Origin of the sequence: Paracoccus sp. SMMA_5_TC (genome assembly GCF_009696685.2) — a bacterium.
Classification (GTDB): Bacteria; Pseudomonadota; Alphaproteobacteria; order Rhodobacterales; family Rhodobacteraceae; genus Paracoccus.
In genome coordinates, this window is record NZ_CP102355.1 from 1,537,501 (window position 1) to 1,593,602 (window position 56,102).

A 56,102-nucleotide genomic window follows, 5' to 3' on the forward strand; every position below is an offset into this window, starting at 1 on the left:
CCCTAAGGCGAGGCCGAAAGGCGTAGTCGATGGGAACCAGGTTAATATTCCTGGGCCAGGAGATGGTGACGGATCGCAGGTGTAGTTCGGTCTTAACGGATTGATCGGGCTGCTGAGCGGTTCCTGGAAATAGCCCTCCACATGACCGTACCCTAAACCGACACAGGTGGACTGGTAGAGAATACCAAGGCGCTTGAGAGAACCACATTTAAGGAACTCGGCAAAATACCTCCGTAAGTTCGCGAGAAGGAGGCCCCGTTCGCAGGCAACTGTGGGCGGGGGGCACAAACCAGGGGGTGGCGACTGTTTACTAAAAACACAGGGCTCTGCGAAGCCGTAAGGCGACGTATAGGGTCTGACGCCTGCCCGGTGCCGGAAGGTTAAAAGGAGAGGTGCAAGCCTTGAATTGAAGCCCCGGTAAACGGCGGCCGTAACTATAACGGTCCTAAGGTAGCGAAATTCCTTGTCGGGTAAGTTCCGACCTGCACGAATGGCGTAACGACTTCCCCGCTGTCTCAAATGTGGACTCAGCGAAATTGAACTGTCTGTGAAGATGCAGACTTCCCGCGGTTAGACGGAAAGACCCCATGCACCTTTACTATAGCTTCGCACTGGCATCAGGATTGTGATGTGCAGGATAGGTGGTAGGCATCGAAGCGGGGACGCCAGTCCCCGTGGAGCCACCCTTGAGATACCACCCTTCGCACTCTTGATGTCTAACCGCGGCCCGTTATCCGGGTCCGGGACCCTGCGTGGTGGGTAGTTTGACTGGGGCGGTCGCCTCCCAAAGAGTAACGGAGGCGCGCGAAGGTTGGCTCAGAGCGGTCGGAAATCGCTCGTTGAGTGCAATGGCAGAAGCCAGCCTGACTGCAAGACTGACAAGTCGAGCAGAGACGAAAGTCGGCCATAGTGATCCGGTGGTCCCGAGTGGAAGGGCCATCGCTCAACGGATAAAAGGTACGCTGGGGATAACAGGCTGATGATGCCCAAGAGTCCATATCGACGGCATCGTTTGGCACCTCGATGTCGGCTCATCTCATCCTGGGGCTGGAGCAGGTCCCAAGGGTATGGCTGTTCGCCATTTAAAGAGGTACGTGAGCTGGGTTTAGAACGTCGTGAGACAGTTCGGTCCCTATCTGCCGTGGGTGTAGGATACTTGAGAGGAGTTGCCCCTAGTACGAGAGGACCGGGGTGAACGTTCCACTGGTGGACCAGTTGTCGTGCCAACGGCAGTGCTGGGTAGCTATGAACGGACAGGATAAACGCTGAAGGCATCTAAGCGTGAAGCCCCCCTCAAAACAAGGTATCCCTTGAGAGCCGTGGAAGACCACCACGTCGATAGGCCGGAGATGTAAGCGCAGCAATGCGTTCAGTTGACCGGTACTAATGGCTCGATTGGCTTGATTTGATCCGGAAGAAGGCAGACCCTCCTTCCAGAAGCAGCCTTGGACAACCCATCCTGAAAAATCAGGATAACGCCGATGTCGCTCCTTCTCAGGTCTGGTGGCCAAAGCACGAGCAAAACACCCGATCCCATCCCGAACTCGGCCGTTAAGTGCCGTAGCGCCAATGGTACTGCGTCTCAAGACGTGGGAGAGTAGGTCACCGCCAGACCTGAAAAGAAGCGACAATCCCTCAGAACAAATCATGACGCGGGGTAGAGCAGCCCGGTAGCTCGTCAGGCTCATAACCTGAAGGCCGCAGGTTCAAATCCTGCCCCCGCAACCAGTCTTAGCGAAGATCCAGCCGCCTCATACGAGGCGGCTTTTTTGCTGTCCGCCGCCGGCAGCAGCGCCACCAGATCGCCCTGCAGGTCGAGATCGTGGCCGCCGTCCGCGGCGTTCCACGACACATCGATCCGCGCGATCAGCCGGTGCAGCTCCTCCGACGCCCGGCCCACCACCTCGCCGCCCGAGAGCGTGCGCGCCAGATCCGCGACATGGGCGCGGTAGAGCGCGCCGAGATCCGCGGGAAGGGCGATCACCGTGCCGGCCTCGGCCTCGGCTTCGGCGCGCAGGGCGGCCAGCTCAGCTTCCGTCTCGGTCAGCCCTTCGAAGAGCGAGGGGTTCGCGTGGCCCGCGCCGATCGCGTCGCGAAACCCCTGCCGCTTCTGCTCGAGGCTACGAATGGCACTGTTGCGCCGGGCGATGCGCTCGCTCGCGCCGCGGTTCTGCTCGGCCAGATGCCGGGAATGGTCCCTGCGGAACTGCGCCACGGCCTCTTCCGTCATCAGCGCCTCGCGCAGCCCGCTCAGGATGATCTCCTCGACCGCGGCCTTGCGCAGCCCCGGCATGCCGGGGCAGACCGCCGCGCCCTTCTGCTTGGCATTGGCGCAGTAGTAGCCCTTGGAGCGGCCGCTGCCGGCCACGATCAGCGCGCCGCCGCATTGCCCGCAGTGCACGAGCCCCGAGAGCAGATACCTGCGCCGCAGGGCCGCGCCGCGGGCGCCAAGGCCCTGCCGGTCCGGAACCGCGGCCCGCGCGATCGCCTTGGTGGTGGCGTGCTGCCGGGCCTTCACCGCATCCCACAGCTCCTGGGGCACGATGCGCAGCTCCGGGACCTCGTGGCAGACCCACTCCGCCTCGGGCCGCAGCCGCGAGACCCGTTTCGAGGTGGCCGGCTTGCGCACCAGCTGGCCGACGTAGAAGGTGCCAGATCACCGATGCACAGAAGGCCGGACGCTCTTTTCATTCGGCGGCCTGAAGTTTCTCGGGTTTGGCCAGCCATTCGCGGCCGCGAAGCATGGCCCGCCAGTAGATCGGCGGCAGCAGCCTTTCCTTCAGGAACCATGCGGCGCGGCTTGGCCGGGTTCCGTCGATCAGGAAGGAAGGGAAGCTGGGCTTCACCACACCGCCATAGCCGAATTCCGCCAGCACGATCTTGCCGCGCTCGACCGTCAGCGGACATGAGCCGTAGCCGTCGTATTGTGCCACGGCCGAGCGGCCGGCGATGTCGGCGACAATGTTCTCGGCTACCGTCGGCGCCTGTTTGCGCGCTGCCGCTGCGGTCTTGGCGTTGGGCGCGTTCATCACGTCGCCGAGCGCCCAGATATTTTCGTAAATCTTGTGACGCAGCGTGGCCTGGTCGACATCGACCCATCCCGACTCGTCGGCCAGCGGCGAGACGCGGATGAAATCCGGTGCTGTCTGCGGCGGGCAGACATGCAGCATGTCGAACGCCATTTCGACGCGCCGGGGCTGCTGCTCCGGCTCCTTGACCTCGAAGGTGGCTGTCTTTGCCGAACCGTCGACCGCCACGAGATTGTGGAAGAAGTCGAGCTTGGCGTCGTACTTCTTCACATACTCCATGAGCGCGGGCACGTATTCCTTGACACCAAACAGCACTGCTCCCGCATTGCAGAAATGGATGTCGATGTCCTTGAGCCGACCCGCGCGGTGCCAGTGGTCCGCCGAGAGGTACATCGCCTTCTGCGGGGCGCCGGCGCATTTGATCGGCATCGGCGGCTGGGTGAAGAGCGCGGTCCCGGCGCGCAAATCCTGCACCAGTTGCCATGTATAAGGCGCAAGGTCGTAGCGGTAGTTCGAGGTCACCCCGTTCCGGCCCAGCGTCTCGACCAGGCCCTCGATCTTCCCCCAGTCGAGCTTGAGGCCGGGGCAGACCACCAGGCGATCATATTTCACCACGCGGCAGCCGTCGAGAATTACGGCATTGTTCTGTGGCTCGAAGGCCGCGACGGCCGCCTTGACCCACGTGACGCCCTTCGGGATCAGGCTGCCCATCGTCTTGGCGGTGTCCTGCGCGTCGAAGACGCCAGCGCCGACCATGGTCCAGCCCGGCTGATAGTAGTGAACGTCGGCCGGGTCGATGATCGCAATCTCGAGACCCGGCTTGCGCGCCTTCAGGCTGGCCGCCACGGCGATTCCGCCAGCCCCTGCGCCAACGATCACAACCTTGAAGTGGGCATCGCCCGTGTCGGTCGGGGTCTTGCCGCCATTGGCGACCCGGCGCGCCACACCGTTCATGTCGTAGCCTGCTGCCTTCGTCATGGCGAGGATTTCGGGGACAGGTCGCTTTTTCGCCTCGTGCAGCGACCAAAGCGTCGCCGAGCGCGTCCCGGTCCGGCAATAGGCCAATACCGGGCGTTGCACCTCGGTCAGCGCCTGACTAAAGGCAGAAACATCCTCGTCAGTCACCATCCCAGACTGAACCGGGACATATCTTGCCTCGATACCCTCGGCCTTGGCAGCGGCCTCGATTTCCTCGAAGCTCGGCTGATCCGCGCCTTCGCCGTTGGGGCGGTTGCAGATGATTGCGCGATAACCAGCCGCCTTGATCGCGGCCATATCCGAGACTGCGATCTGCGGGGACACCGCAAATTTCGGCGAGATTTCTTTCAATTCCATTGTTGCATTCCTCCCGGTTGGTTTCGATCAAAGACAGGCCACAGGCGCCGAAACGCCGTCATCTCACCTGTGACCTTCTCGAAGCAGATGCTGCTTCATCTTGTCTGACCGAAACCATTTTCGCGCTGCACGCCTGTTCACCGATGCGCTCGGTTGGCTCCAGTTGCAGCGCCGACCAAGCCTTGCGGCATGCTTCATCAATTGCGATCTTCTCGAAGAACATATGCGATCCGACATCGTTGGCCTCACAGGCCAGTCGGGCCGCCCTGATCTCGAGTTCAACGGCCTCGTCATTGGCAAGGTCCACCCTGAACACGTCTGCCCGGGCTTCTCCGCACTTGGGCGATATTGCGAAAGCGAGATCAGGCGCTCCTTTCAGCAACAAGATACGCTCCATGAACAGGTCGGAATGTCCGGTTTTTTCTGCCCGTTCCCCGCGCATCTTGCCTGTAGGTGAATTGAGCCCCCTATGGTCGAGGACATGCGCATGCAGTTGATATTGATCTGCGGCGCTCATCTTCACCTGAAGCGCATCGTCCAGGTTTTCCACCGTCATGTTGTTGGACATGGCAGCCTCATCTTGCCGCGTTTCCGCAGTCCATTTCTTAAAGGCCATTAATCGGCACCTTGAGTACGCGGTTGCCGTCCTTGTCCATAGGCACTTGGCCCGCGCGCATGTTGACCTGAAGCGACGGGATAATCAGCTTGGGCATCGAAAGCTGCGCATCACGCTCGGTCCGGAACTTGATGAATTCCTCCCGCGTCTTGCCGCCACCAACATGGATGTTGTGGGCCTTTTCCTCGGCCACCGTCGTTTCCCACCGGATCTCGCGCCCGTTCGGGCCGTAATCGTGGCACATGAAGAGCCGTGTCTCGTCGGGCAGCGCCAGCACCTTCTGGATCGAATCGTAGAGCGTGCCGGCGTCGCCGCCGGGGAAATCGGCTCGTGCCGAGCCGCCGTCCGGCATGAAAAGCGTGTCGCCCACGAAGGCCGCGTCACCCATCACATGCGTCATGCAGGCCGGCGTGTGGCCAGGGGTCGCCATGACGAAGGCTTGCATGCCGCCGATCATGTAGGTGTCGCCGTCCTCGAACAGCGCGTCGAACTGCGACCCGTCCCGCTGGAACTCCGTCCCCTCGTTGAAGATCTTGCCGAATGTTTCCTGCACCACCTTGATCTTGGCGCCAATGCCGATCTTGCCGCCCAGTCTCTGCTGAATGTAAGGCGCGGCGCTCAGATGGTCGGCGTGGACATGGGTCTCGATGATCCACTCCACTGACAGGGCCAATTCCTCCACCTTGCGGATCAGCATGTCGGCGTGCGTGTATGCAATTCGCCCGGCCGCATAGTCGATATCCATCACGCTGTCGACAATCGCGCAGGCATTCGAACCCGGATCCTTCACGATGTAGCTGATGGTGTTGGTCGCGTCGTCAAAGAACGCATGGACTTCGGGTCTGACGTCCAGGTTGATCGGATAGCCGTTCATGAATTTCTCCGTTTCAGACGGTCAAGCCGTCGCGCGACGCGCGGCGCCGCCTATGGATTGCAGAAACTTGACAAGAAGGATGGTCGCGATCACGACCGTGATGAACGCAAATGCCGCCCAGCGGCCGGTCCATAGCGCGGGCAGCACTCCGCCCGGGCAGGATCGGGCGATGCCCCAGCCGATGCCGAACACCGCCAAGCCACCCAGCAGGCGGAGATCCACGCTGCTGCGAGCCGGCACCTGAAAAGCCTCGGCCAGAATGGGCGCGGCGCGACCGAAAACCAGCCCTATGACGCAGCCGGCGATCAATCGCATGGGCTCAGACTCCGATGACGCAACGCACGCCGTAGACCGTTGCGAACGCTGCTGCCCAAGGATGCCCAGGGTGCAAACACGGTCCCCATCGGCTCAGGCCCGGCACGTCCTGACGCCAGCCGTCGCATGGATCGGGCAGACACGTGTCGCTGCGGTGACCGGCATGGCAAGCCCCACGATGGTCGCGCCATAATTGAGCAGCGCCCCTTCCAGGAGCGGAAGGCTGCTCGGAACGGCAAGATAGAGAAGCACTAGGCCAAGGACAGCCCGAAAGACATGATCGACGGTTCTCAACTTGATGCCCACGGCGATCCCTCCAGACTTACAACGATCCATGGATAGCGCCTGGCGCCGCCGGGTTCAGTGACATTGTCACCTTGCGCCCGAGTAGATGCCCGCCGCCGTTGGCGCGACAGGAGATCCGGGTCAGCCGCTTTCCGCAATTTGCCCAAGCCTTTCGGGGGCGATCAGACGGACGCGGCCACGGGACTGGCTGACCAGACCCCGCTTCTGGAAATCCTGCAGCACGCGGGACACGACCTCGCGCGCCGTGCCCAATTCCCGCGCGAGGTCGTCATGGGTTGCGCAAACCTCGACCGACGTGCCGGCAAGTGCCAGAAGCCTTGTGGCAAGCCGCACGTCGATGCGACCAAAGGCCACCTCGTCGACCACGCGCAGCAGGTCGAGCAGACGACGCGAGTAGGCCGCGAACACGAACTTGCGGAAAGCTGCTTCCTCCGCCGCGAGCTGGTCGAAGGTAGCCTGCGACAGCGCAACGGCAACCAGCGTGGTCTCGGCAGTCCCCTCGGCGTTGTAGGCCTCCTCGGCGAGCATGCAGGCGGTGGTCAGCACGCAGCTTTCACCCGCCTCCACCCGGTAGAGAACGATCTCCCGTCCCGATTCTGCCGTTTGCGAGACCCGTAACGTTCCTTCGACCAGAAACAGCAGGTTGTCGGGGCGGTTTTCGGGGCTGAACACGGTCTGGCCCTGGGCATATCGTGCAATCTGAGCGCTGGCGAGGAGCCTGTCTCGCACCGGCCGGGGAAGCCCGCGCGTGCCCTCGAACCGTTCTGTCCAATCGCCAAGGTTCATGGGCTGCTCCGTGTCGGCGCCGGGGCGACGTTCTCGACGGCCGCGATGCGCCCCAGCAGCTGATCGCGATTGGCAGAGATATCGGCCAGCGATAATTGGTCGAGCACCGCCATGAAGGCGCGCGTCGCTTCGTGCAGGCCACGAGACAACCGGCAGATCCCGATGAGGGGACAGGTGTTTGACGCCGGATTGAAACATTCCACCACGTCGAGCGGTCCCTCGGTCAGCCGGATGACGTCACCCACCACGATCTCTTCGGCCGGACGCGCAAGCCGGAACCCGCCGCCGCGCCCCCGTTGCGTCTTGACGAAGCCAGCGCGGCCAAGTTCGTGCACGATCTTCACGATATGCGGCCGTGCAAGCCCGTGCACGCGCACAACGTCATCGACACGGATAAGATCGGGCGCCCTGAGTGCAGCAAGTTGAAGCGATCGCAGCGCGTAGTTGGAATAGGCCGTGAGCTTCATCCAGATCCCCTGTTGAAAGTTCTACCCAGAGTATAACTTTTTGCGATCTGGGTGACAATGTCACTGAACCGTGCAGGCAGGCAGGGTAGCCGGTAATCAATACACCAAAAGGAGACACCATGCCTCTGTTACTCGGTGATATCGTCCCGGATTTCACGGCCGACACCACGCTCGGCCCGATCTCGTTTTATGACTGGATCGGCGATGACTGGGCCTTCTTCTTCAGCCACCCGGCGGACTTCACGCCAGTCTGCACCACCGAGATGGGTCGGGCATCGCAACTCAGCGCAGAGTTTGAAAAGCGCGGTGTAAAGCCGATCGGGCTCAGCACCGACTCGGTCGAAGAACATCTGAAATGGATAGACGACGTCAACGACACTCAGAATACCACGCTGCGGTTTCCGATCATCGCGGACGCCGACATGAGGATCGCGCGCCTCTACGGGATGATTCATCCGGCACAATCCGAAACGGCTGCCGTTCGCTCGGTCTTCATCATCGACAGCGCAAAAAAGCTTCGCCTGACGATGACCTATCCGATGAGCGTGGGGCGAAACTTCGACGAGATCCTGCGTGTGATCGATGCCTTGAAAACTGGCGATGCCATGGGGGTTTCACTGCCCGCGGACTGGCGACCGGGCGACCGTGCGATCATCCCGCCAAGCCTGAGTGACGCCGACGCAAGGATCCGCTTCCCGCAAGGGTTCGAGACTCTGCGACCCTACCTCCGTATTGTCGATATCGACCCCGCCTGAATGGAGATATCTCGGTCATGCTCGGCTTCGACGCACTTGAACTGGCGCGGATCCAGTTCGCCTTCACGGTCTCCTTCCACATCATCTTTCCGGCCTTCTCGATCGGCCTGGCCAGCTATCTTGCGGTGCTGAACGGGCTGCATCTGTGGACGGGACGCGAGATCTATCTGAAGATCTTCAACTACTGGAAGACGATCTTCGCCGTGGCGTTCGGCATGGGCGTGGTGTCGGGCATCACGATGTCCTACCAGTTCGGGACCAACTGGTCGGTCTTTTCCGACAAGGCCGGGCCGGTGATCGGCCCGTTGATGGGCTACGAGGTGCTGTCGGCCTTCTTCCTTGAGGCCGGCTTCCTGGGCGTGATGCTGTTCGGCCGCGAGAAGGTGGGACCGAAGCTGCATTTCCTCGCCACGCTGATGGTTGCGGTCGGCACGCTGGGGTCGGCCTTCTGGATTCTGTCGGTCAACAGCTGGATGCAGACGCCGCAGGGCCATGCGATCAACGAGGTCGGCCAGTTCGTACCGGTGGACTGGTGGGCAATCGTGTTCAACCCGTCCTTCCCTTACCGCCTCGTGCACATGGTTCTTGCCGCCTATCTTACCACAGCACTGGTCGTGGGCGCCGTGGCGGCATGGCACCTGCTGCGCGACCGCGCCAACCCTGCCGCGCGCACCATGTTTTCGATGGCCATGGGTATGCTGATTACCGTCGCACCTCTGCAGATCATCGCAGGCGACCTCCATGGTCTGAACACGCTGGAACACCAGCCCGCCAAGATCGCCGCGATGGAGGGGCATTTCGAGAGCCATCCCCAAGGCGGCGCGCCGCTGATCCTGTTTGGTCTGCCGAATGCGAACGAGCAGCGCGTAGACTACGCCGTGCAGATACCCTATCTGTCGTCGCTGATCCTGACGCATGATCTCACCTCGCCTCTGCCCGGTCTGAAAGACTTTCCCGCCGACGAGCGCCCGCCGGTGGCCATTGTCTTCTGGTCCTTCCGCATCATGGTGGCGCTGGGCTTCGCGATGCTTGGCCTGGGCATCTGGGCTGCGGTGCTGCGCTGGCGCGGGGCGATGTATGACCGACCGTGGCTGCATCGCGCTGCGATAGCGATGGGGCCTGCGGGTTTCGTCGCGGTGCTGGCAGGCTGGATCACGACCGAGGTCGGCCGGCAGCCCTGGACCGTCTACGGCCTGCTGTCCACCGCAGACAGCGTGGCACCCATCCAGACTGCGGCTGTCGCCAGCTCGTTGCTCGCCTTCATCGTCGTCTATTTCGCGCTCTTTGGCGCAGGCACCTTCTACATCCTGCGCCTGATGAAAAAGACGCCCGAGGCCGGCCTGCCGATCGAGGAACTGGGCCCGACGCGCGCCGCCGGCATCACGCCGGCGCCGTCCGCCGACAAAGACTTCATCCCTGCGGAGTGACACCCATGCCCTTCGATCTTGCCTTCATCTGGGCCGGGCTCATCGCCTTTGCCATCCTGGCCTATGTCATCCTCGACGGGTTCGACCTGGGCGTCGGGATCCTGTTTCCCTTCATGCGCGGCGAGGCGGAAAAGAACCTGGCCATGAACACCGTCGCCCCGGTCTGGGACGGCAACGAAACCTGGCTGGTGTTGGGGGGTGGTGGGCTGTTTGCCGTCTTTCCGCTGGCCTATGCGGTGGTCATGCCCGCGCTTTATGTGCCGATCATCGTGATGCTGCTGGCCCTTGTGTTCCGCGGCGTGGCGTTCGAGTTCCGTTGGCGGACCAGGCGCGGAAAGATCCTCTGGGATCTCTCGTTCTTCGTCGGCAGCCTCACCGCAACCTTCGCGCAAGGCGTGGCGCTCGGAGCCCTGGTCCAGGGGATTGCCGTCGACAACCGGGCCTATGCGGGAGGCAATTGGGACTGGCTGACGCCGTTCTCGCTGCTCACGGGGGCCGCGCTCGTGGTGGGCTATGCCGCTCTTGGCGCGGCCTGGCTGATCATGAAGACCGAAGGCCCGGTGCATGCTCGCGCCCGCGCGCTCGCTCCGAGCCTCGGCCTCGCCATGCTGGTGCTCGTCGGGCTGGTCAGCCTGATCACGCCTTTTCTGAACCCTGTCTATCTAGAGCGCTGGTTCAGTCTTCCCAACGTGCTCTTCACGGTCTGGGTGCCGGCAGGCGTGCTGATCGCCAGCTACGTCTTCTGGCGAGGGCTGACCGAGGGGCGCGACTCCTGGCCTTTCCGGGCGCTGCTGGCCGTGTTCGTGCTCAGCTTTATCGGGCTTGGTATCAGCTTCTATCCATACATGGTGCCGCCCGATCTGACGATATGGGATGCGGCGGCCCCGGACGAAAGCCTGTGGTTCCTGCTGGTCGGTGCGCTGGTGCTGGTGCCGATGATTCTTGCCTACACCGCCTACGCTTATTGGGTATTTCGCGGGAAGATAGACCCCGAGGCGGGATATCACTGATGCGCTCGGGGTTCCGCAAGGCGTTGTGGTTCCTCGGTCTCTGGGCCGCGGGCGTTCTTTCGCTGGCCGTCGTCGGGCTGGTCATCCGCGCGATGGTGCTTTGAATGACCAAATCTCACTAATGGAGCTTTGCATGAAACAGCTTCTCCCGGTGCTTGCCCTGTCGACTGCCCTTGCCGGGCCCGCGCTGGCGGATGAGCAGCGCAACCTCGTCACCATCCTGACCGCCCCGGAACCGCAAACGCAGCTCATGGCCATGGTGCTGACGCTGAACGCCGTGCAGCAGGGCGCGAAGGCGCAGATTCTGCTCTGCGGCCCGGGCGGCGACATCGCACTGCGGGACGCGCCCGCAAGCGCCACAGCCGGCCAGCCGCCGCGTGATGCAAGCCCCCAGAGCTTGATGCGGATGATGATGGACCAGCATGACGTAAAGGTCGAGGTTTGCGCCATATATCTGCCGGGTCGCGGCGCAGACGCATCGGTCCTGATCGACGGTGTGACGCCGGCAGACCCCGCCGCGATGTCCCGCAGCATCATCGCCGACGACACCGTGGTGATGAGTTTCTGACCGCCTGAGGCCCTCGCCAGCGACGGACGGGGGCTTCATATCTTCTTGCCAGGTCGTCGCACCAGCGCGCAGCCCGGCAGGCTGGCCAGTGCAAGCGAAATTATAAACCCGACAGGCTTGGCCACAAGATCGCCCCGCATCACGATCTGGCTTGCGAAATCATATCCCAGCCCGCATAGCCACAGACCCATAGCGCTTCGCCGAGCGTGGCGGGCAGGGTGCCAACGCCCAGGCATCCGATCTGGAATCCGGCCTGATCGCCCAGAAACGCACCGACCAGCGCGGCAGCAAAATAGCGAAATCTGCGGGCAAGCCCGCGCGAAGGCATCGCCGCGCCCGGCCCGCCAGCAGCTTTTTTCTAACGGTTTGTGGCAAGATGATGGGGCGCGCGGTCCCGGGCCATGCCCGCCCCGGCTTTCACCCCCCGGCCTGCCGCACCGCCTTGCCCTTCACGCCAAGGGCACCGGCAAGGCGCAGAACATCCCGAAACGCCTGCGGGGCTTTCTGTGGGTGGTCGGGAAATCAGGGGAAATCAGATCAACGCCACCCGCAGCCAAGCCCTGCTGCACCCTCATGCCCCCGGCCTGTCCTGTCGCAATCAGCAGCATACAAGCGTTTTCAGGAAGGCGGGTCTCATGGCGGGTGTCCCGCAAAGCCTGCCGCAAGCGCTTGATTTTCTTGGGTTTGTGGCGGAGAGGGTGGGATTCGAACCCACGGAACCCGTGAAGGCTCAACGGTTTTCGAGACCGCCCCGTTCGACCACTCCGGCACCTCTCCGCGCTCTGGGTGGTGGCGGGGATTTAGACGGCTGCGGGTTGAAGCGCAAGGGCCTTCGCGCCAAAAAGCATATAATTTTTCCAAGGGCGGGAGCGCGAGATCATGGCTTTTCGGAAACGATCCGACGCAGGTGTGACGTGCCGCTGCTGATCGGGCCCCTGGCCCATGATATCTTGCGTCAGCGCCTGTGCCCGCAGGCCCGGCCTGCGCCGGCACTTGTAGGTCATGCACTGCGCGGCGGGCTTCGGGCCGGGATCGATCCGGACGGTTGGCCCTGGCTGGCTCCTGGCCCGGGGGCGGTGTCATTGTGGCATTCGGACTGGACGCCCGAGCTTTGCCGCTATGCCGACATAATGGACCTGCAGCCGATCGAGATCGCAGGACGGCAGATTCTGGGTGTGCAACCCGCGCCGGCGACTTCGGTTGCGCCAGAGGGCGGCGATTGGCCTGGCGATCTTGCACGGGCGATTCTGGATCATCTGCTGGCTGCGCCGCAAACGCGTCCGGCGGCAGAACTGCGTGCACGACTGCCCCGGATTGCCGACTGGGCTGGCGCAAGGCTGCGTGCAGCCCAGGAAACGGCCGCTCTGCCCGATAACGGTCCGGCTCCGTCTCCGCAGGTGCAGGCCCTGACAATGACGGAACCTTATGCAGGTTTCTTTTCGGTCGAGGAACATTGCCTGCGCCACCGGCGTCATGACGGAACCATGTCACCGCCGCTGCATCGCAGCGTCTTTGTTTCGGGCGATGCCACGGTGGTTCTGCCCTGGGATCCCGGGCGGGATCGCGTATTGTTGATCCAGCAGTTCCGTGCCGCCCCCATGGCCCGCGGCGATCGTCGCCCCTGGCTGGTCGAAACCGTGGCCGGGCGCGTCGATGCCGGCGAGAGCCCCGCCGAGGCGGCACTGCGCGAGGCCCGCGAGGAGGCGGGGGTTACCCTGAGCCGACTCTTCGCGGCCCCGCATCATTATCCCAGCCCGGGCGCGGTGGCCGAATTCCTGTATCTGTATGTCGGCGTTGCGGATCTGCCCGACGATGCCGCCGGAGTGGGAGGTCTGCCCAGCGAGGACGAGGATATCCGCAGCCTTCTGCTTCCCCGCACCGAACTGACCCGCATGGCGCTGGCCGGCGAAATCCGCAACGGGCCGCTGCTGGCGCTGGCCTTGTGGCTGGAACTGCGTCACGCTGACCTGCGTCAGGCCCTGGATGCGCCATAGCGGGGTTGCCGCCATCGGGCCGGGGCGTGTAAACCAAGCCGGAACATCCTGCGAAAGGCCACGTCCATGCGCATCTGCCCTGATCTTGCCTCTGCCATCGGCAACACGCCGCTCATCCGTCTGCGGCGCGCCTCGGAAGAAACCGGCTGCGAGATCCTGGGCAAGGCCGAGTTCATGAATCCGGGCCAGTCGGTCAAGGATCGCGCGGCGCTTTACATCATCCGCGACGCGGTGGCGCGGGGGGCGTTGAAACCGGGCGGCACCATCGTCGAGGGCACCGCCGGCAACACCGGGATCGGGCTGGCGCTGGTCGGGGCCTCGATGGGCTTCCGTTCGGTCATCGTCATTCCCGAAACCCAGAGTCAGGAAAAAAAGGACATGCTGCGCCTGGCCGGGGCCGAACTGGTCGAGGTGCCGGCCCAACCATACAGGAATCCGAACAACTACGTGCGCTATTCCGGACGGCTGGCCGCGGAATTGGCCAAGACCGAACCGAATGGCGCCATCTGGGCCAATCAGTTCGACAATGTCGCCAATCGTCAGGCCCATGTCGAAACCACCGGGCCCGAGATCTGGGAGCAGACCGGCGGCAAGGTCGATGGCTTCATCTGCGCGGTAGGTTCGGGTGGGACGCTGGCCGGGGTGGCAATGGCGTTGCAGCCCAAGGGCGTCAAGATCGGTCTCGCAGATCCCGAGGGCGCGGCGCTTTACAGCTTTTACACCGAAGGCAAGTTCGAGGCGCCCGGTTCGTCGATCACCGAAGGGATCGGGCAGGGGCGCATCACTGCCAACCTGGAAGGTTTCTCCCCCGATTTCGCCTATCGCATCCCCGATGCCGAGGCGCTGCCGGTCGTATTCGACCTTCTCGAACACGAAGGGCTGTGCCTTGGCGGATCGTCGGGGATCAACGTGGCCGGCGCCATCCGCATGGCGCGGGACATGGGGCCCGGACACACGATCGTGACCGTGCTGTGCGATTACGGCACGCGTTATCAGACCAAGCTGTTCAATCCCGAGTTCCTGCGGGCCAAGGGACTGCCGGTGCCCGACTGGATGACGCGCAAACCCGCCGACCTGCCGGAAGTCTACGAGGACTGATCTCACCATGTCATGCCGTTCCCTGCTGTCACGCCTTGCGGCGCTGGCCGTCGCGCTGCTTCTGGCGCTGGGCCAGCCTGCCGCCGCCCAGGACGCGCAACTGCCCGACTATCGCGCCTGGGAGAAGCTCGCGGCGCAGGCCGAACAGATCCTTGAATCAGGCTCGGCCAATGACGCGCGGCTGCAAACCATCCGGGCCGAGGTGGTCAAATGGCGCGACCGCTTCAAGGGGGCCGAAGGGCTCAACGCCACGCGCATTGCCACGCTCAAGGACCAGATCAATGCCCTGGGGCCGCCCCCGGCCGAGGGGCAGACCGAGTCCGAGGATATTGCCGCACGCCGCAAACAGCTGAACGAACAGCTTGCCGAATTGCAGGCCCCCGGCCTTCAGGCGGTCGAGGCCTATGGGCGTGCCGACGGCATCGTCACCCAGATCGATCAGACCATCCGTCAGCGCCAGACCTATGCGCTGATCCGCAAGACGCCCTCGCCCCTGAACCCCGCCAACTGGGGTCCGGCGATGACCGAGGCGGCAAATGTCGTTGCCCGCATCTATGACGAGGCGCGCAGCCGCTGGGAATCGACCGGAGGATGGTCCGGATTCAGTGCCCGATTGCCGTTGATCGGGGGCTTTCTGCTGGTGGCGCTGCTGTTGCTGTCGCGGGGCAGGCGGTGGATGGATTCGCTGCCCTCGCGCCTGTCTGCGCGGGCCAGCGAAAGATCGCGCGCCGCATTGGTGTTCGGTGTTTCGCTGGGACAGATCGCCATTCCCCTGATCGGTGTCATTCTGGCCGCTGCGGCACTGGTGGCCACCGATCTTTTTGCCGACTGGGGTATTCCGGTTCTGAAATCGGTGCCTGCGGCCGGGCTGTCGCTGTTTGGCGGCATCTGGCTGGCGCGACGCCTGTTTCCCGATGTTCATATGGGGGTGACGCCGCCCCTGCCGATGGACGACGATCAGCGCCGCAAGGCGCGGTTTCGCGCGGAACTGCTGGCGGCATCCCTGGCGCTGCATCAGCTGATTTCGCGTTCGATCCTGCCGTTGTCGGGCTTCAACAGCCAGAAGGACGTGGATACCGTGCCAGAGCGCCTTGGCGAGGCATCGGCAGGGGTGTGGCATTTCCTGCTGATCCTGTTCGGTGCCTTCTGCCTGTTCCAGCTGGCCAATCTGCTGCGCCGCCTGCGCCCGTCCGAGGCGTCGGATGCCCCCGATTATCGGGTGCGCATCGTCGCGTTTCTGGGTCAGCTGGCGCGGCTGGTCGCTGTGGCAGCCCCGATTGCGGCTGCGGCAGGATACGTCACCGCTGCCAACGCCGCACTGTGGTCCTCGGCCATGACACTGGGGCTGGTGGGGCTGCTGATCGTGCTGCAGGACTTCATCGCCGACCTTTACGCAATGGCCAAGGGCGGGGACCAGTCGGCGCGCGATGCCTTGATGCCGGCGCTGATCGGTTTTGCGCTGGTTCTGTTTTCGATGCCGCTGTTTGCGCTGATCTGGGGGGCGCGGCCCGTCGATCTGGTCGAGGCCTGGACCCGCGCCCAGCAGGGCTTCAGCTTTGGCGGCGTGCGGCTGTCGCCCATGGCGATCCTGACCTTCGTGATCGTCTTTGCCATCGGCTATTCGCTGACCAGTTTCGTTCAGGGCGCTTTCCGCAGCTCGATCCTGCCCAAGACCAAGCTGGATGCGGGCGGCCAGAACGCCGTGACATCCATGATCGGCTATATCGGGCTGGCCCTGGCGGCGGTGTTTGCCGTCACCTCGGCCGGGATCGACCTGACCTCGCTGGCCTTTGTCGCAGGTGCGCTGTCGGTCGGCATCGGTTTCGGCATGCAGCAGGTGGTGTCGAACTTCGTGTCCGGCATCATCCTGCTGGTCGAACGACCCATCGCCGTCGGCGACTGGATCGAGGTGGGCGGCCAGCAGGGCGTCGTCAAGAAGATGGCCGTGCGGGCGACCCAGATCCAGACCTTCGACCGCACCGATGTGATCGTGCCCAATTCGAACCTGATCACCCAGCCGGTGACCAACTGGACGCGCGGTAGCCTGCAGGGGCGCATCATCGTGCCCGTGGGGGTGGCCTATGGCAGCGATACCCGCAAGGTCGAACGCATCCTGCGCGAGATCGCCGAGGACCAGCCGACGGTTCTGGTCAATCCTGCGCCGGCTGTCCTGTTGCGCGGCTTTGGCGCCGACAGCATCAACTTCGAGATTCGGGCGGTGCTTTCCGACATCAACGGCGGCGCCGGCGTGACATCTGAAATCAATCACGAGATCGCCCGCCGCTTTGCCGAGGAGGGGATCGAAATTCCCTATGCCCAGCGGGATATCTGGCTGCGCAATCCCGAGGTCATCGCCCAGCTGGCACAGCGTCTGGGCCAGGGGCTGGATCTGCCCGTGGCCGAACTAGGCCAGAAGTCCGACGCCGCCCGCCCCGAAGCCGCAGCCCCAAGGGCCGTTCACAGGGACGAGGTTCCCGATACCCCGGCCGAGGACGACGGTGATGGTGGCGAGGCCGACGGCAGGTCCTAGCCTGCTAGGCTGCGGACTCATAATGTCTTGCCCAGAGACAGGAGCAGACGATGAGGACGGCGGCGAGGTAGTTTCGGGCGGACTTCTCGTAGCGGGTGGCGATCTTACGGACGTGTTTGAGCTTGTTGAAGAACCGCTCGACAAGGTTGCGCTGGCGATAGATGTCCGGAGCGACCGAGCGCTGCACCTTGCGGTCTAGCTGGGTCGGGATGTGGCCGCGCCCGCCCCGGGCTGCGATCAGGTCCAGGACGGCCCGGGCGTCGTATCCGCGGTCGGCCACCACGTCCCCCGGCGCGGGGTGGGCGGCCAGCAGCTCGGCCACGGCGGCCTTGTCCGAAGCCTGCCCGGGCGACAGCGTGATCGCCAGCGGCAAGCCGCGATGATCGACCATGGCATTGATCTTGGTGCTCAATCCGCCACGAGAACGGCCAAGGGCGTGATCCGCCCCCCTTTTTGCGCCGCCGCCTGCTGATGGGCGCGGACGATCGAGCTGTCGATGAACTGCAGGCTGTCGGGCGACTTTTCGGCAAGCGTTTCGAAGACCCGACCCCAGACCCCCGCCTTGGCCCATCGGTTGAAGCGGTTGTAGACGGTCGTATAGGGGCCGTAACGCTCGGGCAGGTCGCGCCATGGCGAGCCCGTTCTCAGTACCCAGAAGATGCCGTTCAGCACGCGCCGGTCATCCACCCGCGCCACCCCGCGCGGCTTGTTGGGCAAAAGCGGCTGGATCAACCCCCCACTCGAACTCCGTCAGATCGAAACGTGCCATCACCGCCTCCTGTTCGGGAGACAGTGAATCACACAACATGCGGGCAGAGAAGCCCCTTAATGAGTACGCAACCTAGCCGCGGGCGGGGCCGGGGGGATCGGCCTCGGGCACGCCTTCCTGCGACAGCATGATCGCGACCGGCCGCAGCCAGGGAATCTGTGCGCAGACGATCATCACGCCCACCATGATCGGCACGGCCAGGAACGTGCCCGCAATTCCCCAGACCGCGCCCCAGAACGCCAGCGACAGCACGATTCCAAAGGATGACAGCCGCAGCGTCTGGCCCAGCAGCATCGGGTCCAGGATATTGCCGATGACGAACTGGACGCCTGCGACCGCGCCGCCCACTGCCAGCGTGGTGGTCGGATCACCGGTCTGGGCCAGCACCATCGCGACGCTGAGCACGGTTGCGATGATCGAACCCAGGGCCGGGATGAAGTTCAGCACGAATGTCAGCATGGCCACCGCCCCGGCCAGCTCCAGACCCCAGAGCCTGAAGATGGTCCAGATCAGGGCGGCGGTGACGGCGCTGATTGCCGCCTTGACCACCAGATAGCGGTTCACCCGCCGCATGATGCGATGGATGGTTTCAAGGATCTGGCGCGCATCGTCGGGGTTGCGGGTAAGCCTCTCGATCTTGATGGGGAACCATACGCGCTCGCTGAACATGAAGCCGACGAAAGTCAGCGTCAGCACCGATCCCGAAATCAGGTTCGAAGCCTGTGCCGCCGCCGAACGCAGCCAGCCGGCGAAATCGATATTGCCCAGGAAGGTGCCGATCGCCTCTTGCACCTGTGGTCCCCAGCGCTGGCTGAGCCGCGCCAGCGCCGCCTGCGCCCGATCGGCGTAGCTGATCGAGGTCGAGACCACTTCGTTGATCTGCGCCACCACTGCGGTTGCTGCCCAAAGCAGGCCGATGCCGATGGCCAGCAACGCCAATGCGGTCGCCAGCCAGTTCGGCACCCGCAGGCGGGCAAAGGCCGAAATCGCGTCCGAGGTCAGCGAAAAGATGATGATCGCAAACACCAGACAGATCAGGATGAACCGAGCCTGCACCAGCAACGCCAGCACCAGGCCAAAGGCAATGACACCGAGAAAGCCGGTCTGCAACCTTTCTGCCAGCTGGCGGTCGCCCCCGGTCATGTTGCGTATTGCCCGTGTCCGGGCGCCGCCAACCTGCGGCGGCAACGGCAACGACCCAATAGCGCGACCACAGCGCCGGCGATCATTCTTCGGCGTCCTCCTCGCCGTTCTCGGCGATGCGGGCGACCGAGACCACGGTTTCGCCCTCGCCGGTGTTGAACACCCGCACCCCGCCGGCCGAGCGCGACCGGAAGCTGATGCCGTCAACCGGCACCCGGATCGACTGGCCGGTCGATGTCGCCAGCATCACCTGATCGTCAAGCTCGACCGGGAAGCTGGCGACCAGCGGGCCGCCGCGCATGGCCTTGTCCATGGCCATCACGCCCTGGCCGCCGCGGCCGCGAACCGGGTAATCGTGGCTCGAGCTGATCTTGCCGGCACCGCGGGCGGTGATGGTCAGGATCATATCCTCGGCCGCCGACATTTCGGCATAACGTTCCTGGGTGATGCTGCCTTCGGCGACGATTTCCTCGTCCTCGTCAATCTCGGCCCCGTCATCCAGCGCGCCGGCCACGGCGCGACGCATCTTCAGATAGGCGGCGCGTTCGGCGGGATCGGCCTCGAAATGGCGGATGACGGACATGCTGACCACGCGATCGCCTGCGGCCAGCCGGATGCCGCGCACCCCGGTCGAATCGCGGCCCTTGAACACCCGCACATCTGTGGTCGGGAAACGGATCGCGCGGCCCTGGGCGGTCACCAGCATCACGTCGTCGGCTTCGGTCGCCATGCGCACGCCGACCAGTTCGACCCCCTCGGGCAGCTTCATCGCGATCTTGCCATTGGCGCGGACATTGGCGAAATCGGAAAGCGCGTTGCGGCGCACATCGCCATCCGAGGTGGCAAAGATCACCTGATAATCGTCCCAGTCCTTTTCCGGGGCATCGACGGGCATCAGGGCGGCGATGGACACGCCGCTGTCGATGGGCAGGATATTGACCATCGCCTTGCCCTTGGCGGTGCGTCCGCCCAGCGGCAGCCGCCAGGTCTTGAGCCGATAGACCATGCCGTCGGTGGTAAAGAACAGCAGTTCGGTGTGGGTGTTGGCGACGAACAGGGTCGTCACCACGTCGTCTTCCTTGGTGGCCATGCCCGACAGGCCCTTGCCGCCACGGCGCTGGGCGCGGAATTCGGCCAGGGCGGTGCGCTTGATATAGCCGCCCGAGGTGATGGTCACCACCATGTCCTCGCGCTCGATCAGATCCTCGTCGTCCAGATCGCCGGCCCAGTCGCTGATCTCGGTGCGCCGCGGCACGGCGAACAGATCCTTGACCTCGCGCAGTTCGCTGGAAATGATCTGCATGATCCGTTCGCGCGAGGCGAGTATCGCCAGATAGTCGCGGATGGCGTCGGCCAGGGTTTTCAACTCGTCCGTGACCTCTTGCACGCCCAGCTGGGTCAGGCGCTGCAGGCGCAGGTCCAGAATGGCGCGGGCTTGGGTTTCGGACAGGTTGTAGGTGCCGTCGTCATTGACCGGGTGGCGGGGATCGTCGATCAGCCGCAGGTATTCGACGATCTCATGTGCCGGCCAGCGCCGCGCCATCAGCCTTTCGCGGGCCTCGGCGGCATCGGCCGAACTGCGGATGGTCGCCACCACCTCGTCGACATTGCTGACCGCCACGGCAAGGCCGCACAGGACATGCGCCCGTTCCCGCGCCTTGCGCAGCTCGAACGCGGTGCGCCGGGCGACGACTTCCTCGCGGAAGCTGATGAAATGGGTCAGAAAGTCGCGCAGCGTCAGCTGCTCTGGCCGGCCGCCGTTCAGCGCCAGCATGTTGCAGCCGAAACTGGTCTGCATCGGTGTAAAGCGGAACAGCTGGTTCAGCACCACCTCGGCGGTGGCGTCGCGCTTCAACTCGATGATGACACGCACGCCGTTGCGGTCGGATTCGTCCTGCACATGGGCGATGCCCTCGATGCGCTTTTCCTTGGCCAGCTCGGCGATCTTCTCGATCAGGTTGGCCTTGTTCACCTGATAGGGGATTTCGTCCAGCACGATCATCTGACGACCGTTTCGGCCCTGTTCGATGCGGGTCTTGGCGCGCATGATGACGCTGCCGCGGCCTTCCAGATAGGCCTTGCGGATGCCCGAGCGGCCCAGGATCACACCCCCGGTGGGAAAATCGGGACCGGGCACGATTTCCAGCAGCCGTTCGGTGGGCAGGTCCGGGCTTTCGATCAGCGCCAGCGTGGCATCGATCACCTCGCCCAGGTTGTGGGGCGGGATGTTGGTCGCCATGCCCACGGCGATGCCGCCGGCGCCATTGACCAGCATGTTGGGAAACCGCGCCGGCAGAACGGTCGGTTCGCGATCCTTGCCGTCGTAATTGTCCTGGAAATCGACCGTGTCCTTGTCGATGTCCATCATCAGATAGGCGGCGGGCTTGTCCATCCGCACCTCGGTATAGCGCATGGCGGCGGCGTTATCGCCATCCATGGAACCGAAGTTGCCCTGGCCGTCCAGCAGCGGCAGCGACATGGAAAAATCCTGCGCCATCCGGACAAGCGCGTCATAGATCGAGGCGTCGCCATGCGGGTGATACTTACCCATGGTATCGCCGACCGGGCGGGCCGATTTGCGATAGGGCTTGTCATGGGTGTTGCCGGTTTCGTGCATGGCGAAAAGCACCCGGCGGTGGACCGGTTTCAGCCCGTCGCGCAGGTCGGGAATGGCCCGGCTGACGATGACAGACATCGCATAATCCAGATAGGACGAGCGCATTTCGCTGGCGATGTCGATGACGGGACCGTCATGGGGCATGACCGCACGCTCGCCGGCATCGGTCTCCGGGGTGTCGTCGTCGTTTTCGGGGATGTCAGCCACGGAAAATCCTCAAGATCTTGTTGGCAACGGGTCTAGCCCATACCTGTCTTGGACGCAATCTTGACGGGCGGCCGGCGCCGGCGGAAAAGGGTTCTTGCGCCTACCAGGCCCCGGCCGCGCTGCTGCGTCCGCGCAGCGAGGCCAGCCACAGCCCCGACAGCGCCGCCGAACAGATGGCATTCCAGCCGGCCATGGAGATACCCAGAAAGCTCCAGGCGATGTCATCGCAGCGCACGATGGGGGCGGCATTGATCGCCTGCATCAGATCCTGCGTCGACATGCCCGCCAGTCCCGAAACCCCGCCCGAACAGTGCTGCGGCCCCAGCCACAGCTTCAGTTCGACCCCGGCGTGATAGATGGCCAGCCCCGTCGCTGTCAGCGCCGCCAGCAGGCCCAGCGCCACCAGCCAGCGCCGCCAGCCCAGCCACCACACCAGCACCCCGACGCCAACCGCGACCAGATGCGGCCAGCGTTGCAGGATGCACAATTCGCAGGGCGCATAGCCCAGTGCCTGAAAGGTCAGCGCCGCCATCAGCAGCAGCGCCGATCCGGCCGCGGCCAGCAATGCAGACAGTGGGGGTGAAAATCCGGTCATGACCACGGGTTATGCCCCGGCGACCGGCCCGGCAAGTGCCAATCGTGTGAACTCAATGCGGTTTCCAGGTGATCACGCGATAGACATAGATCACCACCACCGCCAGAACGACCAGCTTGGACAGCGGATCGACATAATCCGCGACCCGGGCATAGTTTTCGTGCAGCACCAGCCCGGCGAAGGTCAGCACCCCCGTCCACAGCGCCGAACCCAGCACCGTATAGGCCAGAAATCGCCAGAACGGCATCGCCGACAAGCCCGCCGGGACCGAGATCAGCGTGCGGATCGCCGGGATCATCCGCCCGAAGAACACCGCCGCCGCCCCGTGGCGGTCGAACCATGCCCGCGCATTGTCGATGTCCGCGGGCGACACGGTCAGCAGCCGGCCGTGTCTGGCGGCCCAGCGCTTCAGTCGCGCCTCGCCGATCGCCTTGCCGACATAATACCATGTCAGCGTGCCCAGGACCGAGCCGGCGGTGCCGACGATCACGGTCAGGCTCAGCGACAGATCGCCCCGGCCGGCCAGGAATCCAGCCAGCGGCATGATGACCTCGGACGGGATCGGCGGGAACAGGTTTTCGGCCACCATCAGCAGGAAAACGCCCAGGTAACCCCAGCCTTCGATGGTCGAGACCACCCAGTCGAACATGCCTGCCTCCTGCCTTGCAATGACGGTCGCCTTGCTGACGGCGGGGCAGGGAACTGTCAACCCCGCGAGGCCGTTGCGTGGCGATGGCTTTCGGCCCATGCTGGCCGCAGGCAGCACATTCGGCCAGGGGGGTGGCGATGGAGTGGCGTGGCAGGCGGGGCAGCCGCAATGTCGAGGATCGGCGCGGCATGGGGCGCGCGGGTGCGGGCGGTGTCGGTATCGTCGGGATGCTGGCGATCCTGGCGGTCGGGTATTTCTTTGGCATCGACATTTCGCCCATCGTGGGTGCGATCGATGGCGGCCAGCAATCGGGCGAGCCGCGCGAACTGACCCAGGCCGAACGTGAGTCGGGCCAGTTCGTGTCGGTGGTGCTGGCCGATACCGAAGAGGTCTGGGCCCGCGTTCTGCCCGATCAGGCGGGACAGGATTATCTGGACCCGCAACTGGTGATGTTCTCGGGCATCGTGCAATCGGCCTGTGGCACGGCGCAATCCGCGATGGGGCCGTTCTATTGCCCCAACGACCGCAAGGTCTATCTGGACACGGATTTCTTCGCGACCATGAGCCAGAAGATGGGGGCGGGCGGCGATTTCGCCTATGCCTATGTGATCGCGCATGAGGTCGGCCACCATGTCCAGAACCTGCTGGGCATCCTGGGCCAGACCATGCAGGCGCGACAGCAGACCGATCAGGTCTCGGCCAACCGTATCTCGGTGGCGACTGAATTGCAGGCCGACTGTTTTGCCGGCGTCTGGGCGCATCATGCCAGCCAGCAGTTCAACAGCATCGACGAAGGCGACATCCGCGAGGCGATCAACGCCGCCGCCGCGGTGGGCGACGATACGTTGATGGAAAAGGCCGGGCGCGCGCCGATGCCCGATGCCTTTACCCATGGCTCGGCCGCGGATCGTCAGGAATGGTTCACCCGCGGGTTCCGGTCGGGCGCGCTGGCGGATTGCGATTCGTTCAAGGCGATGGGGTTCTGAGCGGCGCGCCGTTCCGGCCGCTTACGGGCGGGGCAGGCGGGGGCCGCCCCGGCCCGTATCCAGCGTTGCCCATTCCGGCCACAGGCCGAAATGTTCCAGCGCCACCAGACCCAGACCCAGCGCGACGATGGCCAGAACCAGCATGACCCGCCGCGCGCTGGGCGGGTTCCTGGCCCAACGGGATGCCCGCAACAGCCAGATGAGGTTGTTCATGTGTCCGTTCCCCTGCTAGTGCTGTGCGCGACTCGATACCGCCTTTGGGACGTTCCCGTGCCGCAGCATCACGACAATCGCAATCTGCCCTATACCGCCGATCAGATGTATGCATTGGTGGCCGATATCGAAAGATACCCCGAATTTCTGCCATGGAACACGGCCGCGCGCATCCGCTCGCGCCGACCCGGCCCGGACGGGTCCGAGGTGGTCGAGGCCGATCTGGTCATCAGCTTCAAGGTGTTCCGCGAACGTTTCGGTTCGCGCGTCACGCTTTGGCCGCAGAAGCACCGCATCGACACCGAATATCTGGACGGCCCGTTTCGCTATCTGAAAAGCGGCTGGCGGTTCGAGGATCTGCCCCAGGGCGGCTGCGCGGTCGATTTCTTTGTGGATTTCGAGTTTCGCAACGCCATCCTGGCCAAGGTGATCGGCGTGGTCTTTGCCGAGGCCATGGCCCGGATCGTGCGCGCGTTCGAGGATCGGGCGCGGGCGCTTTACGGCGCCTGACGCGCCTGCTGCCACAGGTCGTATTCGGCGGCCAGCTCGCGGCGCAGCCGCGCCTCGACCTCGGGGGGCAGATCGGTATGCGCCGGGGGCGAGGCGTTCAGCCGCGGCAGGTCGATGTTGCGCCCCAGCCGCTGCGCCAGGAACGCGGCCAGCGCCGGCATCGATTCGTAGCGGAACAGATGGTCGATCGCCGGCTGCCCGTCGGGACCGGCCAGGAACTGCGACTGCCGGCCCAGCCGGGCATAGGCGGGGCGGTCGCCTTCGCGCAGGTAATCCTCGACAAAGGTCTGGAAGCTGACGCGGGCGGTGCTGTTCGGATGGCCGATGACCGCATCGCGCGCCCGGAACCGATACCAGCTGCGCAGCCAGTCCAGCGGCTCTCGGATCGCCGCCACGGTCTGAAAAGGCCGCCCGCCCAGCGGACGCAGCAGCGGCTGGACCGATTGCAGATATTGCCGCAAGGTCAGATGCTTGATTTCCGGCCGGGCGCGAAACACGATGGCGGCATCCGGCGCCAGAACCTGTTCCAGCGCGGTGGTGCCGGTCTTGGGCACCGCCAGAAGCACAAGGCGCGCCTCGACAAAGATCAGCATGGCTGGGCCGGACCGGATTGCATGGCGCTGGATTAGCCGCCGCCGGCATGGCTGGCAAGCCCGATGCCGCAAGCGCGGCGTGGGGCGGGCCGGCATCCACCGGCCCGCGCCGCGATCAGATCACGCCAAAGGCACGCATGGGTTCGGCCACGCGGACGAAGCCCGCGATATTCGCGCCGATCACATAATCGCCCGGCGCGCCGAATTCTTCGGCGGTGCTGTAGCAGGCGTCGTGGATGTCGTGCATGATCTTGGCCAGGCGGGCCTCGGTCTGCTCGAAGCTCCAGCGATCGCGCGAGGCGTTCTGCTGCATTTCGAGCGCCGAGGTGGCAACGCCGCCGGCATTGGCCGCCTTGCCGGGGCCGAACTTGACGCCGGCCTGCTGGAAGGCGCGGATCGCCTCGGGGGTCGAGGGCATGTTGGCGCCTTCGCCCACCGCGATCACGCCGTTCTTGATCAGCGTCGCGGCATCGCGGCCGGTCAGTTCGTTCTGCGTGGCCGAGGGCATGGCGACCTGGCAGGGCACGTCCCAGATGCTGCCTTCGCCCGATTTCACGAAATACGTGCCGTCACCGCGCATCCGCACATATTCGGCGATGCGGCCGCGGCGGACCTCCTTGATTTCCTTCAGCAGGTCCAGATCGATCCCGTTTTCGTCCACGACATAGCCCGAGCTGTCCGAACAGGCGACGACCTTGCCCCCATAGGACTGGACCTTTTCGATCGTGTAGATCGCCACATTGCCCGAGCCCGAGACCACCACGGTCTTGCCGTCGAAATCGGTGCCCGCCGTTTGCAGCATGGCCCGGGTGAAATATGTGTTGCCGTAACCGGTGGCTTCCTTGCGGGCCAGCGAGCCGCCATAGAACAGCCCCTTGCCGGTCAGCACGCCCGCCTCGTAGCGGTTGGTCAGGCGCTTGTATTGGCCGAACATGTAGCCGATTTCGCGCGCGCCCACGCCGATGTCGCCGGCCGGGACATCGGTATATTCGCCCAGATGCCGATACAGCTCTGTCATGAAGCTTTGGCAGAAGCGCATGATTTCCGCATCGGACCGGCCCTTGGGATCGAAATCCGACCCGCCCTTGCCGCCGCCGATGGGCAGCCCGGTCAGCGCATTCTTGAATGTCTGTTCAAAACCCAGGAACTTGATGATCCCGACGTTGACCGACGGATGGAACCGCAGGCCGCCCTTGTAGGGGCCCATGGCCGAATTGAATTGCACCCGGAAGCCGCGATTGATCCGGACCTGGTTCTTGTCGTCCGTCCAGGGCACGCGAAAGATGATCTGGCGTTCCGGCTCGCAAATGCGTTCGATCAGCGCGTCTTCCAGATAATCGGGGCGCTTGGCGACGACGCGGCCCAGGCTTTCCAGCACCTCGCGCACAGCCTGGTGAAATTCGGGTTCGCCGGCGTTGCGGCGGACCACCTCTTCATAGATGGGGGCCAGTTTGTCGTCGATCTGCGCCATGTCTTGAAATCCCTCGGTTGGTCTATGGCGCAGCTAGCCCGAAATCAGGGCAATTTGAATGCAGAAAGTTCACGAAACGGGCAATCTGCCCGAAAAACAGTCACCGCGCATCGATTGCGGGATTTAAAACCATATGAATCAGTGACTTGAGATTTTACATGAAATCTATAATCACAAGATCGGAAACATGCACAAATGAAAGCCGCCCGGCGTCCTTCCCGCCGGGCGGCTGCCATGGTTGCAGGCCTAGCGGCGGCCGGCCTCCAACGCATCCTCGAAGGTGCGCAGGCCGGTCACAGGCGCCTGCACCAGAACCGCCATGTTGCCGGGCTTGTGCTGGTTGCGATACATTTTCATGTGCGCATCCGGGATTTCCGCCCAGGGAAAGACTTCGGACATGCAGGGATCAAGGCGGCGCTCAAGCATCAGCTTGTTGGCGGCGCTGGCCTGTTTCAGATGCGCGAAATGGCTGCCTTGCAGGCGTTTCTGGTGCATCCACATGTAGCGCACGTCAAAGGTGCAGTTGAAGCCGGTGGTCCCGGCGCAGATCACGACCATGCCGCCTTTCTTGCAGACGAAGGTGCTGACCGGAAAGGTCGCCTCGCCCGGATGCTCAAAGACGATATCGACGTTGTTGCCCTTGCCGGTGATGTCCCAGATCGCCTTGCCGAAGCGCCGCACCTCGTTGAACCATTCCTTGTATTCCGGGGTGTTGACCTTGGGCAGCTGGCCCCAGCATTTGAAATCCTTGCGGTTGATGACGCCCTTGGCGCCCAGGCTCATCACGAAGTCGCGCTTGTCCTCTTCGGAAATCACCCCGATGGCATTGGCGCCGGCCGTATTGATCAACTGGATCGCATAGGAGCCAAGCCCGCCCGAGGCGCCCCAGACCAGCACGTTCATTCCCGGTTTCAGCTCATGCGGTTCGTGACCGAAAAGCATGCGATAGGCTGTGGCCAGGGTCAGGGTATAGCAGGCCGATTCCTCCCATGTCAGATGCCGCGGCCGTTTCATCAGCTGCTGGGCCTGAACACGGGTGAACTGGGCAAAGCTGCCGTCCGGGGTTTCATAGCCCCAGATGCGCTGGGTGGGGGAATACATCGGATCGCCACCGTTGCATTCCTCGTCATTGCCGTCATCCTGGTTGCAATGGATGACGACCTCGTCCCCGACTTTCCAGTTGCGGACCTTGTCCCCAACCTTCCAGACGATGCCCGACGCATCCGACCCGGCAATGTGATAAGGGGCTCCATGGCCGTCGAAGGGGCTGATCGGCACGCCAAGCCCGGCCCAGATGCCGTTGTAATTGACCCCTGCCGCCATCACCAGGACCAGAACCTCGTTGCTGTCGATGCTGGGGGTGTCGACAATCTCGATCTGCATGGCCTTGTCGGGTTCGCCATGGCGTTCGCGGCGAATGGCCCAGGCATACATCTGCTTTGGCACATAGCCCAGGGGCGGCATTTCGCCGATTTCGTACAGATCCTTTTCGGGCGCGTCATATGGCGCGATCGGGGTGGGTTGGTCCAAGGCCATCGGTCTTCCTCATTCTTCGCATCCCGTCCGCGTCCCAGTGCCGCGGCGCAGAATCAGCGCGGGTTACAAGCCTGGTTGTAATGCCGCGCACGCAACATTGCAACACTCAGCGTAATTAATTTGTAATTATATGTCGCAGATTGCCGGGGTGGACCTGCGATGCGATGCGCCGACTTCTGCGCCGCGGCGAATTGACGCCGCATCATTGTTACGGTAACTCTGTTCCTGTCGTAATTTTGTTGCGAGGTGGCTTCGTGGCGCAGAAAGACAAACCTTGGCTGTTTCGCACCTATGCGGGACATTCCACCGCGGCCAAGTCGAACGCATTGTATCGCACCAACCTGGCCAAGGGGCAGACCGGCCTGTCGGTCGCTTTCGACCTGCCGACGCAGACGGGATATGACAGCGATCACGTCCTGGCGCGGGGCGAGGTGGGCAAGGTCGGGGTGCCGATCTGTCATCTGGGTGACATGCGCACGCTGTTCGATCAGATCCCGCTGGAACAGATGAACACCTCGATGACGATCAATGCCACGGCGCCCTGGCTGCTGGCATTGTATATCGCCGTCGCCGAAGAGCAGGGCGCCGATGTTTCGCGGCTGCAAGGCACCGTGCAGAACGACATCATCAAGGAATACCTGTCGCGCGGCACCTATATCTGTCCGCCCAGGCCATCGCTGAAGATGATCACCGATGTCGCCGCCTATACCGCGCGGCATCTGCCGAAATGGAACCCGATGAATGTCTGTTCCTATCATCTGCAAGAGGCGGGGGCGACGCCGGAACAGGAACTGGCCTATGCCCTGGCGACCGGGATCGCCGTGCTGGACGATCTGAAAGGCAAGGTCGACCCCCAGGAATTTCCGGCGATGGTCGGGCGCATCAGCTTCTTCGTCAACGCCGGCATCCGCTTTGTCACCGAACTGTGCAAGATGCGCGCCTTTACCGAATTGTGGGACGAAATCTGCCGCGACCGTTACGGGATCGAGGACGAACGTTACCGCCGTTTTCGCTACGGGGTGCAGGTCAACAGCCTGGGGCTGACCGAACAGCAGCCCGAAAACAATGTCTATCGCATCCTGCTGGAAATGCTGGCGGTGGTGCTGTCGAAAAACGCCCGCGCCCGCGCCGTGCAACTGCCCGCCTGGAACGAGGCGCTGGGCCTGCCGCGGCCCTGGGACCAGCAATGGTCGCTGCGCATGCAGCAGATCGTTGCCTATGAAACCGACCTGTTGGAATACGAGGATCTTTTCGACGGCAACCCCGCCATCGCCGCCAAGGTCGAGGAGCTCAAGACCGGCGCCCGGGCCGAACTGGAAACCCTGGACCGGATGGGCGGCGCCATTGCCGCGATCGAATACATGAAATCTCGGCTGGTCGAATCGAATGCGCTGCGGCTGAACCGCATCGAAGCCAATGAAACCGTGGTGGTTGGCGTCAACCGTTGGCAGCAGGGCGAGCCTTCGCCGCTGACGGCGGGCGATGGGGGCATCATGGTCGTCGATCCGGCGGTGGAACAGGACCAGATTGCGCGGCTGATCGCCTGGCGCCAGACCCGCGACGAGGCGGCCGTCGAGGCCGCGCTCGTCGCGCTGCGCGATGCCGCGCAGACCGGGCGCAACGTCATGCCGCCATCGATCGCGGCCGCCAAGGCGGGGGCGACCACCGGCGAATGGGCGGCGGTGATGCGCCAGGTGCATGGCGAATATCGCGGCCCCACCGGCGTTTCGCCAAGCCCGTCGAACCGCACCGAAGGGCTGGAACCGATCCGCGAGGCGGTCGATGCGGTCAGCCGGCGGCTGGGACGGCGACTGAAGTTCCTGGTCGGCAAGCCGGGTCTTGACGGCCATTCCAATGGCGCCGAGCAGATCGCCTTTCGCGCCCGCGATTGCGGCATGGACATCACCTATGAAGGTATCCGCCTGACGCCCGAACAGATCGTCGCCCGCGCCGCCGAGGAACAGGCCCACGTCGTCGGGCTCTCGATCCTGTCGGGCAGTCATCTGCCGCTGATCGAGGATCTGATGGCGCGGATGCGGGCGGCAGGGCTGGGCCATGTGCCGGTCGTGGTCGGCGGCATCATCCCCGAGGATGATGCGGCCAAGCTGCTGGGCATGGGGGTGGCGCGCGTCTATACGCCGAAGGATTTCGAGCTGAACCGGATCATGATGGACATCGTGGCCCTGGTCGAACCGCGCGAGGCGGCGGCCTGAACGCCGCCGCACCCGTGTCGGACAGCAGGCAAGTGCTGCGGCCTAGCTGCGGCCCAGCATGTAGAATTCGTCATTCGGTCGGATGTCGCCGGCATTGACCAGCCGGTTCGACATGCCGAAGAAGGCGGCAATGGCGCCGATGTCCCAGATTTCGTCCTGGTCGAAACCGGCCTCGCGCAGGGCCGCGTGATCGGCATCGCCGATCTGCTGGGCGTTCAGCGCCACCTTTTCGGCATAGGCCAGCATCGCGAATTCGCGCGCCGACAGGTCGGCCTTGCGCCAGTTCACCGCCACCTGGTCGGCGATCAGCGGATTGCGCGCGCGGATGCGCAGGATCGCGCCATGCGCCACCACGCAATACTGACACTGGTTCAGGCCCGAGGTGGCGACGACGATCAGTTCGCGCTCGGCCTTGGTCAGCCCGCCTTCGCGATCCATCAGCGCATCGTGATAGGCAAAAAAGGCGCGAAACTCGTCGGGTCGATGCGCCAGGGCCAGGAATACATTGGGCACGAAGCCCGATTTCTCGGCCACCTTGCGGATGCGTTCGGCCATGTCCGGCGGCAGGTCGTCAAGGTCGGGAATGGGAAAGCGGCTGATGGGATGGTCGGTCATGGGCTCCTCCTGTCAGGGCAGTCTGGACCAGCGCGGCCGGGCGCGAAAGGGCCATCATCCGCGCAGGGCGCGCACCACCGCCTGCACCTTGGCGGTGCGGTGCAGATCGACATGTGTAACCAGCCACAAGGGTGATTCCCATTCCGGCAGCGCCATCACCTCGATCAGGTCAGGGCCGCCCTGCTGGCAAAATCCCAGCGCAACCCCTTGGCGCACCATGGCCAGCCGCGCCGCCGCATCATTGCTGATCATGGCGATGGCTGGCGCCGGGCTTTGCGCATGAAACCAGCGCATATGCGGTGCAGCGCGAGCCTCGGCCCCCGACAGGACAAACCGGTGCCCCGAGAGATCCCCGGTCGGGGCGCCATGCCGGGCCAGATAGTCGGGGCTGGCATAAAGACGCGGGCGCAGCAGGGCAATCCGGGCGACGACATAATCGGGTTCGGTCGGGCGGGCGCCGGCGCGCAGGGCAACATGCGCCTCGCCCGCTTCAAGCCGATAAAGCCGCGGGTCGGTCAGATAGCGCAGGCGCAATCCGGGATGAGTTCGCAGCAGCGGCGCCAGCCGGGGCATGACCAGATCGGCCAGTTCGGGCAATGACGTCACCACGATGTCGCCCGCGACCTCGTCCCCCGACCCGGCGATCTGCGCCGCCATTTGCACAAGCCGGGCGTCGATGGCGCCGCCAGCCTCGATCAGCGTGCGGCCTGCCTCGGTCGGGGTGTAACCGCGCGCGTGGCGCTGAAACAGCCGCGCCCCCAGTTGATCCTCCAGCGCATCGATGCGGCGGATCACGGTTGCGTGATGGATGCCCAGCGCCGCCGCGGCGCCGCTGACAGTGCCGTGCCGCGCCACCGCCAGCGCGATGCGAATATCGTCCCAGCTTCCAGGCTGCATGTGCATCCTTGCACAGATACTGCGCATTTATCGCTATTCAGTTCGAAAATGCAAAGACCTAAATCAGCCCCAAGCTGAGAAATCCAATGGAGCCCCCATGAACATCCTGCATATCGACAGTGCCATTACCGGTGATGCCTCGGTCTCGCGCAAGCTGACCGCCCAGATCGTTGCGCGCCTGAAGGCGGCCGATCCCGAAGCCCGCGTCACCTATCGCGACCTGAACCAGGGCGTGCCCGCCATCGACACCGAATGGTTCAAGGCGGTGCGGTTGGCTCCGCAAGACCCTACCCCCGAACAGCAGCGCCTGATCGACATTTCCGACGCCTACCTGCGTGAAGTGCAACAGGCCGATGTCCTGGTCATCGGCCTGCCGGTCTATAACTTCACGCTGAGCGCGCAGTTGAAGAACTGGCTGGACCAGATTGCCCGGGCGGGTGTCAGCTTCCGCTATACCGAAAATGGCCCGGAAGGACTGCTGAAAGGCAAACGCGCCATCGTCGCCTATGCGGCTGCCGGCACCCCGATGGGTTCGGACATCGACTTTGCCTCGGGCTATCTGCGGCACATGCTGGGCTTCATGGGCATTACAGATGTCGAGTTCGTGCCCGCCGACCGCCTGGCCATGGACCGCGAGGCCGGGCTGGCGCGGGCGCAAGAGGCGCTGGAACAGATCGCCGCCTGATCGCGGCCGCAGGGATGTGCAGACGGCCCTCGTTGACTCGGGGGCCGTTTTTGCGTATCAGCGCTGGGATTCCCGGAAGGTCTGGCCTTCCGGTCCCCGTTCGTCGGGGATCGCCCCCCGTCAGCGCGTCGCGCCCACGGGGGCGTTACTGCTTATTGCGCCCGGCTTTCGGGCAACCGCAACCGAACGGCAAACCACCGGAGGGCCGCCGATGTTTGAAAACCTGTCCGACCGCCTGGGCGGTGTCTTTGACCGGCTGACCAAGCAGGGCGCCCTGTCCGAGGATGACGTGACCGCCGCGATGCGCGAAGTGCGCGTCGCCCTGCTTGAGGCGGACGTGTCGCTGCCGGTGGCGCGCAGTTTCGTCAAGGCGGTGACGCAAAAGGCCACCGGCGCCGCGGTCACCAAATCGATCACCCCGGGCCAGCAGGTGGTCAAGATCGTTCATGACGAGCTGATCAAGGTGCTGCAGGGCGAGGGCGCCCCCGATGCGCTGCGCATCGACAATCCGCCGGCACCGATCCTGATGGTGGGGTTGCAGGGCTCGGGCAAGACCACCACCACCGCAAAGCTGGCCAAACGCCTCAAGGATCGCGAGAAAAAGCGGGTGCTTATGGCCTCGCTGGACACCAACCGGCCGGCGGCGATGGAACAGCTGGCGATCCTGGGCCAGCAGATCGGCGTCGATACGCTGCCGATCGTGCCGGGTGAAAACGCCGTCCAGATCGCGCGGCGCGCCAGGCAGCAGGCGACCTTGGGCGGTTACGATGTCTACATGCTGGACACCGCCGGTCGGCTGCACATCGACCAGGTGCTGATGGATGAGGTGCAGGCCGTCCGCGATGTGGTGCAGCCGCGCGAAACCCTGCTGGTGGTCGACGGTCTGACCGGGCAGGACGCCGTGAACGTCGCCACTGAGTTCGATGGCAAGGTCGGCATCACCGGCGTGGTGCTGACCCGGATGGACGGCGACGGCCGCGGTGGTGCTGCGCTGTCGATGCGCGCCGTCACCGGCAAGCCGATCCGCTTTGTCGGCCTGGGCGAAAAGATGGACGCGATCGAGGTGTTCGACGCCCAGCGCATCGCCGGCCGCATCCTGGGCATGGGCGATATCGTCGCCCTGGTCGAGAAGGCGCAGGAAGTGCTGGAGGTCGAACAGGCCGAACGCATGATGAAGCGCTTTCAGAAGGGCATGTTCAACATGAACGACCTGAGAAACCAGCTTGAGCAGATGCTCAAGATGGGGGGGATGCAGTCGATCATGGGTATGATGCCGGGCATGGGCAAGATGGCCAAGCAGGCCGAGGCCGCCGGCTTTGACGACCGTGCCATCCGCCGCCAGATCGCGCTGATCAATTCGATGACGAAAAAGGAACGCGCCAATCCCGACCTGCTGCAGGCCAGCCGCAAGAAGCGCATCGCCGCCGGCGCCGGCATGGACGTGGCCGAGCTGAACAAGCTTCTGAAAATGCAAAAGCAGATGGCCGACACCATGAAAAAGCTTGGCAAGATGGGCAAGGGCGGGCTGATGAAACAGGCGATGCGCGCCATGACCGGGCGCGGCGGCGGCCTGCCAGACATGGCCAATGTCGATCCGCAGAAGATGGCCGAGGCGACGCGCATGTTGCAAGACCCCAAGGGGCTGGGCGGCCAGCTGGGCGGGCTGAACCTGCCGGGCGGCCTGTCGGGCCTGTTCGGGAAGAAATAGGTGGTCACGCTGTCGGATACGCCGGTGCTGACCACGCCGCGCCTGGTGCTGCGCGCGCCGCAGGCCGCTGACTGGCCGGTCTGGCGCGATTTCGCCCGCAGCGAGCGGGCGGCCTGGGTTGGCGGGCCGCTGCGGGCCGAGGGTCAGGCCTGGCGCGCCTTTGGCCATATCATCGGCCATTGGGTGCTGCGCGGCTTTGGCATGTTCACCGTGACCGAACGCGACAGCGGCGCGGCCCTGGGTGCCGTGGGCCCATGGTTTCCCGACGGCTGGCCCGAACCGGAACTTGGCTGGACGCTGTGGGATCCCGCCGTCGAGGGTCGCGGCATCGCGCAAGAGGCTGCCCTGGCCGCGCGGGAATTTGCGGCCCGCAAGCTGGGCTGGACCACGGCCGTCAGCTATATCCTGCCCGCGAACCATCGTTCGGCAGCCCTGGCACGCCGCCTGGGCGCGACGCCGGACCCCGCCGCCGCCCATCCCGGCACCGAGCCATGCCAGGTCTGGCGCCATCCGGCAGAGGCATTTGCATGATCCCACGTCGCCCCCATGGCCAGTGCCAGCCCGGCGTGCCCGGCCATGCCGGTCGATGCGCCCCGCCCGCAATCCCTGTTCTGGAGTTTACCGCGTGATGGATGCCACCGCCCGCGCCGCGCAGCTGCTGAAGGAACATCGCGCCAGCATCGACCGTCTGGATGCGATCCTGGTCTATACGTTGGCGGAACGCTTCAAGCACACGCAGAACGTCGGCCGCCTGAAGGCCGAACACAACCTTCCGCCGTCCGATCCCGCCCGCGAGGCAACCCAGATCGAGCGGCTGGAACGCCTCGCGCGCGAGGCCGACCTGGACCCGGAATTCGCGCGCAAATTCCTGAACTTCGTGATCGCCGAAGTGATCCGGCATCACGAGACCTTTCAATCCTGACGCGGAGCTTTTCCCGTCAACCCCGCCATTTAAAAGGAGAAGAACAATGGCAATGAAAATCCGCCTGGCCCGTGGTGGCTCGAAGAAACGCCCCCATTACGCCATCGTGGCCTCGGATTCGCGCATGCCGCGCGATGGTCGCTTCCTGGAAAAGCTGGGCACCTATAACCCGCTGCTGGCCAAGGATTCGGAAGATCGCGTCAAGCTGAACCTCGAGCGCGTGCAATACTGGCTGAGCCAGGGCGCCCAGCCGACCGACCGTGTCGCCCGCTTCCTGGAAGCCGCCGGCGTCAAGGAAAAGACCGAGCGCAAGAACCTGAAGAAGGGCGAACCGGGCAAGGCCGCCAAGGAACGCGCCGCCAAGCGCGCGGCCCGCGAAGCCGCCGCGGCCGAGCCTGCCGCCGAGTAAGCCATGGCCGAGCGGATCTGTGTCGGCGCCATTGCCGGCGCCTTTGGCGTCCGGGGCGAGGTCAGGCTGAAAAGCTTTACCTCGCAACCCGATGATATTGCCGCATATGGTCCGCTCTGGTCCCAGGATGGCAGCCGCAGCTTCACCGTCCGGCTGACCCGGCCGGTGACCGGTGGTCTGGGCGCCCGCCTGTCGGGCGTCGAGACCCGAGAACAGGCCGAGGCGCTCAAGGGCGTTACCCTCTGGGCCGATCGCGACCGGTTGCCGCAGCTGCCCGATGACGAATTCTATCATACCGATCTGATCGGTCTTTCGGTCTATGACACGGGCGGGGCACTGATCGGCACCGTCCGCGCCATCTATGACCATGGCGCGGGCGATATTCTTGAAATCTTCGGGCCGGGCCGCAAGCAGACCCTGTTGCTGCCCTTTACCCGGGCCTTCGTGCCCACCGTGGACATCGCGGCAGGCCGCATCATCGCCGACCCGCCCGACGAGGGCGAGGAATGACCACCGACCCGACGCCTTCGGCGGCGCGCTCGCACGGGCGGCTGACCATCCGCGCCAGCAACCAGCCGCGCGACCTGATGGCGGAGCCGCAGGTGCGCGGTGCCTGGACGGCGCAGGTCATCACCCTTTTTCCCGAAGCTTTTCCAGGGGTTCTTGGCATTTCCTTGACTGGACGCGCCCTTGCCCAGGGGCTGTGGAACCTGCGCACGACGGATCTGCGCCCCTTTGGCATCGGCAGGCACCGCAATGTCGATGACACCCCTGCCGGCGGTGGCGCCGGCATGGTGATCCGCCCCGATGTCATGGATGCGGCGCTGCGCGAGGCGGGGGGCGATCTGCCGGTGATCTATCTGTCGCCCCGCGGCCGGCCGTTCTGTCAGGCGCGCGCCCGCGAACTGGCGCAGGGGCCGGGGATGACGCTGATCTGCGGCCGGTTCGAGGGCGTGGATCAGCGCGTGCTTGATGCCCATGCCGTCGAGGAAATCAGCATCGGCGATTATGTCCTGACCGGTGGCGAACTGGCCGCGCAGGTCTTGATCGACGCGACGGTTCGCCTTATACCGCGCGTGCTGGGGAATCAGGAATCTCTGGCCGAGGAATCCTTTTCCGAAGGCCTGCTTGAGCATCCCCAGTATACGAAGCCCGCCCTGTGGGAAGGCCGCGCGATACCGGATGTGCTGTTGTCCGGAAATCACGCGGCTATTGCTGCATGGCGACGCGACATGGCCGAAAGGCTGACCAAGGAACGCCGCCCCGACCTGTGGCGGGCATATGGGCAAGCCCATGTGGACCCGGCAAAGGACCGACAGCTCTCGGGCGCATCAGACCAATCGCGGGGCTACCGCGAGCCACAAGAGGAACCAAAGCGATGAACCTGATCGCCCAGTTGGAAGCCGAGCAGATCGCTGCGCTCGGCAAGGAAATTCCCGATTTCAAGGCCGGTGACACCGTCCGCGTCGGCTACAAGGTGACCGAAGGCACCCGCACCCGCGTCCAGATGTACGAAGGCGTCGTCATCTCGCGCAAGGGTGGCGGTATCGGTGCCTCGTTCACGGTGCGCAAGATCTCGTTCGGCGAAGGCGTCGAGCGGGTGTTCCCGCTGTATTCGACCAATATCGATTCGATCACCGTGGTGCGCCGCGGTCGTGTGCGCCGCGCCAAGCTGTATTACCTGCGCGATCGCCGCGGCAAGTCGGCCCGTATCGCCGAAGTCAGCAACTACAAGCCCAAAGCCGACGCCCAGGCCTGAGGAGACGCGCCATGAAAGCCGAGATCCACCCCGATTACCACTTCATCACCGTCAAGATGACCGACGGCACCACCTATCAGCTGCGCTCGACCTGGGGCAAGGAAGGCGACACGATGTCGCTGGACATCGACCCGAACTCGCACCCCGCCTGGACCGGCGGTTCGGCCAAGCTGATGGACACCGGTGGCCGTGTGTCGAAGTTCAAGTCGAAATACGCCGGCCTGGGTTTCTGAACCCGGCAGTCGTGAAGGTTTGTGGCGCCGCCCCGATCCGGGGCGGCGTTTTCCGTTCCGGGCGTGGTCGTCGCACCCGGGGCACAACCGTCATGCGGCGCGATCCCATCAGGCTTGCCGATGCTTTCCAACCGCAGGGGCGGGCCCTAATCTGCGCCGCCAGGGTGGCTGCTTTCGGGGGGATTCGTGGCGCATATCATCGTTGTCGGCAACGAAAAGGGTGGGTCGGGGAAATCGACCACCTCGATGCATGTGGCCACGGCGCTGGCGCGCATGGGGCACCGGGTGGGGGCGCTGGATCTTGATGTGCGCCAGCGCAGCTTCGCCCGCTATCTGGAAAACCGCATGGCCTTTGCCCAGCGCGAGGGGCTGGCTCTGCCGACCCCGGTTCTGGGCCATCTTGCGGCTGCGACGGCCGACGACACCGATCCCTTGTCGCAGGCCGTCGCGGCGCTGGAACCCGACTGCGATTTCATCCTGCTGGATTGTCCCGGCTCGCACACCAGGCTCAGCCAGATGGCGCATACCCTGGCCGATACGCTCATCACGCCGATGAACGACAGTTTCGTCGATTTCGACCTGCTGGCGCGGATGGCGCCGGATGGCAAGGTCTTGGGCCCGTCGATCTATGCCGAAATGGTCTGGTCTGCGCGGCAATTGCGCGGGCAGGCGGGGGCCGGGCCGATCGACTGGCTGGTGTTGCGCAACCGCCTGGGCACGCAGCAGATGCACAACAAGCGCAAGGTCGGCGGCGCCCTGGCCACATTGTCCCGCCGCATCGGCTTTCGCGTGGCGCCGGGGTTTTCCGAACGCGTCATCTTCCGCGAGCTGTTCCCGCGCGGGCTGACGCTGCTCGACCTCAAGGACATCGGGACCGAGGCGCTGAACATGTCCAACATCGCCGCCCGTCAGGAATTGCGCGATCTGGTCGCCGAATTGCGGCTGCCAGGGGTCACGGTTTCGTTCTGATCGCGCCCATTGTTGAGCGGCGCGGCCGCGGCTATCCTGCGCCCGACAGGACAGGAGGCTGGAATGGCACGGTGGCGCGGGGTGATACCGGCGGCGATGATCGGGGCGTTGCTGAGCATCGCCGCCGCGCCTCCACCGTCGCTGGCCGAGGCTGCGGTGCCTGCGGACCTGCCGGTGGTGACCCTGGCCCGTGCCGAGCACCAGAACATCGAGGCGCGGGTGCCGATTTCAGGCTCGCTGGTGCCGCGGCAACAGGTCCAGGTCCATGCCAATGTTGCCGGCTACGAAATCGTCGCCATCGAGGCCGAGACAGGCGATACCGTCAAGGCCGGGCAGGTGCTGGCCCGGCTGGCTGACGAGGCGCTTTCGGCGCAACTTTCCCAGGCCGAGGCCGAATATCGCCGTGCTGAAGCCGGTGTTCGGCAGGCGCAAAGCCAGATCGACAGCAGCGCCGCCAGCCTGACCGAGGCGGCGGCGGCGCTTGAGCGCACGCGCAGTTTGCGCCGCAGCGGCAATGCCAGCCAGGCACTGCTGGATCAGGCGATCGCGGCCGAGGCAGCAGCGCGCGCGGGCGCCGCATCGGCACAGGACGGGCTGCGGGTGGCGCAGGCGGCGCTGGCCCAGGCCGAGGCCGCACGACGCATCGCCCGTCTGAATCTGGGCTACGCCAACATTACCGCGCCGGTGGACGGGGTGGTGATGGCGCGCAATGCGCAACTGGGCGCCATATCGGGAACGGGGGGACAGCCGCTGTTCACCCTGATCGCGGGTGGCGAGATCGAGCTCGAGGCCGAGGTCATCGAAACCGCGCTGGCCGGCATTGCCGTCGGCGATCCGGTCGAGGTCGAGGTGGCGGGGCTGGGCAGCATCGACGGCAAGGTGCGCCTGGTGCCCGCCGCGGTCGATCCGGCAACGCGGCTGGGCTTGGCGCGGATCAGCCTGGCGCCGGACCCGCGGCTGCGCAGCGGTGTCTTTGCCAGCGGCTGGATCGTCACCGATCGCCGGCAGGCCCTGACCGTGCCGGCTTCGGCCGTGCTGGCCGATGACGCCGGCGAAAGGGTGCAGGTGGTCGAACAGGGCAGGGTGCGCACCCGTCCGGTGCAGGCGGGGCTGATCTGGCAGGACCGGCGCGAGATCGTTTCGGGACTGGCCGCCGATGACATGGTGATCGCCCGCGCCGGTGCCTTCTTTCGCGACGGCGATCCTGTCCGGGCTGCGCCATGAATTTCTCGGCATGGTCCATCCGCCATCCGGTGCCGCCCATCGCGCTGTTCGTGGTGCTGGTGCTGGTGGGGCTTTACAGCTTCAGCCGGTTGCCGGTCACGGCGATGCCGAACATCGACCTGCCGCTGGTCAGCGTGGTGGTCAGCCAGCCCGGCGCCGCACCCAGCGAACTGACCCGCCAGGTCGTGCAACCGATCGAGGATTCCATCGCCTCGATCACCGGGGTTCGCCACATTACCGCCACCGCCACAGACAGCGCCGCCCGCATCTATGTCGAATTCGAGCTGGAAACCGACACCGACCGGGCGGTGAATGATGTCAAGGATGCCGTGGCCAAGGTGCGGGCCGACCTGCCGGAATCCATTGTCGAGCCATTGATCCAGCGCATCGATGTCAGCGGCATGGCGATCCTGACCTATGCGGTCAGCGACCCCGGCAAGACCATGGAGCAACTGTCGGATTTCGTGGACGACGTGGTGGCGCGCGAACTCAGCACCGTGCCTGGCGTGGCCAGCATCAGCCGCATCGGCGGCGCGGAACGCCAGATCAACGTCGAGCTTGACCCGCAGCGGCTGCTGGCCTGGGGGCTGACCGCCGCCGAGGTGTCAAGCCAGCTGCGCAGCCGCAATATCGACCTGGGCGGCGGCCGCGGCGATGTTGCGGGCACCGAATATTCGATCCGGGCGCTGGGTTCGGCCGCGGATGTGGCGCGGTTGGCGGCAACGCCCATTCGCATCGGGGGCGCGGCAGGTGCCGCAGGCCATACCGTGCGCCTTGATCAACTGGGCACCGTGCAAGACGGCGCGCGCGAGGAACGCAGCTTTGCGCTGCTGGACGGCCAGCCGGTGGTGGCCTTCGGTGTCTTTCGCGGTTCGGGGCAGTCCGACCTGGTGGCCGGCGACGGCACCAAGGCGCGCATCGCCGAAATCGAGGCCCGCCATCCCGGCACGCGCATCACCCTGATCGATGACGCAACCACCTATACGTCAGGCAGCTATCACTCGACGATGGACACGCTTTACGAAGGCGCCGCACTGGCGGTTGTGGTGGTGTTCCTGTTTCTGCGCAACTGGCGCGCCACGCTGATCGCTGCCATGGCGCTGCCCTTGTCGATCATCCCGACATTCTTCGTCATGCACTGGCTGGGGTTCACCCTGAACGGCATCAGCCTGCTGGCGATCACCCTGGTCACCGGCATCCTGGTCGATGATGCCATCGTCGAAATCGAGAACATCGTCCGACACATCAACATGGGCGCCCCCGCCTATGAGGCCAGCATGGAGGCGGCCAACGAAATCGGGCTGACCGTCATCGCCATCAGCTTCTCCATCGTCGCCGTTTTCGCCCCCGTCAGCTTCATGGGCGGGATCCCGGGTCAGTATTTCAAGCAATTCGGGCTGACTGTCGCGGTCTCGGTCCTGTTTTCGCTGCTGGTGGCGCGGCTGATCACGCCGATGCTGGCAGCCTATTTCCTGCGCGACAGCCGTCATGCCGGGCCCGAGCGTGACGGGCGGGTGCTGGCCACGCTGATGTCGGTGCTGCGCTGGACGCTGCGCCATCGCGGGCTGACCTTGCTGGCGGGGCTGGGCGTATTCGCAGGCTCGATCTATTCCGCGACGCTGCTGCCCACCGAATTCATTCCGGCCCAGGACGTGGGGCGCAGCCAGATCACGGTCGAACTGCCACCTGGCGCGACGCTGGGGGAAACGCAGGCGGCCGCGCGCCACATCTCGGAACGCATCAAGGCCGAGCCCGAGGTCCGCGCCGTGTTCGTCAACGGCGGCGAATCCGAGGTGACCAAGGCCAAGCTGATGGTCAATTATGGTCCCAAGGACGAGCGTGAGCGTTCGAGCTTCGAGATCGAGGAGCTTCTGCGCCGCGATCTGGCCCAGATCCCCGACATGCGCATCAATTTCCAGAACCAAGAGGGGAATTCGGATTTCTCGGTCTCGGTCCTGGGCGATACCGAGGCGGCGGCGGCCGAGGCGGCCGAGCGGCTGATGGCGGCGATGAAAACGCTGCCCACGCTGGAAGGGATCACATCATCGGCCAGCTTGCAGCGGCCGGAAATCCAGATCCGCCCGCGGCCCGAGGTGGCAGCCCAACTGGGGGTCAGCGCCAGTGCCTTGGCGACGACCCTGCGCGTGGCGACACTGGGCGATACCGAATCGAACCTTGCCAAGTTCAATGCCGGCGACAAGCAGCTCCCGATCATGGTGCGCCTGAACGAGGCGGCGCGGCGCGACCTGTTGACCGTGCGCAACCTGCGGGTGCCGGGCAGCGCCGGGCCGGTGCCGTTGCAGGTGGTGGCCGAAGTGGCCCTGTCGGCCGGCGCCACCGAGATCGGCCGCTACGACCGGCGCTATCGCACCACCGTTTCCGCCAATCTGGCGCAGGGGGCGTTGCTGGGGCCGGTGAACGCGCAGGTCACCGCCTTGCAGGGGCAGGTCGAATTGCCGCCGGGCACCCAGATCCAGCCTTCGGGCGATGCCGAGATCATGGGCGAAGTATTTCAGGCCTTTACCGTTGCCATGGTGTCGGGGGTGATGCTGACCTATGTGGTGCTGGTGCTGCTCTTTCACAACTTCGTTACCCCGATCTCGATCCTGATGTCGCTGCCCCTGGCCATTGGCGGCGCAATCCTGGCGCTGTTCCTGACCGGACATTCGATCAGCATGGCGGTGGTGATCGGATTTCTGATGCTGATGGGGATCGTGACCAAGAACGCGATCATGCTGGTCGAATTCGCTGTCAGCGCCATGGATCGCGGGGTCGAGAAATCCACCGCGATCCTGGATGCGGTGCACAAGCGCGCCCGCCCGATCGTGATGACCACGATTGCCATGACCGCCGGCATGGTGCCCTCGGCGCTGGGCACGGGCGAGGGCTCGGAGTTCAGCTCGCCCATGGCGATTGCGGTGATCGGGGGCCTGCTCTTGTCCACGCTGCTGTCGCTGCTGTTCGTGCCGTCGCTGTTTTCGATAATTCACGGCGGCCAGGTCCGCATCGGCGGCTGGCTGCGCCGACGTATCGGTCTGAACGCGCGTCCGCAGGCACCGGGCATCTGACAGGCCGCACAATGACAAAGGGGGCCGTTGGGGCCCCCTTTTTCTGCATCACCAGGCGTAGTGGCGGCCGGATCAGGCCAGCATGCCCATCGGGTTTTCCAGATGCTTGACGATGGCGTCCAGCAGCTGGGCACCCAGCGCGCCGTCGATGACGCGGTGATCCACCGACAGGGTCATCGACATGACATTGCGCACGACGACCTCGCCATTTTCGACAACGGGGGTCTGGATTCCGGCACCGACAGCCAGGATCGCCCCATGCGGCGGGTTGATCACGGCGTCGAAGTTCTCGATCCCGAACATGCCGAGGTTCGAGATGGCGAAGCTGCCGCCCTGATATTCGTGCGGGGCCAGCTTCTTGGTCTTGGCGCGGTTGGCCAGATCCTTCATCTCGGTCGACAGGGCCGAAAGGGTCTTTTGCTGCGCATCCTTCAGGACCGGCGTGAAAAGTCCGCCTTCGACGGCTACGGCAACCGCGACATCCGAAGGCTTCAGCTTCAGAATGCGGTCTCCGGCCCAGACGGCATTGGCGTCGGGCACCTCTTGCAGGGCGAGGGCACATGCCTTGATGATGAAATCATTGACCGACAGCTTCACGCCACGCGCCTCGAGCTGCTTGTTCAGCATGGCGCGGAACTTCATCAGCTCGTCCAGCTTTGCAGACCGGCGCAGGTAGAAATGCGGGATGGTCTGCTTGGCTTCGGAGAGCCGGGCGGCGATGGTGCGCCGCATGCCGTCCAGCGCCACTTCCGTGGTTTCGCGGTCGGCATACATCTTCAGGACAGCCTCGGCCGAGGGGCCTGCGGCTGCCGCGGCAGGTGCTGCCTTGGCGGCGGGGGCCGCGGCGGGTGTCGCCGCTGCCGGCTTGGCCGCGCCGGGCTGGGCACCTTCGACATCGGCCTTGACGATCCGCCCATGCGGACCTGAACCGGTCAGGCCGGCCAGATCGATGCCTTTTTCGGCGGCGATCCGGCGTGCAAGCGGCGACGCGAAGATGCGCCCCCCGTCCGACGATTTCGGCGCTGCCGGGGCAGGGGCCGCGGTGGCGGGTGCCGCCGCGGGCGCCGCGGAAGGGGCTGCGGCCGCTGGCGCCGGGGCGGGTTCGGACTTGGCGGCGGGGGCGCTGCCGATATCGGCCGCGCTTTCACCATCGCCCAGCAGAACCGCGATGGGGGTGTTCACCTTGACCCCTTGGGTGCCCTCGGAGATCAGGATCTTGCCGATGGTGCCCTCATCGACGGCCTCGAATTCCATCGTGGCCTTGTCGGTTTCGATCTCGGCGAGGATATCGCCGGATTTCACGCTGTCGCCTTCCTTGACCAGCCATTTGGCCAGCGTGCCTTCCTCCATGGTCGGAGAAAGCGCGGGCATCAGGATTTCTGTCGGCATCTCGCTTGCTCCTTACCGGTAGGTGACTTTCTTGACGGCCTCGACCACCTCGGCGGGGGTGATGAGCGCGTGCTTTTCCAGGTTGGCGGCATAGGGCATGGGCACGTCCTTGCCGGTGCAGTTGATTACTGGCGCATCCAGATAATCGAAGGCGTTTTCCATGATATAGGCCGACAGGTGGTTGCCGATCGAGCATACCGGGAAGCCTTCCTCGACGGTCACGCAGCGGTTGGTGCGCTTGACCGATTCCAGGATGGTTCCATAGTCGATCGGGCGCAGGGTGCGCAGGTCGATCACCTCGGCGTCGATCCCGTCGGCCGCCAGCTTGTCGGCGGCTTCCAGGGCGTGCACCATGCCGATGCCGAAGCTGATCAGCGTGACGTCCTTGCCCGGACGCACGATCTTGGCCTTGCCGAAGGGGATGGTGAAATCCTCGAGATCCGGCACCTCGAAGCTGCGCCCGTAAAGGATCTCGTTTTCCAGGAACACCACCGGATTCGGGTCGCGGATCGCCTGCTTGAGCAGACCTTTGGCATCGGCGGCCGAATAGGGCATCACCACCTTCAGGCCGGGGATCTGCGCATACCAGGCGGCATAATCCTGGCTATGCTGTGCCGCCACGCGCGCGGCAGCCCCGTTGGGGCCGCGGAACACGATCGGGCAGCCCATCTGCCCCCCGGACATGTAAAGCGTCTTGGCGGCCGAGTTGATGATGTGGTCCATCGCCTGCATGGCGAAGTTGAAGGTCATGAACTCGACGATGGGGCGCAGACCGGCCATGGCCGCACCCGTGCCAATCCCGGCAAAGCCGATTTCGGAAATCGGCGTGTCCACCACGCGACGGGGACCGAACCTGTCCAGCAGGCCCTGGCTGATCTTGTAGGCGCCCTGGTATTCGCCGACCTCTTCGCCCATCAGGAACACGGTTTCGTCGCGTTCCATTTCCTCGGCCATGGCCTCGCGCAAGGCTTCGCGCACGGTCATGGTCTTCATCGGCGTGCCTTCGGGCCAGTCCGGCGATTGATCGGCAGCCGGTGCCGATGCGGGGGCGGCTGCAACTGCCGGGGCCTGCGCGGGCGCGGCTTCGGCGGCAGGGGCGGCGGATTCGCTGCGGGCGGCAGGGACGGCATCGGCGGATTCGCCTTCGGCGACCAGCACCGCGATGGGGGTATTCACCTTGACCCCCTGGGTGCCTTCGGCGACCAGCAGCTTGCCGATGGTGCCTTCGTCGACGGCCTCGAATTCCATCGTGGCCTTGTCGGTTTCGATCTCGGCGAGGATGTCGCCGGATTTCACGCTATCGCCTTCCTTGACCAGCCATTTGGCCAGCGTGCCTTCCTCCATGGTCGGCGACAGGGCGGGCATCAGGATTTCAGTGGCCATGGTTCCCTCCCCTCAGGCGGTCGTTTCTTCGGCGTAGATGTCGGTCCAGAGCTCTTCCAGCGGCGGCTCCGGGCTTTCCTTGGCGAACTCGGCGGAATCGTTCACGATATCCTTGATCTCCTTGTCGATGGCCTTGAGGTCATCTTCGGTCGCGTGATTGCCTTGCAGCAGCAGTTCGCGGACGTTCTCGATCGGGTCGCGTTCGTCGCGCATCTTCTGCACCTCTTCGCGGGTGCGGTATTTGGCCGGGTCGGACATCGAATGTCCGCGATAGCGATAGGTCATCACCTCGAGAATGTAGGGGCCGTTGCCTGCGCGGCAGGCGGCGACGGCCTTTTCGGCGGCCGCCTTGACCGCCAGCACATCCATGCCGTCCACCTGCTCACCGCGGATGCCGAAGGATTCGCCGCGCCCGTAAAGCGTGGTCGATTTGGTCGACCGCTTCATCGAGGTGCCCATGGCATACTGGTTGTTTTCGATCACGAACACGACCGGCAGGTTCCACAGTTCGGCCATGTTGTAGGTTTCGTAGACCTGCCCCTGGTTCGAGGCGCCGTCGCCGAAATAGGCGAAGGTCACGTTGTCATTGCCAAGATACTTGTCGGCGAACGCCAGGCCCGCGCCCAGTGGCACCTGGGCCCCGACGATGCCGTGACCGCCGTAGAAATGCTTTTCGCGGCTGAACATGTGCATCGAGCCGCCCTTGCCCTTGGAATAGCCGCCGATGCGGCCGGTCAGCTCGGCCATGACGCCGCGCGCTTCCATGCCGCAGGCCAGCATGTGGCCATGATCGCGATAGCTGGTGATGCGCTTGTCGCCTTCCTTGGCGGCGGCTTCCATGCCGACCACCACGGCTTCCTGACCGATATACAGGTGGCAGAAGCCCCCGATCAGCCCCATTCCGTAAAGCTGGCCGGCCTTTTCCTCGAATCGCCGGATCAGCAACATGTCTCGGTAGTATTTCAGCAGCTCTTCCTTGGACACGTTGGGCGTGCTTTGCTTGGCTGCGGGCTTTCTGACCATACGGGCCTCCTCCTCGGGGCGGAATAGTTCAGCGTTAAACTAGTTCTAGGGCAAGCTGGCGGCGGAAGTAAACCGGACTTGTGCATCCGTCCAGTGTTCAGATGCGGAATCCCGCCAGTCGCCGCCATTTTCTGACGGAGAGGACATGGAAGGTCCAGGATCGGGCAGTTTCAGCGGATGATGATTTCGTCGGCGCGCATCAGGCCCAGCACGTCGCGGGCGCGTTCATCCAGCAGGTCCAGGTCCAGGTATTCATCGGACAGTCGCCGCGTCAGGTTGCGCATTTCGTCGACCTGGGCCTGCAACCGGTCGCGCTGCTGGATCAGTTCCTGGGTTTCGGCCTGCAACTGCACCCGTCGCAGGATACCTGATGGCCCCTGCACCGCGGCAAAGGCGAAATAGATCCCCAGAAGCACCATCACGGTGAAAAAGATCAGGGCGCTGATCGACAGGCGTTGCGGCATGGGTGGATCGTGCTGGGCTGCTGGCGGTTCGGGCGGATGATGCCACAGCCACGCAGCCGGGGGAATCCCCTATCGGCGCAGGATGTCATTCAGGACCAGCGCCATCACCAGCGCCGAATCCAGCATGTCGCGCACCCCGATCCATTCGTCGGGCTGATGGGCCAGGTCCAGGACGCCGGGGCCATAGGCGATGCAGTTTTTCAGCTTGCCGATGCGGTCGATATGCTTCTGGTCGTAGGTGCCGGGGCTGACCACATAGTCGGCAGCCCGTCCCAGCACCCGTTCGATCGCCGCCGCGGTCGAGCGCACCACCGGCGCCTCGCGGTCGGTCATGCTGGGCTGAACCTCGAACAGATCACGAATTTCATAGCGAAAGCCGGGGCGCTGCGCCTTGACCCGTTCCAGCAGCGCGGCGATTTCGGCCTTTACCTCGGCGGGATCCTCCTCGATCAGGAAGCGGCGGTCGATGACGATGCGGCAGCGGTCGGCGACGCAGGGGGCCGGCAGACCGGTAAATTCCGGGCCGCAATCTGCCTCGCCGCCGTGGATCGAATTGATGTTCAGGGTTGAACTGCGGGCGCCTTCGGGGATCACCGGCATGGCGGTGCGCCGGCTCAGCAGCAGCGGCAGCAGCCGATGTTCGATTTCCTCCAGCACCGCACCCATGTGACGAATGGCGCTGTCGCCCAGGAATGGCATCGAGCCATGGGCGATGCGGCCATGGGTCTGGATTTCGGCCCACCATACCCCGCGATGGCCCAGACAGATTCGATCCTTGTGCAGGGGTTCGGGGATGATGACGTGATCGACATGGGCAAAGGCGCCCTGTTCGGCCAGATGCGCGACCCCGCCAAAGCCGCCCGATTCCTCGTCGGCGGTGGCGCTGATCTCGATACGGCCGGGGTGATCTGGATATTGCGCGACGAAGGCCTCGGCAGCGATGATGCTGGCGGCAAGCCCGCCTTTCATGTCGCAGGCGCCCCGGCCATAGATGCGATCGCCCTCGATCTCGGCGGCGAAGGGGTCGCGGGTCCAGCCGTGACCGACCTCGACCACGTCGTGGTGGCTGTTGAAATGCACGCAATCGCCGGGCCGGCCGCTGTCATGACGGGCGATGATGTTCCAGCGCGGATAGGCTTCGCTGTCGCCGGGGGCGCCGTGGGCCCGGATCAGCTGGCAGTGCCAACCCCGAGGCTGCATCCGCGCTTGCAGATATTCGCAGATGTCGCGGTAATGGTGCCCTGGCGGGTTCAGCGTCGGAATGCGGATCAGATCCTGGGTCAGGCGGATCAGGTCGTCACGGCGGGTCTCGATCTGGTGGCGAAGCGGGTCCATGGCCGTCAGGCTAGGTCGTCGCCCCCGGTCCTGCAATGGGGTGATTGACAGTTTCGCCACGCCGGCCTTCCATAGGGCATGGCCAGTCTGGAAAGCCCCGCCCGATGATCGCCTTTCTTCGCCTGATTGGCCTGGTATTGGTCATCGAGCTGATCTTCTACGTGCTGATCGGACTTTATGTGCGCAGCCTGCGCCGGGAACAGCTGGAAAAGGAATGGGACCGGCGCCATCCCGACCGGGCTGGACCATCGCCGGAACGCAAGGAGTTCGTCCGCCGTTCGATGATCGGCTTTGGCAAGACCCTGCGGGCGCGGCTGGTGGGGCTGGTGCTGGTTCTGCCGATGGTTGCGATCGTCGTGATCATCGTCATCGTGAATTACAACTGAGGGGGCGCCGATGCGCTGGTTCCTGACCGTTCTTGGAGTGAGTTTCGGGATCGTCGTCTTTCTGTTTCTGGATTACTCGCTGCCGTCCAGACAAACGGTGCGGATCACCAATACCTATAACCGGCTGACCGACATCGGCGCCAATCGCATCTTCTATGCCTCGCCCGATACCGGGACGGTGCAGAACGCCCAGGGCCAGCGCGACGTGCGCTTCATTGATACCGTGCGTCCCAACGGCCGGCCGTATGTGTATCGCAACGAGGATACCGGCTGGATCTGGCCACCCTATTTCAAATACGACAGCTCGAATCTGCACGCCAAGGCCACAGACCTGAAATCGACCGCCGCCAACCCGGAATGGGTCAGCATCACCTCATACGGGTGGCGCGTGGCCTGGCTGTCGATCTATCCCAACGCCATCTCGATCAAGCCGGTCAGCGGTCCGCAGGACCGGCCCTTCAACTGGCCCGCCGCCATCATCCTGTTGCTGCTGGGGGCGCTGCTGGCGCTGATCTGGCGGATGTGGAACCAGTTTCGGGAACGCACCATCGACCCGGCGGTGCGTTCGGCCGACCAGACCTGGGACCGGATCGATGCCCGCGCCGATGCCGCGCGCGACCACATCGCGGCCGAGGCGGCGCAGGCGCGCGGCCGCGTCGGCCGCTGGTGGTCGGGCCTGTGGGGGCGGCGGTGATGGCGCGCGCCAATCCCGGCACCGATTTCCGCCCCGACTGGTTCCAGTCCATGGCGGTCAACACCCCGGCGGCCGAACGCCGCGCCGCGAGTTTGCCGGCGCGGCGCAGCCTCAAGCGGGAATGGCAGGCGGCATGGCTGCTGAATGCGGTGCGCTGCATCGACCTGACCACGCTGTCGGGCGACGACACGCCCGACCGGGTGGCGCGGCTGTGCGCCAAGGCTCGCCAGCCCGTCGATGCCGGGCAGTTGCAGGCGATGGGGGTGCAGGCACTGACCACGGGGGCGGTCTGCGTCTATCCGACCATGGTTGGCGCGGCCAAACGTGCCCTTCAAGGCAGTGGCGTGCCCGTTGCCTCGGTCGCCACCGGCTTTCCGGCCGGACTGATGCCGCTGGACCTGCGGCTGGCCGAAATCCGCTATGCGCTCGATCAGGGCGCCGACGAAATCGACATCGTGATTTCGCGCGCGCTGGTCCTGCGCGGCGAATGGGCGGCGCTGTATGACGAGATCCGCGCCATGCGCGAGGCCTGCGGGCCGGCGCTGATGAAGGCGATCCTGGCCACGGGCGAGCTGAAAACCCTGACCAATGTCGCCCGCGCAAGCCATGTCGCCATGCAGGCGGGGGCCGATTTCATCAAGACCTCGACCGGGAAAGAGCCGGTGAATGCCACCCTGCCGGTGTCGTTGGTGATGTTGCGCGCGATCCGCGACTATCGGGAACAGACGGGCTTTGCCGTCGGCTTCAAGCCCGCCGGCGGGCTGCGCACGGCGCGGGACGCGCTGAACTGGCAGGTGCTGATGGCCGAGGAACTGGGCCGCGACTGGCTGCGCCCGCAGTTGTTCCGCATCGGCGCCAGCTCGCTGCTGGCCGATATCGAACGGCAGATTTCCCATCATGTGACCGGGCGCTATGCCAGCGCCCATCGACTGGCGGCGGGGTAGCCATGCCGAAGGTAAGCGAGATCATGGAAACCATGGAATACGGCCCCGCGGCCGAGGATGCCTCGGCCGTGCGGCAATGGCTGGCCGAGCGTGGCAGTTTTGGCCATTTCATCGCCGGTCGTTTCACCCGACCGGGGCAGACCTTTGCCACGCTCGATCCGGCGACCGGCCAGGAACTGGCTCAGGTGACCCAGGGCAGTGCCCGCGACGTGGCCAAGGCGGTGCGCGCCGCGCGCCGCGCCCAGCGCGGCTGGGGGGCGCTGCCCGGCCATGACCGGGCGCGGTTTCTATATGCCATCGCCCGCACCATCCAGAAACGCGAACGCTTTCTGGCGGTGCTGGAAACGCTCGACAATGGCAAGCCCATCCGCGAAAGCCGCGACATCGACATCCCGCTGGTGGTGCGCCATTTCTATCACCACGCCGGCTGGGCCGAAATCGCCGAGACCGAATTTCCCGACCATCGCCCGCTGGGCGTCTGCGGCCAGATCATCCCCTGGAACTTTCCGCTGCTGATGCTGGCCTGGAAGGTGGCGCCGGCGCTGGCGGCGGGCAATTGCGTGGTGTTGAAACCCGCCGAATACACGCCGCTGACGGCCCTGGCATTCGCCGAAATCTGCGCCCATGTCGGCCTGCCGGCCGGGGTGGTCAATATCGTGACCGGCGATGGCGAAACCGGGCAGGCGCTGGTCGCGGCGCCGGTGGACAAGATCGCCTTCACCGGCTCGACCGAGGTCGGGCGCCAGATCGCCCGCGATCTGGCCGATCGCGACACGCGGCTGACCCTGGAACTGGGCGGCAAGTCGCCCTTTGTGGTGATGGAGGACGCCGATCTGGACGCCGCTGTCGAGGGCGTCGTCGATTCGATCTGGTTCAACCAGGGCCAGGTCTGTTGCGCGGGATCGCGCATCCTGGTCGCCGAAAGCGTGGCCGAGCGGTTCGAGGGGCTGCTGCGCGCACGCATGGCACGGCTGCGGCTGGGGCCACCCCTGGACAAGTCGACCGACATCGGCGCCATCGTGCATCCGGTGCAGAAACAGCGCATCCTGGACCTGCTGGCGCAATCGGTCGCGGCGGGTGCCGAACTGATCGGGGGCGAGGCGGGGCAGGGCTGTTTCGTCGCGCCCGGCTATCTGCGCAACATCGCCCCGGCCAACCCCGGCATGGCGCAGGAAATATTCGGCCCCATCGCCACGCTGTCCACCTTTCGCACCCCTGACGAGGCGGTGGATCTGGCCAACAATACCCGCTACGGGCTTGCGGCCTCGGTCTGGTCGGAAAGCGCGACGGTGGCCACCGATATTGCCGCGCGCATCCGGGCCGGGGTGGTCTGGGTCAATTGCGCCAACCTTTTCGATGCGGCCGCGCCCTTTGGCGGGCTGCGCGACAGCGGCTATGGCCGCGAGGGCGGGCGCGAGGGGATGCTGGACTATCTGGCCGCGCCTGTGGCGGCAGCGCGCGACCCGCTCCCGGCCGAGATCCAGCCTGCCCCGGCCGGCGATGCCGGGATCGACCGCACGGTCAAGCTGTATATCGGTGGCGCGCAAAAACGCCCCGATGCCGGCGCCAGCTATCTTGCCCAGGACGAGCTGATACCGCTGGGCAACCGCAAGGACATCCGCACCGCCGTCGAGGCGGCGCAGGCATCCCTGGCGAAATGGCAGGCGCTGGGCGGGCACGGTCGCGCGCAGGTGCTGTATTTCCTGGCCGAGAACCTGGCGCAGCGGCGGGCGGAATTTGCCGGCTTTGCCCCCGCGGCCGAGGTCGATTTGGCGATCCGGCGCTGTTTCTTCTATGCAGGTTTTGCCGACAAATACGATGGGGCGACGGTATCGGCCCGGCCCGGGCATCTGTGCCACGTCCAGCCCGAGCCGCAGGGGGTGATGGGGCTGATCTGCCCCAGCGCGGCGCCGCTGGCGGGGCTGATGTCGCTGCTGCTACCAGCAATCGCCATGGGCAATGCCGTGGTCGTGGTGCCTGCGCAGGATCGGCCGATGGCGGCATTGACCCTGGCGCAGGTGCTGGCGATTTCGGACGTGCCGGGCGGCGTGGTCAATATCGTCACTGGCCCGCGCGACGATCTGGCGCTGGCGCTGGCCAGCCATGACGGCGTCGCCGCCATCTGGCACGCGGGTCAGGGCGAGGGTCTGGCCGCGACCCGGCGCGCGGCGGCGCAGACGCTGATCCCGGTGTGGACGCCCGAAACGCGCGACTGGACCGCCGCTGCGGCGCAGGGGCGGGGCTTCCTGCGCGCCGCCTGCCGGACGAAAACCATCTGGCTGCCCTATGGCGCCTTGCCGCTTGGCACCGGCAGCAGCACCTACTAGGCGCAGTCCAGCCAGGCCAGCCCCGCCTCGGTCGCGACGCGGGGCTGGTATTCGGCGCCGATCCAGCCATCGAACCCCGCCCGGCGCAGCGCGTCCACAAAGCCGGGAAAATCGCAAGTGCCGTGATCGGGCTCGTGCCGCTGCGGATAGCCGGCGACCTGCACATGCCGCACCATTGCCGCATGACGCTGCCAGACCGCCATCGCGTCGCCATGGATCATCTGCGCATGATAGAGGTCGAATTGCAGCCCCAGATTGGGGGCGCCGACCTCGGCCACGATCCCCGCGGCCTGATTGTAGCAGGTCAGGAAATAACCCGGCATCTCGGCATCGCTCATCGGCTCGATCGTCAGGCTGAGCTGCGGGGCGCGCGCGCAGGCCCATGCCAGGTTCTCGACCATGGTGCGATGGGCCAGCGCGCCGCGGGCGACGCCGGCCATCACATGCAGATGCCGCACACGCAGCGCGCGGGCGAACCGCAAGGCGCGGTCGAAATCGCTGCGAAAGCGCGCCCGGTTGTCGGGTTCGGCCGCAAAGCCGCGCGGCCCCCCGGCCCAGTTCGGCGGCGGCATGTTCATCAGCACGAATTCGACGCCGGCGGCCTGCGCGGCCTGCACCAGATCCTTGACCGCCAGATCATAGGGGAAAAGGATCTCGACCCCCTCGAAACCGGCCCGGCGCGCGGCGGCAAAGCGTTGCAGCATCGGCAGTTCGGTAAACAGATAGGTCAGATTGGCCGCGCGGCGCAGCATGTTCAGGGCTCCAGCGCAAAGGCGCTGATGCCCGATTGCACCTGCATCCTGCCGTCCGGACCGGGGCGGGCGGCATCGGCCAGCCGATAGAAGGTCTTGCGGTCGATCCGCGCCCACAGGCCGCGGCGGATGTGGACATAGGGGCGCGGATCCTCGGGGCTGCCGCGCATTTCGATGGGGTGATCGGGTCCGGCGGTCACGCTGTCGCCGACATTGGTGACAAAGCGGATTGCGTCCCCGATATCGGCATCAATGGCGACAAAGGGCACGTCCACCACCCGGATGCCCACCTTTTCCACCGGAGTCACCAGGAAATAGGCGTCGCCCTCGCGCTTGAGGATCGAGGCGAACAGCCGCACCATCTCGGGGCGGCCGATGGGGGTGCCGTTGTAGAACCAGCTGCCATCGCTGCGGATTTCCATGTCGAGGTCGCCGCAAAAGGGCGGGTTCCACAGATGCACGGGGGGCGGGCCCCTTTCGCCGGCACGGCGGGCGGCGGCGGCCAGCCCTGCGGCGTCGCTCACGGATTTGTCAGTCTGATCTGCCATTCCCTGTGGACCCCGTTACGGCTGTCTCTATGCTGTTCCTAAATCAGAAACGGGACTTTGTCATGGTTCAGGATGATGATCTGGTTGCCGAGGTCGAGGCGCTGACCCTGCGCCTGACCGAGGCCCGCGCCAGCGTCGAGCGCCGCTTTGTCGGCCAGCACGCGGTTGTCGAACAGGTGCTGGCGGCGATCCTGTCCGGCGGGCATGCGCTGCTGGTGGGCCAGCCGGGCCTGGGCAAGACCATGCTGGTCGATACGCTGGCCACGGTGCTGGGGCTTCAGACCGCGCGCGTGCAGTTCACCCCGGACCTGATGCCGGCGGATATCCTGGGCTCCGAGGTGCTGGACATCCGCCCCGACGGCAGCCGCGGCTTTCGCTTCATCGAGGGGCCGGTGTTCACCCAGCTGCTGATGGCGGATGAGATCAACCGCGCCAGCCCGCGCACCCAATCGGCGCTGCTGCAGGCCATGCAAGAGGCCGAGGTGACCATCGGCGGCGCCCATCGTCCGCTGGGTCGGCCGTTTCATGTGCTGGCCACGCAGAACCCGATCGAGCAAGAGGGCACCTATCCCTTGCCCGAGGCGCAGCTGGACCGCTTTCTGTTGCAGGTCGATGTCGATTATCCCGACCGCGACACCGAACGCGCCATCCTGCTGGCGACCACCGGGGTGGACCAGGGCCGGCCGCATGCGGTCCTGGACGCGGCCGGGCTGATCGCGGCCCAGGGGCTGATCCGCAGGATGCCGGTGGGCGAATCGGTGCTGAACGCCATTCTGGATCTGGTGCGCGCTGCCCGACCGGGCACGGCCGAGGCGCCGGGCTGGCTGGCCGATACGCTGGTCTGGGGGCCGGGTCCGCGCGCGGCGCAGGCGCTTAGCCTGGTGACGCGGGCAAGGGCCGCGCTGAACGGCCGCCTTGCCCCCACCCTGGCCGATGTGCAGGCGATGGCGGCGCCGGTCTTGCGCCACCGCATGGCGCTGGGCTTTGCCGCCCGCGCGCGCGGCGATACGGTCGAGGCGGTGATCGCCCGGCTGCTGGACGATCGGATGCGGGCCGCAGCGTGACCCCGACGACGCCCGAATTGCTGCGGGCCGATGCCTCGGCGGCGCTGGCTGGACTGCCGGCGCTGATGCTGTCGGCGCAGCGGCTGGCGGCGGCGCTGGTGCCGGGCAGCCATGGCCAGCGCCGTGCCGGCAGCGGCGAGGATTTCTGGCAATACCGCCCCGCGGTGGCGGGCGACAGCGCGCGCAGCATCGACTGGCGCCGCTCGGCCCGATCAGACGTCCATTTCGTTCGCGACCGCGAGGCGCAACTGGCGCAATCGGCGGCGATCTGGGTGTCGGGCGCTGCCGGCATGGGCTATGCCAGCGCGCCAGCCCTGCCGACCAAGCGCGCCCGCGCCGATCTGCTGGCGCTGGCGCTGGCCATGGCGCTGCTGGCGGGGGGCGAGCGGGTGGCGCTGGCCGGCAACCTGCCGCGGCCAGGGCGCGCGCAGGCCGAACAGATTGCCCGCGGGCTTCTGGCCGACCCGTTGGGCGGCGGCGATGACGATGCGCCGCCCGCGCAGTCACTGCGTCCGGGGCAGCGGGTGGTGCTGTTCGACGATTTCCTAGGCGATCTGCAGCCGGTGCTGGATTATCTGGCGCGCGCCGCCGCCTTGGGGGTGTCGGGGGTGATGATGCAGGTTCTGGACCCGGCCGAGCAGGACTTTCCCTGGTCGGGGGCGGTGCTGTTTTCCTCGGCCAGCGGGGCGCTG

General features: G+C 65.1%; 54 protein-coding genes, 2 tRNA genes, 2 rRNA genes and 1 pseudogene (2 of these 59 only partly in view). 32 read left to right on the top strand and 27 right to left on the bottom strand.

The window, feature by feature from the left end; all coding sequences use genetic code 11:
* The 3 genes from GB880_RS07950 to GB880_RS07960 all read left to right on the top strand — a co-directional run.
* Positions 1-1,408 (top strand): 23S ribosomal RNA (locus GB880_RS07950) (it extends 1,428 nt beyond the left edge of the window).
* A 91-nt stretch (positions 1,409-1,499) separates the two neighbouring features.
* Positions 1,500-1,614: ribosomal RNA gene (gene rrf / locus GB880_RS07955) — 5S ribosomal RNA — on the top strand.
* A gap of 37 nt (positions 1,615-1,651) precedes the next feature.
* Positions 1,652-1,728, top strand: a tRNA-Met gene (locus GB880_RS07960).
* On the opposite strand, the gene GB880_RS15870 is transcribed toward GB880_RS07960, so the two are convergent.
* From GB880_RS15870 to GB880_RS07995, 8 genes are all read right to left on the bottom strand, one after another.
* Positions 1,685-2,629 carry a zinc ribbon domain-containing protein gene (locus GB880_RS15870; RefSeq protein WP_442793775.1) on the bottom strand — a complete coding sequence of 315 codons (945 nt, stop codon included), beginning with the start codon at positions 2,627-2,629 and terminating at the stop codon, positions 1,685-1,687. The two genes, GB880_RS07960 and GB880_RS15870, sit on opposite strands and share 44 nt — an antisense overlap.
* Positions 2,630-2,687: 58 nt before the next feature.
* On the bottom strand, positions 2,688-4,364 hold the full coding sequence (locus GB880_RS07965; RefSeq protein ID WP_154490489.1) for a bifunctional protein tyrosine phosphatase family protein/NAD(P)/FAD-dependent oxidoreductase: 1,677 nt from the start codon (positions 4,362-4,364) through the stop codon (positions 2,688-2,690).
* A gap of 58 nt (positions 4,365-4,422) precedes the next feature.
* On the bottom strand, positions 4,423-4,932 hold the full coding sequence (locus GB880_RS07970; RefSeq protein ID WP_154490772.1) for a ferritin-like domain-containing protein: 510 nt from the start codon (positions 4,930-4,932) through the stop codon (positions 4,423-4,425).
* Positions 4,933-4,969: 37 nt separating this feature from the next.
* Positions 4,970-5,854, bottom strand: coding sequence for an MBL fold metallo-hydrolase (locus GB880_RS07975; RefSeq protein ID WP_154490490.1), 885 nt, complete (start codon positions 5,852-5,854; stop codon positions 4,970-4,972).
* A gap of 21 nt (positions 5,855-5,875) precedes the next feature.
* Positions 5,876-6,169 carry a DUF6691 family protein gene (locus GB880_RS07980; protein ID WP_154490491.1) on the bottom strand — a complete coding sequence of 98 codons (294 nt, stop codon included), beginning with the start codon at positions 6,167-6,169 and terminating at the stop codon, positions 5,876-5,878.
* Between the two features lie 93 nt (positions 6,170-6,262).
* Positions 6,263-6,505, bottom strand: coding sequence for a YgaP family membrane protein (locus tag GB880_RS07985; protein WP_154490492.1), 243 nt, complete (start codon positions 6,503-6,505; stop codon positions 6,263-6,265).
* A gap of 90 nt (positions 6,506-6,595) precedes the next feature.
* Entirely contained in the window at positions 6,596-7,261 is a 666-nt protein-coding gene (locus GB880_RS07990) for a Crp/Fnr family transcriptional regulator (RefSeq protein WP_154490493.1), read from the bottom strand.
* Positions 7,258-7,728, bottom strand: a complete 471-nt coding sequence (locus GB880_RS07995; protein WP_154490494.1) for an RrF2 family transcriptional regulator — start codon at positions 7,726-7,728, stop codon at positions 7,258-7,260. Before GB880_RS07995 ends, GB880_RS07990 begins: the two co-directional genes overlap by 4 nt.
* 119 nt (positions 7,729-7,847) lie before the next feature.
* Here GB880_RS07995 and GB880_RS08000 point away from each other — a divergent pair, with 119 nt between their 5' ends.
* From GB880_RS08000 to GB880_RS08020, 5 genes are read left to right on the top strand one after another with little or no spacing between them, the layout of a single operon-like run.
* Positions 7,848-8,483 (top strand): peroxiredoxin, encoded by a 636-nt coding sequence (locus tag GB880_RS08000; protein ID WP_154490495.1) that lies wholly within the window; start codon positions 7,848-7,850, stop codon positions 8,481-8,483.
* A 17-nt stretch (positions 8,484-8,500) separates the two neighbouring features.
* Positions 8,501-9,910, top strand: coding sequence for a cytochrome ubiquinol oxidase subunit I (locus GB880_RS08005; protein ID WP_154490496.1), 1,410 nt, complete (start codon positions 8,501-8,503; stop codon positions 9,908-9,910).
* Positions 9,911-9,915: 5 nt separating this feature from the next.
* Complete coding sequence (gene cydB, locus GB880_RS08010; protein WP_154490498.1) at positions 9,916-10,920, top strand: cytochrome d ubiquinol oxidase subunit II; 1,005 nt, start codon at positions 9,916-9,918, stop codon at positions 10,918-10,920.
* A complete protein-coding gene (locus GB880_RS08015; RefSeq protein ID WP_229774273.1) occupies positions 10,920-11,024 on the top strand; it encodes a DUF2474 domain-containing protein in 105 nt (34 codons plus the stop codon). Before cydB ends, GB880_RS08015 begins: the two co-directional genes overlap by 1 nt.
* 29 nt (positions 11,025-11,053) lie before the next feature.
* Positions 11,054-11,488: a DsrE family protein gene (locus GB880_RS08020; RefSeq protein ID WP_154490500.1), complete on the top strand. Its 435-nt coding sequence runs from the start codon at positions 11,054-11,056 to the stop codon at positions 11,486-11,488.
* Positions 11,489-12,175: 687 nt separating this feature from the next.
* Here the strand turns inward: GB880_RS08020 and GB880_RS08025 are convergent.
* Positions 12,176-12,265: transfer RNA gene (locus GB880_RS08025), tRNA-Ser, on the bottom strand.
* A 137-nt stretch (positions 12,266-12,402) separates the two neighbouring features.
* On the opposite strand from GB880_RS08025, the gene GB880_RS08030 reads away from it, so the two are divergent.
* From GB880_RS08030 to GB880_RS08040, 3 genes are all read left to right on the top strand, one after another.
* Positions 12,403-13,482 (top strand): NUDIX domain-containing protein, encoded by a 1,080-nt coding sequence (locus GB880_RS08030; RefSeq protein WP_263467030.1) that lies wholly within the window; start codon positions 12,403-12,405, stop codon positions 13,480-13,482.
* A gap of 66 nt (positions 13,483-13,548) precedes the next feature.
* Positions 13,549-14,580, top strand: coding sequence for a cysteine synthase A (locus GB880_RS08035; protein WP_154490502.1), 1,032 nt, complete (start codon positions 13,549-13,551; stop codon positions 14,578-14,580).
* A gap of 7 nt (positions 14,581-14,587) precedes the next feature.
* Positions 14,588-17,110: a DUF3772 domain-containing protein gene (locus tag GB880_RS08040; protein WP_229774274.1), complete on the top strand. Its 2,523-nt coding sequence runs from the start codon at positions 14,588-14,590 to the stop codon at positions 17,108-17,110.
* A gap of 4 nt (positions 17,111-17,114) precedes the next feature.
* On the opposite strand, the pseudogene GB880_RS08045 reads toward GB880_RS08040, so the two are convergent.
* The 5 genes and pseudogenes from GB880_RS08045 to GB880_RS08065 all read right to left on the bottom strand — a co-directional run bounded on the left by GB880_RS08045 (position 17,115) and on the right by GB880_RS08065 (position 23,090).
* Positions 17,115-17,879 (bottom strand): annotated as a pseudogene (locus GB880_RS08045) (IS5 family transposase).
* A gap of 72 nt (positions 17,880-17,951) precedes the next feature.
* Positions 17,952-19,022 carry an AI-2E family transporter gene (locus tag GB880_RS08050; protein ID WP_154493166.1) on the bottom strand — a complete coding sequence of 357 codons (1,071 nt, stop codon included), beginning with the start codon at positions 19,020-19,022 and terminating at the stop codon, positions 17,952-17,954.
* A gap of 82 nt (positions 19,023-19,104) precedes the next feature.
* Positions 19,105-21,846 (bottom strand): DNA gyrase subunit A, encoded by a 2,742-nt coding sequence (gene gyrA / locus GB880_RS08055; RefSeq protein ID WP_263467031.1) that lies wholly within the window; start codon positions 21,844-21,846, stop codon positions 19,105-19,107.
* 100 nt (positions 21,847-21,946) lie between these two features.
* Positions 21,947-22,441 (bottom strand): disulfide bond formation protein B, encoded by a 495-nt coding sequence (locus GB880_RS08060; RefSeq protein WP_154493168.1) that lies wholly within the window; start codon positions 22,439-22,441, stop codon positions 21,947-21,949.
* Between the two features lie 52 nt (positions 22,442-22,493).
* On the bottom strand, positions 22,494-23,090 hold the full coding sequence (locus GB880_RS08065; RefSeq protein ID WP_154493171.1) for a DedA family protein: 597 nt from the start codon (positions 23,088-23,090) through the stop codon (positions 22,494-22,496).
* Positions 23,091-23,227: 137 nt separating this feature from the next.
* On the opposite strand from GB880_RS08065, the gene ypfJ reads away from it, so the two are divergent.
* Entirely contained in the window at positions 23,228-24,076 is an 849-nt protein-coding gene (gene ypfJ, locus GB880_RS08070; RefSeq protein WP_154493173.1) for a KPN_02809 family neutral zinc metallopeptidase, read from the top strand.
* A 21-nt stretch (positions 24,077-24,097) separates the two neighbouring features.
* Here ypfJ and GB880_RS08075 read toward each other — a convergent pair whose 3' ends face one another.
* Complete coding sequence (locus GB880_RS08075) at positions 24,098-24,289, bottom strand: hypothetical protein (RefSeq protein WP_154493175.1); 192 nt, start codon at positions 24,287-24,289, stop codon at positions 24,098-24,100.
* A gap of 105 nt (positions 24,290-24,394) precedes the next feature.
* Here GB880_RS08075 and GB880_RS08080 point away from each other — a divergent pair, with 105 nt between their 5' ends.
* Positions 24,395-24,799, top strand: coding sequence for a type II toxin-antitoxin system RatA family toxin (locus tag GB880_RS08080; protein WP_154493209.1), 405 nt, complete (start codon positions 24,395-24,397; stop codon positions 24,797-24,799).
* On the opposite strand, the gene GB880_RS08085 is transcribed toward GB880_RS08080, so the two are convergent.
* From GB880_RS08085 to ccrA, 3 genes are all read right to left on the bottom strand, one after another.
* Entirely contained in the window at positions 24,787-25,392 is a 606-nt protein-coding gene (locus GB880_RS08085) for a gamma-glutamyl kinase (RefSeq protein ID WP_154493177.1), read from the bottom strand. The two genes, GB880_RS08080 and GB880_RS08085, sit on opposite strands and share 13 nt — an antisense overlap.
* Before the next feature lie 115 nt (positions 25,393-25,507).
* Positions 25,508-26,863 (bottom strand): NADP-specific glutamate dehydrogenase, encoded by a 1,356-nt coding sequence (gene gdhA, locus GB880_RS08090; protein WP_154493179.1) that lies wholly within the window; start codon positions 26,861-26,863, stop codon positions 25,508-25,510.
* 246 nt (positions 26,864-27,109) lie between these two features.
* Positions 27,110-28,399, bottom strand: coding sequence for a crotonyl-CoA carboxylase/reductase (ccrA, locus tag GB880_RS08095; protein WP_154493181.1), 1,290 nt, complete (start codon positions 28,397-28,399; stop codon positions 27,110-27,112).
* 254 nt (positions 28,400-28,653) lie between these two features.
* Between ccrA and GB880_RS08100 the strand changes: the two genes are divergently transcribed.
* Complete coding sequence (locus GB880_RS08100) at positions 28,654-30,612, top strand: protein meaA (protein WP_263467033.1); 1,959 nt, start codon at positions 28,654-28,656, stop codon at positions 30,610-30,612.
* Positions 30,613-30,654: 42 nt separating this feature from the next.
* Here the strand turns inward: GB880_RS08100 and GB880_RS08105 are convergent, their stop codons facing one another.
* Together GB880_RS08105 and GB880_RS08110 are read right to left on the bottom strand one after the other, a co-directional pair.
* The gene (locus GB880_RS08105) at positions 30,655-31,227 is read right to left on the bottom strand and encodes a peroxidase-related enzyme (protein WP_154493183.1); all 573 of its coding nucleotides are present in this window, start codon (positions 31,225-31,227) and stop codon (positions 30,655-30,657) included.
* Positions 31,228-31,281: 54 nt separating this feature from the next.
* Positions 31,282-32,124, bottom strand: coding sequence for a LysR family transcriptional regulator (locus tag GB880_RS08110; protein WP_154493185.1), 843 nt, complete (start codon positions 32,122-32,124; stop codon positions 31,282-31,284).
* 97 nt (positions 32,125-32,221) lie between these two features.
* On the opposite strand from GB880_RS08110, the gene GB880_RS08115 reads away from it, so the two are divergent.
* The 12 genes from GB880_RS08115 to GB880_RS08170 all read left to right on the top strand — a co-directional run bounded on the left by GB880_RS08115 (position 32,222) and on the right by GB880_RS08170 (position 43,101).
* Positions 32,222-32,809, top strand: a complete 588-nt coding sequence (locus GB880_RS08115; RefSeq protein WP_154493187.1) for an FMN-dependent NADH-azoreductase — start codon at positions 32,222-32,224, stop codon at positions 32,807-32,809.
* 211 nt (positions 32,810-33,020) lie between these two features.
* Positions 33,021-34,517: a signal recognition particle protein gene (gene ffh / locus GB880_RS08120; protein ID WP_154493189.1), complete on the top strand. Its 1,497-nt coding sequence runs from the start codon at positions 33,021-33,023 to the stop codon at positions 34,515-34,517.
* Positions 34,518-35,048 carry a GNAT family N-acetyltransferase gene (locus GB880_RS08125; RefSeq protein ID WP_263467034.1) on the top strand — a complete coding sequence of 177 codons (531 nt, stop codon included), beginning with the start codon at positions 34,518-34,520 and terminating at the stop codon, positions 35,046-35,048.
* A gap of 97 nt (positions 35,049-35,145) precedes the next feature.
* Entirely contained in the window at positions 35,146-35,439 is a 294-nt protein-coding gene (locus tag GB880_RS08130) for a chorismate mutase (protein WP_154493215.1), read from the top strand.
* A gap of 46 nt (positions 35,440-35,485) precedes the next feature.
* Positions 35,486-35,848: a 30S ribosomal protein S16 gene (gene rpsP, locus GB880_RS08135; protein ID WP_154493191.1), complete on the top strand. Its 363-nt coding sequence runs from the start codon at positions 35,486-35,488 to the stop codon at positions 35,846-35,848.
* A 3-nt stretch (positions 35,849-35,851) separates the two neighbouring features.
* Complete coding sequence (gene rimM, locus GB880_RS08140) at positions 35,852-36,358, top strand: ribosome maturation factor RimM (protein WP_154493193.1); 507 nt, start codon at positions 35,852-35,854, stop codon at positions 36,356-36,358.
* On the top strand, positions 36,355-37,230 hold the full coding sequence (gene trmD / locus GB880_RS08145) for a tRNA (guanosine(37)-N1)-methyltransferase TrmD (RefSeq protein WP_154493195.1): 876 nt from the start codon (positions 36,355-36,357) through the stop codon (positions 37,228-37,230). Before rimM ends, trmD begins: the two co-directional genes overlap by 4 nt.
* The gene (rplS, locus tag GB880_RS08150) at positions 37,227-37,607 is read left to right on the top strand and encodes a 50S ribosomal protein L19 (protein WP_154493197.1); all 381 of its coding nucleotides are present in this window, start codon (positions 37,227-37,229) and stop codon (positions 37,605-37,607) included. The genes trmD and rplS overlap by 4 nt, the downstream gene beginning before the upstream one ends.
* Positions 37,608-37,618: 11 nt before the next feature.
* Positions 37,619-37,840 carry a 50S ribosomal protein L31 gene (rpmE, locus tag GB880_RS08155; RefSeq protein WP_154493199.1) on the top strand — a complete coding sequence of 74 codons (222 nt, stop codon included), beginning with the start codon at positions 37,619-37,621 and terminating at the stop codon, positions 37,838-37,840.
* 186 nt (positions 37,841-38,026) lie between these two features.
* Complete coding sequence (locus GB880_RS08160) at positions 38,027-38,809, top strand: division plane positioning ATPase MipZ (RefSeq protein WP_263467035.1); 783 nt, start codon at positions 38,027-38,029, stop codon at positions 38,807-38,809.
* 63 nt (positions 38,810-38,872) lie between these two features.
* Positions 38,873-40,033, top strand: coding sequence for an efflux RND transporter periplasmic adaptor subunit (locus GB880_RS08165; RefSeq protein WP_154493203.1), 1,161 nt, complete (start codon positions 38,873-38,875; stop codon positions 40,031-40,033).
* Positions 40,030-43,101 (top strand): efflux RND transporter permease subunit, encoded by a 3,072-nt coding sequence (locus GB880_RS08170; RefSeq protein ID WP_154493205.1) that lies wholly within the window; start codon positions 40,030-40,032, stop codon positions 43,099-43,101. The genes GB880_RS08165 and GB880_RS08170 overlap by 4 nt, the downstream gene beginning before the upstream one ends.
* A gap of 72 nt (positions 43,102-43,173) precedes the next feature.
* Here the strand turns inward: GB880_RS08170 and GB880_RS08175 are convergent, their stop codons facing one another.
* The 5 genes from GB880_RS08175 to GB880_RS08195 form a co-directional block, all read right to left on the bottom strand.
* A complete protein-coding gene (locus GB880_RS08175; protein ID WP_263467036.1) occupies positions 43,174-44,490 on the bottom strand; it encodes a pyruvate dehydrogenase complex dihydrolipoamide acetyltransferase in 1,317 nt (438 codons plus the stop codon).
* Positions 44,491-44,502: 12 nt separating this feature from the next.
* Positions 44,503-45,873 carry a pyruvate dehydrogenase complex E1 component subunit beta gene (locus GB880_RS08180; RefSeq protein WP_154494443.1) on the bottom strand — a complete coding sequence of 457 codons (1,371 nt, stop codon included), beginning with the start codon at positions 45,871-45,873 and terminating at the stop codon, positions 44,503-44,505.
* Positions 45,874-45,885: 12 nt separating this feature from the next.
* A complete protein-coding gene (gene pdhA / locus GB880_RS08185; protein WP_154494444.1) occupies positions 45,886-46,896 on the bottom strand; it encodes a pyruvate dehydrogenase (acetyl-transferring) E1 component subunit alpha in 1,011 nt (336 codons plus the stop codon).
* 170 nt (positions 46,897-47,066) lie between these two features.
* A complete protein-coding gene (locus tag GB880_RS08190; protein ID WP_154494445.1) occupies positions 47,067-47,360 on the bottom strand; it encodes an FtsB family cell division protein in 294 nt (97 codons plus the stop codon).
* Positions 47,361-47,429: 69 nt separating this feature from the next.
* Entirely contained in the window at positions 47,430-48,695 is a 1,266-nt protein-coding gene (locus GB880_RS08195; RefSeq protein ID WP_154494448.1) for an acetylornithine deacetylase/succinyl-diaminopimelate desuccinylase family protein, read from the bottom strand.
* A gap of 104 nt (positions 48,696-48,799) precedes the next feature.
* Here GB880_RS08195 and GB880_RS08200 point away from each other — a divergent pair, with 104 nt between their 5' ends.
* Genes GB880_RS08200 through GB880_RS08215 form a run of 4 tightly spaced genes read left to right on the top strand, consistent with a single transcriptional unit; the run spans position 48,800 to position 53,046 of the window.
* Complete coding sequence (locus GB880_RS08200) at positions 48,800-49,081, top strand: hypothetical protein (RefSeq protein WP_154494446.1); 282 nt, start codon at positions 48,800-48,802, stop codon at positions 49,079-49,081.
* A gap of 10 nt (positions 49,082-49,091) precedes the next feature.
* Positions 49,092-49,775: a DUF1523 family protein gene (locus tag GB880_RS08205; RefSeq protein WP_263467038.1), complete on the top strand. Its 684-nt coding sequence runs from the start codon at positions 49,092-49,094 to the stop codon at positions 49,773-49,775.
* Positions 49,775-50,719, top strand: a complete 945-nt coding sequence (gene deoC, locus GB880_RS08210) for a deoxyribose-phosphate aldolase (RefSeq protein WP_154494577.1) — start codon at positions 49,775-49,777, stop codon at positions 50,717-50,719. The genes GB880_RS08205 and deoC overlap by 1 nt, the downstream gene beginning before the upstream one ends.
* Positions 50,720-50,721: 2 nt before the next feature.
* Positions 50,722-53,046, top strand: a complete 2,325-nt coding sequence (locus tag GB880_RS08215; protein ID WP_263467039.1) for an aldehyde dehydrogenase family protein — start codon at positions 50,722-50,724, stop codon at positions 53,044-53,046.
* Here GB880_RS08215 and GB880_RS08220 read toward each other — a convergent pair.
* Both GB880_RS08220 and GB880_RS08225 read right to left on the bottom strand, forming a co-directional pair.
* Positions 53,043-53,798: a hydroxypyruvate isomerase family protein gene (locus GB880_RS08220; protein WP_154494612.1), complete on the bottom strand. Its 756-nt coding sequence runs from the start codon at positions 53,796-53,798 to the stop codon at positions 53,043-53,045. The two genes, GB880_RS08215 and GB880_RS08220, sit on opposite strands and share 4 nt — an antisense overlap.
* 2 nt (positions 53,799-53,800) lie before the next feature.
* Positions 53,801-54,346, bottom strand: coding sequence for a DUF1285 domain-containing protein (locus tag GB880_RS08225; protein ID WP_154494611.1), 546 nt, complete (start codon positions 54,344-54,346; stop codon positions 53,801-53,803).
* A gap of 62 nt (positions 54,347-54,408) precedes the next feature.
* On the opposite strand from GB880_RS08225, the gene GB880_RS08230 reads away from it, so the two are divergent.
* Both GB880_RS08230 and GB880_RS08235 read left to right on the top strand, forming a co-directional pair.
* Positions 54,409-55,410, top strand: a complete 1,002-nt coding sequence (locus GB880_RS08230) for an AAA family ATPase (RefSeq protein WP_263467040.1) — start codon at positions 54,409-54,411, stop codon at positions 55,408-55,410.
* A protein-coding gene (locus tag GB880_RS08235; RefSeq protein WP_263467041.1) for a DUF58 domain-containing protein crosses the window boundary here: on the top strand, positions 55,407-56,102 show its 5' portion. It continues 177 nt past the right edge of the window; only the first 696 of its 873 coding nucleotides appear in the window; it begins with the start codon at positions 55,407-55,409; its stop codon lies off the right edge, out of view. The genes GB880_RS08230 and GB880_RS08235 overlap by 4 nt, the downstream gene beginning before the upstream one ends.

Bases quoted from the DNA above. Each gene is read 5' to 3' on its own strand.
- rpmE (WP_154493199.1), top strand. From the start codon at position 37,619: ATGAAAGCCGAGATCCACCCCGATTACCACTTCATCACCGTCAAGATG.
- GB880_RS07970 (WP_154490772.1), bottom strand. From the start codon at position 4,932: ATGTCCAACAACATGACGGTGGAAAACCTGGACGATGCGCTTCAGGTG.
- GB880_RS07975 (WP_154490490.1), bottom strand. From the start codon at position 5,854: ATGAACGGCTATCCGATCAACCTGGACGTCAGACCCGAAGTCCATGCG.
- GB880_RS08080 (WP_154493209.1), top strand. From the start codon at position 24,395: ATGTATGCATTGGTGGCCGATATCGAAAGATACCCCGAATTTCTGCCA.
- trmD (WP_154493195.1), top strand. From the start codon at position 36,355: ATGACCACCGACCCGACGCCTTCGGCGGCGCGCTCGCACGGGCGGCTG.
- GB880_RS08015 (WP_229774273.1), top strand. From the start codon at position 10,920: ATGCGCTCGGGGTTCCGCAAGGCGTTGTGGTTCCTCGGTCTCTGGGCC.
- GB880_RS08180 (WP_154494443.1), bottom strand. From the start codon at position 45,873: ATGGCCACTGAAATCCTGATGCCCGCCCTGTCGCCGACCATGGAGGAA.
- GB880_RS08200 (WP_154494446.1), top strand. From the start codon at position 48,800: ATGATCGCCTTTCTTCGCCTGATTGGCCTGGTATTGGTCATCGAGCTG.
- GB880_RS08020 (WP_154490500.1), top strand. From the start codon at position 11,054: ATGAAACAGCTTCTCCCGGTGCTTGCCCTGTCGACTGCCCTTGCCGGG.
- GB880_RS08060 (WP_154493168.1), bottom strand. From the start codon at position 22,441: ATGACCGGATTTTCACCCCCACTGTCTGCATTGCTGGCCGCGGCCGGA.
- rpsP (WP_154493191.1), top strand. From the start codon at position 35,486: ATGGCAATGAAAATCCGCCTGGCCCGTGGTGGCTCGAAGAAACGCCCC.
- GB880_RS08110 (WP_154493185.1), bottom strand. From the start codon at position 32,124: ATGCAGCCTGGAAGCTGGGACGATATTCGCATCGCGCTGGCGGTGGCG.
- GB880_RS07990 (WP_154490493.1), bottom strand. From the start codon at position 7,261: ATGAACCTTGGCGATTGGACAGAACGGTTCGAGGGCACGCGCGGGCTT.
- GB880_RS08190 (WP_154494445.1), bottom strand. From the start codon at position 47,360: ATGCCGCAACGCCTGTCGATCAGCGCCCTGATCTTTTTCACCGTGATG.
- GB880_RS08040 (WP_229774274.1), top strand. From the start codon at position 14,588: ATGTCATGCCGTTCCCTGCTGTCACGCCTTGCGGCGCTGGCCGTCGCG.
- GB880_RS07980 (WP_154490491.1), bottom strand. From the start codon at position 6,169: ATGCGATTGATCGCCGGCTGCGTCATAGGGCTGGTTTTCGGTCGCGCC.
- rplS (WP_154493197.1), top strand. From the start codon at position 37,227: ATGAACCTGATCGCCCAGTTGGAAGCCGAGCAGATCGCTGCGCTCGGC.
- GB880_RS08220 (WP_154494612.1), bottom strand. From the start codon at position 53,798: ATGCTGCGCCGCGCGGCCAATCTGACCTATCTGTTTACCGAACTGCCG.
- rimM (WP_154493193.1), top strand. From the start codon at position 35,852: ATGGCCGAGCGGATCTGTGTCGGCGCCATTGCCGGCGCCTTTGGCGTC.
- GB880_RS08175 (WP_263467036.1), bottom strand. From the start codon at position 44,490: ATGCCGACAGAAATCCTGATGCCCGCGCTTTCTCCGACCATGGAGGAA.
- deoC (WP_154494577.1), top strand. From the start codon at position 49,775: ATGGCGCGCGCCAATCCCGGCACCGATTTCCGCCCCGACTGGTTCCAG.
- cydB (WP_154490498.1), top strand. From the start codon at position 9,916: ATGCCCTTCGATCTTGCCTTCATCTGGGCCGGGCTCATCGCCTTTGCC.
- GB880_RS08000 (WP_154490495.1), top strand. From the start codon at position 7,848: ATGCCTCTGTTACTCGGTGATATCGTCCCGGATTTCACGGCCGACACC.
- GB880_RS08170 (WP_154493205.1), top strand. From the start codon at position 40,030: ATGAATTTCTCGGCATGGTCCATCCGCCATCCGGTGCCGCCCATCGCG.
- GB880_RS08105 (WP_154493183.1), bottom strand. From the start codon at position 31,227: ATGACCGACCATCCCATCAGCCGCTTTCCCATTCCCGACCTTGACGAC.
- GB880_RS08225 (WP_154494611.1), bottom strand. From the start codon at position 54,346: ATGGCAGATCAGACTGACAAATCCGTGAGCGACGCCGCAGGGCTGGCC.
- GB880_RS08215 (WP_263467039.1), top strand. From the start codon at position 50,722: ATGCCGAAGGTAAGCGAGATCATGGAAACCATGGAATACGGCCCCGCG.
- GB880_RS08230 (WP_263467040.1), top strand. From the start codon at position 54,409: ATGGTTCAGGATGATGATCTGGTTGCCGAGGTCGAGGCGCTGACCCTG.
- gdhA (WP_154493179.1), bottom strand. From the start codon at position 26,863: ATGGCGCAGATCGACGACAAACTGGCCCCCATCTATGAAGAGGTGGTC.
- GB880_RS08050 (WP_154493166.1), bottom strand. From the start codon at position 19,022: ATGACCGGGGGCGACCGCCAGCTGGCAGAAAGGTTGCAGACCGGCTTT.
- GB880_RS08085 (WP_154493177.1), bottom strand. From the start codon at position 25,392: ATGCTGATCTTTGTCGAGGCGCGCCTTGTGCTTCTGGCGGTGCCCAAG.
- GB880_RS08005 (WP_154490496.1), top strand. From the start codon at position 8,501: ATGCTCGGCTTCGACGCACTTGAACTGGCGCGGATCCAGTTCGCCTTC.
- GB880_RS08195 (WP_154494448.1), bottom strand. From the start codon at position 48,695: ATGGACCCGCTTCGCCACCAGATCGAGACCCGCCGTGACGACCTGATC.
- ypfJ (WP_154493173.1), top strand. From the start codon at position 23,228: ATGGAGTGGCGTGGCAGGCGGGGCAGCCGCAATGTCGAGGATCGGCGC.
- ccrA (WP_154493181.1), bottom strand. From the start codon at position 28,399: ATGGCCTTGGACCAACCCACCCCGATCGCGCCATATGACGCGCCCGAA.
- GB880_RS07995 (WP_154490494.1), bottom strand. From the start codon at position 7,728: ATGAAGCTCACGGCCTATTCCAACTACGCGCTGCGATCGCTTCAACTT.
- GB880_RS08115 (WP_154493187.1), top strand. From the start codon at position 32,222: ATGAACATCCTGCATATCGACAGTGCCATTACCGGTGATGCCTCGGTC.
- GB880_RS07965 (WP_154490489.1), bottom strand. From the start codon at position 4,364: ATGGAATTGAAAGAAATCTCGCCGAAATTTGCGGTGTCCCCGCAGATC.
- GB880_RS08130 (WP_154493215.1), top strand. From the start codon at position 35,146: ATGGATGCCACCGCCCGCGCCGCGCAGCTGCTGAAGGAACATCGCGCC.
- GB880_RS08205 (WP_263467038.1), top strand. From the start codon at position 49,092: ATGCGCTGGTTCCTGACCGTTCTTGGAGTGAGTTTCGGGATCGTCGTC.
- GB880_RS08035 (WP_154490502.1), top strand. From the start codon at position 13,549: ATGCGCATCTGCCCTGATCTTGCCTCTGCCATCGGCAACACGCCGCTC.
- GB880_RS07985 (WP_154490492.1), bottom strand. From the start codon at position 6,505: ATGGATCGTTGTAAGTCTGGAGGGATCGCCGTGGGCATCAAGTTGAGA.
- GB880_RS08065 (WP_154493171.1), bottom strand. From the start codon at position 23,090: ATGTTCGACTGGGTGGTCTCGACCATCGAAGGCTGGGGTTACCTGGGC.
- GB880_RS08165 (WP_154493203.1), top strand. From the start codon at position 38,873: ATGGCACGGTGGCGCGGGGTGATACCGGCGGCGATGATCGGGGCGTTG.
- pdhA (WP_154494444.1), bottom strand. From the start codon at position 46,896: ATGGTCAGAAAGCCCGCAGCCAAGCAAAGCACGCCCAACGTGTCCAAG.
- ffh (WP_154493189.1), top strand. From the start codon at position 33,021: ATGTTTGAAAACCTGTCCGACCGCCTGGGCGGTGTCTTTGACCGGCTG.
- GB880_RS08075 (WP_154493175.1), bottom strand. From the start codon at position 24,289: ATGAACAACCTCATCTGGCTGTTGCGGGCATCCCGTTGGGCCAGGAAC.